The organism is Streptomyces sp. NPDC050546 (assembly GCF_044457425.1).
Classification (GTDB): domain Bacteria; phylum Actinomycetota; class Actinomycetes; order Streptomycetales; family Streptomycetaceae; genus Streptomyces.
Genome location: NZ_JBITGX010000009.1, coordinates 302,392 through 358,436 on the forward strand (window position 1 = coordinate 302,392; position 56,045 = coordinate 358,436).

50 protein-coding genes, 1 tRNA gene and 1 riboswitch (1 of these 52 running past the window's edge) are annotated in these 56,045 nt (G+C 70.5%); of the genes, 22 read left to right on the forward strand and 29 right to left on the reverse strand.

Features of this window, described 5'->3' with window-relative positions:
• Positions 1-127: 127 nt before the first annotated feature.
• On the reverse strand, positions 128-580 hold the full coding sequence (locus ACIBK5_RS23895) for a GNAT family N-acetyltransferase (protein ID WP_399022207.1): 453 nt from the start codon (positions 578-580) through the stop codon (positions 128-130).
• Positions 581-640: 60 nt separating this feature from the next.
• On the reverse strand, positions 641-1,105 hold the full coding sequence (locus ACIBK5_RS23900; protein ID WP_399022210.1) for a MarR family winged helix-turn-helix transcriptional regulator: 465 nt from the start codon (positions 1,103-1,105) through the stop codon (positions 641-643).
• A 142-nt stretch (positions 1,106-1,247) separates the two neighbouring features.
• Between ACIBK5_RS23900 and ACIBK5_RS23905 the strand changes: the two genes are divergently transcribed.
• A complete protein-coding gene (locus ACIBK5_RS23905) occupies positions 1,248-2,456 on the forward strand; it encodes an MFS transporter (protein WP_399022212.1) in 1,209 nt (402 codons plus the stop codon).
• A 57-nt stretch (positions 2,457-2,513) separates the two neighbouring features.
• The gene (locus ACIBK5_RS23910; protein WP_399022213.1) at positions 2,514-2,936 is read left to right on the forward strand and encodes a heme-binding protein; all 423 of its coding nucleotides are present in this window, start codon (positions 2,514-2,516) and stop codon (positions 2,934-2,936) included.
• 93 nt (positions 2,937-3,029) lie between these two features.
• Here ACIBK5_RS23910 and ACIBK5_RS23915 read toward each other — a convergent pair whose 3' ends face one another.
• Complete coding sequence (locus ACIBK5_RS23915; RefSeq protein WP_399022215.1) at positions 3,030-3,896, reverse strand: GNAT family N-acetyltransferase; 867 nt, start codon at positions 3,894-3,896, stop codon at positions 3,030-3,032.
• A 554-nt stretch (positions 3,897-4,450) separates the two neighbouring features.
• Here ACIBK5_RS23915 and ACIBK5_RS23920 point away from each other — a divergent pair.
• Positions 4,451-6,052: a globin domain-containing protein gene (locus tag ACIBK5_RS23920; protein WP_399022217.1), complete on the forward strand. Its 1,602-nt coding sequence runs from the start codon at positions 4,451-4,453 to the stop codon at positions 6,050-6,052.
• A 13-nt stretch (positions 6,053-6,065) separates the two neighbouring features.
• Here ACIBK5_RS23920 and ACIBK5_RS23925 read toward each other — a convergent pair whose 3' ends face one another.
• The 5 genes from ACIBK5_RS23925 to ACIBK5_RS23945 form a co-directional block, all read right to left on the reverse strand.
• A complete protein-coding gene (locus ACIBK5_RS23925) occupies positions 6,066-6,548 on the reverse strand; it encodes an NUDIX domain-containing protein (RefSeq protein WP_391104231.1) in 483 nt (160 codons plus the stop codon).
• A gap of 88 nt (positions 6,549-6,636) precedes the next feature.
• On the reverse strand, positions 6,637-7,542 hold the full coding sequence (locus ACIBK5_RS23930) for a LysR family transcriptional regulator (protein ID WP_399022220.1): 906 nt from the start codon (positions 7,540-7,542) through the stop codon (positions 6,637-6,639).
• A gap of 198 nt (positions 7,543-7,740) precedes the next feature.
• Entirely contained in the window at positions 7,741-8,952 is a 1,212-nt protein-coding gene (locus ACIBK5_RS23935; protein ID WP_399022222.1) for a cystathionine gamma-lyase, read from the reverse strand.
• Positions 8,949-9,440, reverse strand: a complete 492-nt coding sequence (locus tag ACIBK5_RS23940; protein WP_399022224.1) for a low molecular weight protein-tyrosine-phosphatase — start codon at positions 9,438-9,440, stop codon at positions 8,949-8,951. Before ACIBK5_RS23940 ends, ACIBK5_RS23935 begins: the two co-directional genes overlap by 4 nt.
• Before the next feature lie 6 nt (positions 9,441-9,446).
• On the reverse strand, positions 9,447-9,824 hold the full coding sequence (locus tag ACIBK5_RS23945; RefSeq protein WP_189727216.1) for a phage holin family protein: 378 nt from the start codon (positions 9,822-9,824) through the stop codon (positions 9,447-9,449).
• 60 nt (positions 9,825-9,884) lie between these two features.
• Here ACIBK5_RS23945 and ACIBK5_RS23950 point away from each other — a divergent pair, with 60 nt between their 5' ends.
• From ACIBK5_RS23950 to ACIBK5_RS23965, 4 genes are all read left to right on the forward strand, one after another.
• Positions 9,885-10,202, forward strand: coding sequence for a cupin domain-containing protein (locus ACIBK5_RS23950; protein WP_184593813.1), 318 nt, complete (start codon positions 9,885-9,887; stop codon positions 10,200-10,202).
• 156 nt (positions 10,203-10,358) lie between these two features.
• Positions 10,359-10,571, forward strand: a complete 213-nt coding sequence (locus ACIBK5_RS23955; RefSeq protein WP_020271174.1) for a DUF5326 family protein — start codon at positions 10,359-10,361, stop codon at positions 10,569-10,571.
• Between the two features lie 205 nt (positions 10,572-10,776).
• Positions 10,777-11,625, forward strand: a complete 849-nt coding sequence (locus ACIBK5_RS23960) for an IclR family transcriptional regulator (RefSeq protein ID WP_399022227.1) — start codon at positions 10,777-10,779, stop codon at positions 11,623-11,625.
• A 98-nt stretch (positions 11,626-11,723) separates the two neighbouring features.
• Positions 11,724-12,158 carry an SsgA family sporulation/cell division regulator gene (locus ACIBK5_RS23965; protein WP_399022229.1) on the forward strand — a complete coding sequence of 145 codons (435 nt, stop codon included), beginning with the start codon at positions 11,724-11,726 and terminating at the stop codon, positions 12,156-12,158.
• Between the two features lie 101 nt (positions 12,159-12,259).
• Here ACIBK5_RS23965 and ACIBK5_RS23970 read toward each other — a convergent pair whose 3' ends face one another.
• Positions 12,260-13,921 carry a YibE/F family protein gene (locus ACIBK5_RS23970; protein ID WP_399022231.1) on the reverse strand — a complete coding sequence of 554 codons (1,662 nt, stop codon included), beginning with the start codon at positions 13,919-13,921 and terminating at the stop codon, positions 12,260-12,262.
• A 72-nt stretch (positions 13,922-13,993) separates the two neighbouring features.
• Positions 13,994-14,183: riboswitch (TPP riboswitch) on the forward strand.
• Between ACIBK5_RS23970 and thiC the strand changes: the two genes are divergently transcribed.
• Entirely contained in the window at positions 14,176-15,960 is a 1,785-nt protein-coding gene (gene thiC, locus ACIBK5_RS23975; protein ID WP_399022233.1) for a phosphomethylpyrimidine synthase ThiC, read from the forward strand. (Overlaps the previous riboswitch by 8 nt.)
• Before the next feature lie 137 nt (positions 15,961-16,097).
• Here the strand turns inward: thiC and ACIBK5_RS23980 are convergent, their stop codons facing one another.
• From ACIBK5_RS23980 to ACIBK5_RS23990, 3 genes are all read right to left on the reverse strand, one after another.
• A complete protein-coding gene (locus ACIBK5_RS23980; protein WP_399022235.1) occupies positions 16,098-16,964 on the reverse strand; it encodes a hypothetical protein in 867 nt (288 codons plus the stop codon).
• Between the two features lie 183 nt (positions 16,965-17,147).
• Positions 17,148-18,239 (reverse strand): metallophosphoesterase family protein, encoded by a 1,092-nt coding sequence (locus tag ACIBK5_RS23985; protein ID WP_399022237.1) that lies wholly within the window; start codon positions 18,237-18,239, stop codon positions 17,148-17,150.
• A 311-nt stretch (positions 18,240-18,550) separates the two neighbouring features.
• Complete coding sequence (locus ACIBK5_RS23990) at positions 18,551-19,663, reverse strand: LacI family DNA-binding transcriptional regulator (protein ID WP_399022239.1); 1,113 nt, start codon at positions 19,661-19,663, stop codon at positions 18,551-18,553.
• A gap of 431 nt (positions 19,664-20,094) precedes the next feature.
• Here ACIBK5_RS23990 and hisC point away from each other — a divergent pair, with 431 nt between their 5' ends.
• Positions 20,095-21,174 carry a histidinol-phosphate transaminase gene (gene hisC, locus ACIBK5_RS23995; RefSeq protein WP_399022241.1) on the forward strand — a complete coding sequence of 360 codons (1,080 nt, stop codon included), beginning with the start codon at positions 20,095-20,097 and terminating at the stop codon, positions 21,172-21,174.
• Positions 21,175-21,258: 84 nt separating this feature from the next.
• Here the strand turns inward: hisC and ACIBK5_RS24000 are convergent, their stop codons facing one another.
• Positions 21,259-21,645, reverse strand: a complete 387-nt coding sequence (locus tag ACIBK5_RS24000; protein WP_399022243.1) for a cyclophilin-like fold protein — start codon at positions 21,643-21,645, stop codon at positions 21,259-21,261.
• Positions 21,646-21,784: 139 nt separating this feature from the next.
• Between ACIBK5_RS24000 and ACIBK5_RS24005 the strand changes: the two genes are divergently transcribed.
• The 4 genes from ACIBK5_RS24005 to ACIBK5_RS24020 all read left to right on the forward strand — a co-directional run bounded on the left by ACIBK5_RS24005 (position 21,785) and on the right by ACIBK5_RS24020 (position 28,994).
• Complete coding sequence (locus ACIBK5_RS24005) at positions 21,785-23,293, forward strand: cytochrome ubiquinol oxidase subunit I (protein WP_399022245.1); 1,509 nt, start codon at positions 21,785-21,787, stop codon at positions 23,291-23,293.
• Between the two features lie 20 nt (positions 23,294-23,313).
• On the forward strand, positions 23,314-24,318 hold the full coding sequence (gene cydB, locus ACIBK5_RS24010; RefSeq protein WP_399022247.1) for a cytochrome d ubiquinol oxidase subunit II: 1,005 nt from the start codon (positions 23,314-23,316) through the stop codon (positions 24,316-24,318).
• 12 nt (positions 24,319-24,330) lie between these two features.
• Positions 24,331-27,819: a thiol reductant ABC exporter subunit CydD gene (cydD, locus tag ACIBK5_RS24015; RefSeq protein ID WP_399022249.1), complete on the forward strand. Its 3,489-nt coding sequence runs from the start codon at positions 24,331-24,333 to the stop codon at positions 27,817-27,819.
• A gap of 122 nt (positions 27,820-27,941) precedes the next feature.
• Positions 27,942-28,994: a M23 family metallopeptidase gene (locus tag ACIBK5_RS24020; RefSeq protein ID WP_399022251.1), complete on the forward strand. Its 1,053-nt coding sequence runs from the start codon at positions 27,942-27,944 to the stop codon at positions 28,992-28,994.
• A gap of 56 nt (positions 28,995-29,050) precedes the next feature.
• On the opposite strand, the gene ACIBK5_RS24025 is transcribed toward ACIBK5_RS24020, so the two are convergent.
• The 4 genes from ACIBK5_RS24025 to ACIBK5_RS24040 all read right to left on the reverse strand — a co-directional run bounded on the left by ACIBK5_RS24025 (position 29,051) and on the right by ACIBK5_RS24040 (position 33,471).
• On the reverse strand, positions 29,051-29,920 hold the full coding sequence (locus tag ACIBK5_RS24025) for a Cof-type HAD-IIB family hydrolase (RefSeq protein ID WP_399022253.1): 870 nt from the start codon (positions 29,918-29,920) through the stop codon (positions 29,051-29,053).
• Positions 29,921-30,025: 105 nt separating this feature from the next.
• The gene (locus tag ACIBK5_RS24030; RefSeq protein ID WP_399022255.1) at positions 30,026-30,928 is read right to left on the reverse strand and encodes an LLM class flavin-dependent oxidoreductase; all 903 of its coding nucleotides are present in this window, start codon (positions 30,926-30,928) and stop codon (positions 30,026-30,028) included.
• Between the two features lie 83 nt (positions 30,929-31,011).
• Entirely contained in the window at positions 31,012-31,560 is a 549-nt protein-coding gene (locus ACIBK5_RS24035) for an RNA 2'-phosphotransferase (protein WP_399022257.1), read from the reverse strand.
• Between the two features lie 153 nt (positions 31,561-31,713).
• Entirely contained in the window at positions 31,714-33,471 is a 1,758-nt protein-coding gene (locus tag ACIBK5_RS24040) for an SDR family oxidoreductase (protein WP_399022259.1), read from the reverse strand.
• 179 nt (positions 33,472-33,650) lie between these two features.
• Here ACIBK5_RS24040 and ACIBK5_RS24045 point away from each other — a divergent pair, with 179 nt between their 5' ends.
• The 6 genes from ACIBK5_RS24045 (at position 33,651) to ACIBK5_RS24070 (ending at position 37,972) form a co-directional block, all read left to right on the forward strand.
• Entirely contained in the window at positions 33,651-34,619 is a 969-nt protein-coding gene (locus ACIBK5_RS24045; protein WP_399022461.1) for an ABC transporter ATP-binding protein, read from the forward strand.
• The gene (locus ACIBK5_RS24050) at positions 34,609-35,526 is read left to right on the forward strand and encodes an ABC transporter permease (RefSeq protein ID WP_399022262.1); all 918 of its coding nucleotides are present in this window, start codon (positions 34,609-34,611) and stop codon (positions 35,524-35,526) included. Before ACIBK5_RS24045 ends, ACIBK5_RS24050 begins: the two co-directional genes overlap by 11 nt.
• Positions 35,523-36,434 (forward strand): ABC transporter ATP-binding protein, encoded by a 912-nt coding sequence (locus tag ACIBK5_RS24055; RefSeq protein ID WP_399022264.1) that lies wholly within the window; start codon positions 35,523-35,525, stop codon positions 36,432-36,434. Before ACIBK5_RS24050 ends, ACIBK5_RS24055 begins: the two co-directional genes overlap by 4 nt.
• Before the next feature lie 9 nt (positions 36,435-36,443).
• A complete protein-coding gene (locus ACIBK5_RS24060; protein ID WP_399022266.1) occupies positions 36,444-37,163 on the forward strand; it encodes an ABC transporter permease subunit in 720 nt (239 codons plus the stop codon).
• A gap of 103 nt (positions 37,164-37,266) precedes the next feature.
• A complete protein-coding gene (locus ACIBK5_RS24065; RefSeq protein WP_399022269.1) occupies positions 37,267-37,599 on the forward strand; it encodes a hypothetical protein in 333 nt (110 codons plus the stop codon).
• Between the two features lie 268 nt (positions 37,600-37,867).
• Positions 37,868-37,972, forward strand: a tRNA-OTHER gene (locus ACIBK5_RS24070).
• Positions 37,973-38,019: 47 nt separating this feature from the next.
• On the opposite strand, the gene ACIBK5_RS24075 is transcribed toward ACIBK5_RS24070, so the two are convergent.
• The 9 genes from ACIBK5_RS24075 to ACIBK5_RS24115 all read right to left on the reverse strand — a co-directional run bounded on the left by ACIBK5_RS24075 (position 38,020) and on the right by ACIBK5_RS24115 (position 47,916).
• Positions 38,020-38,823, reverse strand: coding sequence for an HAD family hydrolase (locus ACIBK5_RS24075; RefSeq protein WP_399022271.1), 804 nt, complete (start codon positions 38,821-38,823; stop codon positions 38,020-38,022).
• Positions 38,820-40,097 (reverse strand): serine--tRNA ligase, encoded by a 1,278-nt coding sequence (serS, locus tag ACIBK5_RS24080; protein ID WP_399022272.1) that lies wholly within the window; start codon positions 40,095-40,097, stop codon positions 38,820-38,822. The genes ACIBK5_RS24075 and serS overlap by 4 nt, the downstream gene beginning before the upstream one ends.
• 550 nt (positions 40,098-40,647) lie before the next feature.
• On the reverse strand, positions 40,648-41,580 hold the full coding sequence (gene pheA, locus ACIBK5_RS24085) for a prephenate dehydratase (RefSeq protein WP_391104153.1): 933 nt from the start codon (positions 41,578-41,580) through the stop codon (positions 40,648-40,650).
• A 62-nt stretch (positions 41,581-41,642) separates the two neighbouring features.
• Positions 41,643-42,941, reverse strand: coding sequence for an iron uptake transporter deferrochelatase/peroxidase subunit (gene efeB / locus ACIBK5_RS24090; RefSeq protein WP_399022274.1), 1,299 nt, complete (start codon positions 42,939-42,941; stop codon positions 41,643-41,645).
• Between the two features lie 6 nt (positions 42,942-42,947).
• Positions 42,948-44,963 (reverse strand): copper resistance protein CopC, encoded by a 2,016-nt coding sequence (locus ACIBK5_RS24095; protein ID WP_399022276.1) that lies wholly within the window; start codon positions 44,961-44,963, stop codon positions 42,948-42,950.
• Positions 44,964-44,976: 13 nt separating this feature from the next.
• Positions 44,977-45,450 carry a copper chaperone PCu(A)C gene (locus tag ACIBK5_RS24100; protein ID WP_399022278.1) on the reverse strand — a complete coding sequence of 158 codons (474 nt, stop codon included), beginning with the start codon at positions 45,448-45,450 and terminating at the stop codon, positions 44,977-44,979.
• Entirely contained in the window at positions 45,447-46,100 is a 654-nt protein-coding gene (locus tag ACIBK5_RS24105; protein ID WP_399022280.1) for an SCO family protein, read from the reverse strand. The genes ACIBK5_RS24100 and ACIBK5_RS24105 overlap by 4 nt, the downstream gene beginning before the upstream one ends.
• A 95-nt stretch (positions 46,101-46,195) precedes the next feature.
• A complete protein-coding gene (locus ACIBK5_RS24110) occupies positions 46,196-46,939 on the reverse strand; it encodes a YcnI family protein (protein ID WP_399022282.1) in 744 nt (247 codons plus the stop codon).
• 161 nt (positions 46,940-47,100) lie between these two features.
• Entirely contained in the window at positions 47,101-47,916 is an 816-nt protein-coding gene (locus ACIBK5_RS24115) for a hypothetical protein (RefSeq protein ID WP_399022283.1), read from the reverse strand.
• 245 nt (positions 47,917-48,161) lie between these two features.
• On the opposite strand from ACIBK5_RS24115, the gene ACIBK5_RS24120 reads away from it, so the two are divergent.
• Positions 48,162-48,629 (forward strand): ATP-binding protein, encoded by a 468-nt coding sequence (locus ACIBK5_RS24120; RefSeq protein WP_399022285.1) that lies wholly within the window; start codon positions 48,162-48,164, stop codon positions 48,627-48,629.
• Between the two features lie 143 nt (positions 48,630-48,772).
• Here ACIBK5_RS24120 and ACIBK5_RS24125 read toward each other — a convergent pair whose 3' ends face one another.
• Positions 48,773-51,766, reverse strand: a complete 2,994-nt coding sequence (locus ACIBK5_RS24125) for a glycine--tRNA ligase (RefSeq protein ID WP_399022287.1) — start codon at positions 51,764-51,766, stop codon at positions 48,773-48,775.
• Between the two features lie 183 nt (positions 51,767-51,949).
• On the opposite strand from ACIBK5_RS24125, the gene ACIBK5_RS24130 reads away from it, so the two are divergent.
• Together ACIBK5_RS24130 and ACIBK5_RS24135 are read left to right on the forward strand one after the other, a co-directional pair.
• A complete protein-coding gene (locus tag ACIBK5_RS24130) occupies positions 51,950-52,861 on the forward strand; it encodes an intradiol ring-cleavage dioxygenase (RefSeq protein ID WP_399022289.1) in 912 nt (303 codons plus the stop codon).
• 16 nt (positions 52,862-52,877) lie between these two features.
• Entirely contained in the window at positions 52,878-53,690 is an 813-nt protein-coding gene (locus tag ACIBK5_RS24135; protein WP_399022291.1) for a triphosphoribosyl-dephospho-CoA synthase, read from the forward strand.
• 67 nt (positions 53,691-53,757) lie between these two features.
• Here ACIBK5_RS24135 and ACIBK5_RS24140 read toward each other — a convergent pair whose 3' ends face one another.
• The gene (locus ACIBK5_RS24140; RefSeq protein ID WP_399022293.1) at positions 53,758-55,221 is read right to left on the reverse strand and encodes an aminopeptidase P family protein; all 1,464 of its coding nucleotides are present in this window, start codon (positions 55,219-55,221) and stop codon (positions 53,758-53,760) included.
• Between the two features lie 76 nt (positions 55,222-55,297).
• Positions 55,298-56,045: the final stretch of a PP2C family protein-serine/threonine phosphatase gene (locus ACIBK5_RS24145; protein WP_399022463.1), read on the reverse strand. Its footprint extends 767 nt past the window's final position; only the last 748 of its 1,515 coding nucleotides appear in the window; its start codon lies beyond the right edge, outside the window; it ends in the stop codon at positions 55,298-55,300.

Here is a 56,045-nt window from a genome sequence, read left to right on the forward strand (position 1 = left end):
CAGCCGTACGAGGTGGGGGCTCCTGGGCGGGGTGGAGTCGATCGGGGGGGGGGGGGGGGGTTGGGCTCGGCGGCGACACCGTGGGGCGCTCTGTTTCACGTGAAACAGAGCGCCCCTCGTATGCCGGTCAGAGTTGGAGCTTGAAGCCCGTGTGGGAGGCCGTGAAGCCGAGCCGCTCGTAGAAGCGGTGGGCGTCGGTGCGCGAGGTGTCGGAGGTCAGCTGGACCAACTGGCAGCCCGAGTCCCGGGATTCGCTGATCGCCCATTCGATGAGCTGCGTTCCCAGGCCGCTGCCGCGCTCATCGGCGTGGATGCGCACGCCTTCGATGATCGACCTGGTGGTACCGCGTCGGGACAGCCCGGGAATGATCGTGAGCTGGAGTGTGCCGACCACCCGGCCGTCCCGGACCGCCACGACCAGACGCTGGTTGGGGTCGGCGCTGAGCCGCTCCAGTGCGGTCAGGTACGGGGCGAGGTCGTCCGGTGACTCGCGCTGTGCGCCCAGGGGGTCGTCCGCGAGCATTCCGACGATCGCACGGACGTCCTCGGCGACGGCGGCACGTATCTCAAGATCTCCCATGGGCGCACCCTACGCAGAGATGGACGCACCCTACGCAGGGAAGGCCGGCGCAGAAGCGTCCTATGCGGGCACCGGGGCCTTCAGCGTCTCGACCACTCGGACCAGTGGGGCCAGCTCGGGGTTCTTCGCTGCCTCGTCCAGAGCCTCACGCAGGGCGGCGTCATTGGTCGGCCGCGCCGCTTCCAGCAAGGCGAGGCCGTCCTCGGTGACGTTCGTGTAGATGCCCCGGCGGTCGGTGGGGCACAGGTAGCGCTCCAGGAGCCCGCGGTCCTCAAGGCGGGTGACCAGGCGCGTGGTGGCGCTCTGGCTGAGCACGACCGCGTCGGCGACCTGCTTCATCTGCAGATGACCTCCGTCCCCGTCGTGCTGTCGGCTGAGCACGTCCAGCAGGGAGTACTCCCGCGCGCTCAGGTCGTGCTTGGCCTGCAGGGCGCGCTCGATGTGGCCCTCGATCCTCCCGTGCAGCAGGGAAAGGGCACACCAGCCCTGGGCGAGTGCGGTGAGCGCGGGGTCCGTCGCTGTCATTGGCGTTTCCTCCGTCCCGGAGCGGCTGACACCCAGGATAGAGCAGCATCGCAATTGACGGCGCTTGCACATAGCCCGCGTGTGCAACTATTGTGGTCGCACGTAAAGCGCTCCTGCAATCTTATGGGAAGGTAACCCCTCCATGCCTCTCGCGCTTCTGGCCCTCGCGATCGGGGCCTTCGGGATCGGAACGACGGAATTCGTGATCATGGGCTTGCTGCCCCAGGTCGCGGGCGACTACGGGGTCTCCATCCCCACCGCCGGGTACCTGGTGACCGGCTACGCGCTCGGTGTGATGTTCGGCGCCCCGCTGATGACCGTTCTCGGCACCAAGGTCTCCCGCAAGCGGATGCTGATGATGCTGATGGGCCTGTTCATCGTCGGCAACCTGCTCTCGGCTCTCGCCCCTGCCTTCGCCGTCATGCTGATCGGCCGGATCGTGGCCTCGCTGGCCCATGGCGCCTTCTTCGGCATCGGCGCGGTCGTCGCGGCCGAACTGGTGGCCCCGGACAAGAAGGCCGGAGCCATTTCGATGATGTTCACCGGGCTGACCGTCGCCAACGTCGTCGGCGTCCCGCTGGGCACGCTCGTCGGACAGTCCGTGGGCTGGCGCGTGACCTTCGCCGCCGTCGCCGCCCTCGGTGTCATCGGCCTGGCCGGCATCGCCCGGCTCGTCCCCGACATGCCCAAGCCGGAGGGCGTGCGCCTGCGGCACGAGCTGGCAGCCTTCAAGAACGTGCAGGTACTGCTCGCGATGGCGATGACCGTCCTCGGCTTCGGCGGTGTCTTCGCGGCCATCACCTACATCGCGCCGATGATGACGCACGTCGCCGGCTTCGCCGACGGCTCCGTCACCTGGCTGCTGGTCCTCTTCGGGCTCGGCATGGTCGGTGGCAACCTCGTCGGCGGCAAGTTCGCCGACCGCGCCCTGATGCCCATGCTGTACGTCTCCCTGGGTGCCCTGGCCGTCGTCCTGGCGCTGTTCACCCTCACGGCGCACGACAAGCTGCTGTCGGCCGTCACGATCGCGCTGATCGGCGCCCTGGGCTTCGCCACCGTCCCGCCCCTCCAGAAGCGGGTCCTCGACCAGGCGCATGGCGCGCCGACCCTGGCCTCCGCCGTGAACATCGGCGCCTTCAACCTCGGCAACGCCCTCTCCGCCTGGCTCGGCGGCCTCGTGATCGGCGCGGGCTTCGGCTACACCGCCCCCAACTGGGTCGGTGCCGCCCTGGCCGCGGGCGCCCTGCTCCTGGCCTTCCTCTCGGCCGCCCTCGAGCGCCGTGCCGGTGCCCCCAGCGCCGTAGTCACGGGAGCCGCGCCGGCCGAGCAGCGGACCGCCGTCCACCACTGAGCGACCGAGCCGACCCGGCCCGGAACCAACCAGCAACTTCCCCAGGAGAACCCCCTCATGAGCACCACCACAGCCGTCACCCCGCTGACCACCCAGGACGCCGAGACCCTCGTCACCGCCGCCCGTCGTGCCGCCGAGGCCGCAGGCGTGACCGTCAGCGTCACCGTCCTGGACGCGGGCGGCCATCTGCTCGCCTTCCGGCGCGACGACCGTGCCGTGCTGATCTCCGGCGAGACCAGCACCCGCAAGGCCTACACGGCTCTCCAGCTCAACGCGCCCACCGCCGACCTCGTCGACGCGGTGCAGCCCGGAGGCCCCTTCCACACGCTGCCGACCGCGCTCGACCGGCCGCTGCTGTTCATCGCGGGCGGTGTGCCGGTGCACCGCGACGGTCGCCTGATCGGCGCGATCGGCGTCGGCGGTGGCGCACCGGAGCAGGACCACGCCTTCGCCACGACCGCCGTGGAGGCCCTCGCCTGACCTGGCCCGGAAAACGCCGCTACGCCGGTTCCCTGATCCGCGGGGAGCCGGCGTAGTCGTGTCCGGGGCCCTTCAGCCCCTGTATCGAGCTCCTCAGCCCGCCGCGACCGTGACCGGCGCGAACCGGCGGGTCCAGTCTCCGGGCAGCTCGGTGATCCCGTAGGACATCACCGAGTTGAAGGCGATGGACGTCAGGCCGCGCTCCTTCACCCACGCGAGGAGCTCTTCGTGCCGCACGTCGATATCGGTGCGCAGCGGGCGGTCGGTGTGAGCCGCGAGGGAGGTGATGAGCGCCTGCGCGACCGCCGTGTCGCGTGCGATGAGCGGGCCGACGACATGGGTCTCCATGTTGGGCCAGGCGGCCGCGTATCCGATGATCCGCCCGTCCTCCTCGGCCACCCGCAACTGGTCGGCGAAGGCGGGCAGTCGCGTGACGATGTGCGTGCGGTCGGTCCCGAACACCTGCTCGTCGAGCCGGAGGATGGCGGCGAGGTCCTCGGCGGTGGCGGCTCGGGTGGCGACCTTCGGCTCCGGTCCGCCCGGAGTGAAGGGCCCGCGCACCATCTCCGCCCGCCCGGTGACCTTGAAACCGAGTTCCTCGTAGAGAGGGCGGCCGTTCGGGGTCGCGTGCAGGGTGAGGGGCGTGGGGCCCATGGCTGCGACGACATGGCGCATCAAGCGGCGTCCCACGCCCTGTCCCGCATGCCGTTCGGCGACCAGGACCATGCCGATCGCCGCGAGGGCGGGGTGCTCGTGCGGTCCGTACTCGGTGACGACACAGGCGCTCACGAGGCCGCTGTCGGGGTCGTCGATGCCGTAGCCCTTCCCGGCTGTGAGGAGGAAGCCCCACTTGTGCTCCTCCCGTGGCCACCCCCGGTCCTGAGACAAGTCGGCGCAGGCGGCGAGATCGCGGAGCGTCAGACGACGGATGGGCAAAGAGGCAAGGGAAGGAGTCGGCACGCAGGTCAGGCTGTCCGACAAGGGCCCCTGACGTCCACCTCTTTCCCCGGACCCATACGAGCTTTTGGCCAGTTGTAGCCGTCTGCACAGAGTGCTGTCAGACGCCGGACGTTTCACGTGAAACACCGGCGTGATGTCCAGTAGTTGGCAGGACCGATGATTCGCGCGGTGCCCTCATTCGTGACGAGGGAAGGGGGGACTTGTGTGCACGGCGGTGGCCGGTAGGGTCGACTCCGGTTCGTATTCGGGGCGGGTGACCCGTTCCGTGCGGGCCGCGTGCAGGGCAATGCAGCCTAATGGGACGGAGAGATCGAAGACCCGCGTTTTCGGTTACGCGACTGAGCCGTCCAGACGAGTGGGAAGCTCGGGTGAGAGCGCTGCGGGCAATGTCACACTCTTGCCTACTTGTCCGTACGGAGCCGAAATACGGGTTGAATGTGGCCGCATTGGCCACGACATGGATGGGAACGCAGACCGTCCACGGGGGAAAGCAGGCACCTTCCGACTAGGGAAGTGCGCAGACCGACCGAAAGATGCTCGAGGCGAGGCACACCATGGACGCTCCGACCACCACGTCGGCCGACAACGGCTCTTCCGGCGGCGGGGGCGGCTGGTTCACGCCCCGCAAGAAGCCGACGACGCCGCCGGACAGCGAGCCCGGTACGCCGGAGGCGCGTCGCCCGGCCGCGGTACGCCCCGTGGGCAGGCCGACGGCCGCTCCGGAGACTCCGGCCGACGGCACGGCGGTGCCGCCCGCTTCGACGACCGGCGGCGCCGACGCCGGTGGGCCGGAACCGGGACGTGAGCCCCCGGGAGCGATACCCACGCCCTCCCCTCTGGCCGCACAGCACGCCTCCTCTCCCGCCGCCGCAAGCGTCGCCGCAGCCTCGTCAGCAGGTCCCGTGCCCACGGCGCTCACACCGGCGCCCTTCGCCTCCACAGCTCCCTCCGCACCCGGCCCCGACGGGTCGCGGGTCCCCTCCCAGCGGCACGCCCCCGTGTCGCCCCCTGGCCAAGCCGCCTCCGCCCCGGCCAGGGAAGCGTCCCCGGACGCGATCCTCATCCGACGCGCCATGGCCGAGGTCGCACCCGTGGCCGAGAAGGTCACGTCGTACTTCTACGCCCTGCTCTTCGTTCGCTATCCGGACCTGCGGCCGCTGTTCCCGGCCGCGATGGACACCCAGCGGGACCGGCTGCTCAAGGCGCTGCTGACGGCTGCCGAGCACATCGACAACACCGACGTCCTCGTCGACTACCTGCAGAACCTCGGCCGCGGCCACCGGAAGTACGGGACGCGGGCCGAGCACTACCCGGCCGTCGGCGAATGCCTCATCGGCGCGCTGAGCAAATACGCCGCCGAGGTCTGGAACGAGGAGATGGAGGCGGCCTGGGTCCGGGCGTACACCACCATCTCGCAAGTGATGATCGACGCGGCGGCCAGGGACGAACTGCGTGCCCCGGCCTGGTGGTACGCCGAGGTCGTCGCGCACGACCTCAGAACTCCGGACGTCGCGGTCATCACCGTCCGCCCCGATCAGCCGTACCCCTTCCTCGCCGGGCAGTACACGAGCGTCGAGACACCCTGGTGGCCCCGGATCTGGCGGCACTACTCCTTCGCCTCGGCGCCCCGCTCCGACGGCCTGCTCTCGTTCCACGTGAAGGCCGTTCCGGCGGGGTGGGTCTCCAACGCCCTGGTGCACCGTGCCCGCCCCGGCGACATCATCCGGCTCGGCCCGCCCGCAGGCGCCATGACCGTGGACCACACCACCGAGAGCGGCCTGCTCTGCGTGGGCGGCGGCACCGGCATCGCGCCCATCAAGGCACTGGTCGAAGACGTCGCCGAGCACGGGGACCGCCGGTCGGTCGAGGTCTTCTACGGGGCCCGAACGGATCACGACCTGTACGACATCGACACCATGCTCCGCCTCCAGCAGAGCCATCCCTGGCTCTCGGTGCGCGCGATCATCGACCAGCAGGCGCACCAGCAACTGCCGGACGCGATACGCGCCTATGGGCCATGGGACGAGTTCGAGGCCTATCTCTCAGGCCCGCCCGGGATGATCCGCAGCGGTGTGGACGCCCTGAGGGACGTCGGTATCCCCTCGGACCGCATACGGCACGACTCCGTGGAGGAACTGGTCGCCGCCGGGTCCTGATCCGCTGCCGGCGTCATCCCAGGTCGGGGGCGTGCATGGCGCGTACGCCCTCGATGTTGCCGTCCAGATAGTGCCGCAGCGACAGCGGCACCAGGTGGACGGAGGCGATCCCGACGCGGGTGAAGGGCACGCGCACGATCTCGTACTCACCGACGGGTTCGTCCACCTCGGGACCGTGGCGGAGGGACGGGTCCATGGACTCCAGGTGGCAGACGAAGAAGTGCTGGACCTTCACGCCGGTCGCGCCGCCGTCCTCCCCGATGTGCTCCATGGTGTCCACGAAGCAGGGCACCACGTCGGTGATCTTGGCGCCGAGCTCCTCGTACACCTCTCGGTGCAGGGCGTCGACGACGGTCGAGTCGCTGGGCTCGACCCCGCCGCCGGGAGTGAGCCAGTAGGGATCCACCCCGGGCTTGGTGCGCTTGATCAGGATCAGGTCGTCACCGTCCAGCAGAACAGCACGGGCGGTGCGCTTGACCACGGGTCGGACGGTCATGAGTGAAATGTGGCCCGGCTGGTTCCACGTGAAACATCGCGAATCGTCACCGGCCGAGCCCTCAGAGTGAGGTACCGTCCCGGGCGCCTCAGCACCAGTCGGTCGAGGCGCTCTGCAGCCACTCATGGGCACGCGCTATATGGGGCATCGCGAGCGTCCCGGTGCGGACCACCAGGAAGTAGGTCCGCAGCGGCGGCACCGCCGGCTCGTGCAGGGCGACGACCTCACCCCGCTCCAGCGCGGCCGCACACAGATAGCGCGGGAGCACCGCCAGGCCCGCCCCCGCGACCGCACAGGCCAGGACCGCGCGCAGGTCGGGAACGATGACCGTGCCCGGCGCGGCGGGGCGCGAGTCGAAGACGGAGGCCCAGTAGCGGGAGACGAAGGGCAGGGACTCGTGCACCTCCACCACGGGCACCTGCTCCAGGGACGGTTCCGGCTTGCGGTCCGGCTCCCCGGCGCCGATGTGCTCGGCCCAGCGCGGGGCGGCGACCAGGACGTGCTCCTCGTCGCAGAGCGCAGTCGCCGTGAGCAGGGCGCCCCGTGGCTGGGCCGTGCTGATGGCCAGATCGTGATGTCCGGCGGACAGTCCTTCCAGCGTTTCCTCGGCGTTCCCGAAGGAGGCGCGCAGGGCGAAGCCCTGACCGTCCTCGCCGATCAGCTCCGTGAGTGCGGGCAGGGCTCGTTCGGCGGTGAACTCCGGAGGTCCGGCGAGATGCAGCGTCCGTAAGGAGGAGTCGTCGTCCAGGCCGGTCTCCGTTATCTCCACGAGCGCGTCGAGATGCGGTGCGGCCTTGTGGGCGAGTTCGTCGCCGATGCTCGTCGGGGTCACACCACGGGCCTGGCGCAGGAACAGGGGGCGGCCCAGCTGCCGTTCCAGCGTCCGTATCTGCGAGGTGACGGCGGGCTGGGAGAGGCCGAGCAGGGCGGCGGCGCGGGTGAAGGAGCCGGCCCGGTGCACGGTCACGAAGGTCCGCAGCAAGGCCAGATCCACCGCACGCTCTCCCCTCTTCGGCCCCGCTCCCGGCCCTACGGCCGCGCCCAACTATAAATAAGTCGATAGGCCTCTGTCGCTACTGTGATTGGACACTGACAGAGAGTCAACTAGCCTTGGTCGCGCGGTTCTTGCGCGCGGAACCGGGGGACGGTCCGAGCCACGAGGGGGGAGGCTCGGACCGTCCGTGGGGGATGATCAGGACGCCGACGTGTCCAGTGCCCGCAGTACGTCCGCCACCAGGTCCTCCGGGTCCTCGGCGCCGACCGACAGGCGGATGAAGCCCTCCGGGACCGCGTCGCCGCCCCAGCGTCCGCGGCGTTCGGCCGTGGACCGCACTCCGCCGAAGCTCGTCGCGTCGTCCACGAGCCGCAGCGCGTCGAGGAAACGGTCGGCCTGCGCGCGCGTGGGCAGGGTGAACGACACCACGCACCCATAGCGCCGCATCTGCTGAGCCGCGATCTTGTGCGCGGGGTCGTCGGGGAGTCCGGGATAGCGCAGTCCGGTCACCTCGGGGCGCTCGCGCAGCGCTTGGGCGACGGCCAGGGCGGTCGTGCTCTGCCGGTCGACCCGCAGTTGCAGCGTCGCGATCGAACGGTGTGCGAGCCAGGCTTCCATGGGCCCGGGAATCGCTCCGACGACCTTGCGCCAGCGGCGTACGGCGGCCATGGTCTCGGCGTGACGGCCGACGACGTAGCCCAGGAGGATGTCGCCGTGCCCTGTGAGCTGCTTGGTGCCGCTGGCCACCGCGAAGTCGGCGCCGAGCTCCAGAGGACGCTGGCCGAGCGGTGTGGCGAGGGTGTTGTCGACGGCCACCAGGGCACCACGCGCGTGTGCCGCGTCGGCGAGCCGCCTGATGTCGCAGACGTCGAGCCCGGGGTTGGACGGCGTCTCGATCCACAGCAGCTTCGCGCCGTCCAGGACGTCGAGCTGGGCGTCGCCGCGGGTCGGCGCGGTGCGCACCTCGATGCCGTACGTCTCCAGCTGGGCGCGGACCAGGGGGAGTGCCTGATAGCCGTCGTCGGGCAGGACGCACACATCGCCGGCGCGCAGCTGGGAGAAGAGCACGGCCGAAGTCGCGGCCATGCCCGAAGCGAAGACGAGCGTCTCGGCATCGTCCCGGCCGGGCGCCTCCAGCTCGCCGACGGCGCGCTCCAGCAGCGTCCAGGTCGGGTTCTCGTCCCGGCCGTAGGTGTACGGGCCGGTCGGGTCGCCCGGCAGATGGAAGTGGGCGGCGAACACCGGCCCGGGCAGCGTGGGCTCGTACTTGACCGGCTCGGGCAGCCCGGCCCGTACCGCTCGCGTGCCGTCGCCGGCGTCGGTGGCGGTGGCGGTCAGGGCAGGGTCACTCGACACCCGGGTCCCCTCGCCCGTCGATCCGCCCTGGTCACCCGTCGCGGACTCACTCATGCCACTCGTCCCTCCACGTCCTCACGCACTGCGGCAAGCAGACCGGTACTCGCCGCCTCCACCATCTCAAGGCACTCCTCGAACCCGTCCGCGCCCCCGTAGTAGGGGTCCGGTACGTCGAGGTCGTCGCCGGCGGCGGGGTCGTACGAACGGAGCAGCCGCACCTTCCGCGCGTCCTCCTCCGTGGGCGCGAGGCGGCGCAGGGCGCCGAGGTGGCCGGAGTCGAGCGCGACGACCATGTCGAGGCGGGAGAACCACGACGGCTGGAACTGCCGGGCCGTGTGGCCGGTGGTGTAGCCGTTCTCCGCCAGGACGGCCGCCGTGCGCGGGTCGGCGCCGTCGCCCTCGTGCCAGCCGCCCGTGCCGGCGCTGTCGACCTCGACCAGGCCGTCGAGTCCGGCCTCCGCCACGCGGGCCCGGAAGACGACCTCGGCCATCGGGGAACGGCAGATGTTGCCCGTGCAGACGAAGCAGACTCGATATGTCATAGGCGTTCAGTCCCCGTCGGGAAGGACGACGTTCAGCGCCCAGGAGACGACAGAGATGATCAGGCCGCCCAGGACGGCCGTCCAGAAGCCGTCCACCTGGAAGCTCAGGTCGAACTGGTCCGCCAGCCACGAGGTGAGCAGCAGCATCAACGCGTTGACGACCAGGGTGAACAGGCCGAGCGTCAATATCAGCAGCGGGAGGCTGAGCAGTTTGACGAGCGGCTTGACCAGGAAGTTCACCAGGCCGAAGATCAGCGCGACGATGATCAGGGTGCCGATCTTCTTGCCCGTGCTGTCACCGGTCAGGGTGATCTTGTCGAGCAGCCATACGGCGACCGCCAGGGCACCGGCGTTGGCGATCGTCTTGACTACGAAATTCTTCATGTGTCTGATCGTGGCAGACCTGATCGGGCACGGGGACTAGAGGCAGGGGCGGACGAGGCGATGAAGGCATTCCGGCTGGACGAACTGGAGGCGGAGCGCGCCGCCAACGAGGGCGCCTACCTGCAGTTTCTGCGGGCGCAGAACATGTCGGTCGGTCTGTACGCCCTCGACGCGGGCGAGCAGGATCCACAGAAGCCGCACAATCAGGACGAGGTCTACTTCGTTGTGAGCGGCCGTGCCGCGATCACCGTCGGCCTGGAGACGACTCAGGTGGCGCGCGGCAGCGTGGTCTACGTGCCGGCGGGCGTCGCCCACAAGTTCCACCACATCACCGAGGACCTCAGGGTGCTGGTGGTGTTCTCTCCGCCCGAGAGCTGACGGACCGCCTCGGGGTTCCCTAGGGGTTCGGTCAGGGGAGGACAAGGGACGCGATGCCCCCGCTCGACCCCCTCCCGGACCTAGCATCGAGTGCAGAACGTCAGAAGACCGACAGGACCCGGCACTCGAACGGGTGGAGAGACAAGGACGAGGGCGATGCGAGAGATCTTCACGGGACTGCCGTGGTGGGTGAAGTGGATCGCGGTGCCGGTCATCGCCCTGGTCGTGTTCGGCGGGCTGATCGCCAGTGTGGTCGGCTTCGTCATCGGACTGCTCTTCAAGGTGCTGGTCTTCGTGGCGCTGGTCGGCGGACTGATCTACGTCGTACGGAAGTTCACGTCGAGCTCCTCGTCGCGCAGCGACTGGTGAGACCGGTGGGAAACCGGTGGGGGTAGCGGGAAACGCTCGGAATCACCCGTTCCCTCGGGCGGGGGAAGTTTCCCGGCCGGGCCGTCTGCGTGCGGTGGCAGACGAATAGAGTCCGGCTCGACGCGGGGACATCCCCGCGAGCGGCATACACCCCCACCCGTGTTCCTTCGCACGGGTCGGGCCCCTCGCGCTTCGGGAGTGACCCTTGGCCCCGGCTGACACCGCACCGGCCCACCTGCGCAGCGTCCCCGCGCAGCCGCGCTCGGCGGCACCCTCCACACCACCACCTCCCGCCGAACCCCCGCCTCCGGCGACCCTCATCGGATCCGTGCAGCGCGCCATGCGCCTGCTGGAGACCGTCGCCGGACACGACTACGGCGCCCCCGCCAAGCAACTGGCCCGGGAGACCGGGCTGGCGCTGCCCACGACGTACCACCTGCTGCGCACCCTCGTGCACGAGGGCTATCTGCGCCGGGACAAGGGCCTGTTCTTCCTGGGTGAGGCCGCCGAGCGGCTGAGCAGCAGCGGGGCGCGGCAGAAACGTCGCAGCACGGTGGTCGACACGCTCGCCCAGTGGCGAGACCTGCTCGGCGTCCCCGTCTACTACGCGGCCTACCGCGAGGGCGAGATCGAAGTCATGTGCGTTTCCGAGACCTCGGGTATCCCGGCGGTCGAGGAGTGGGCCGACTTCCGGGAGACCGGGCACGCGCACGCCATCGGGCAGTGCCTGCTGTCCCAGCTGGACGGGGAGGCCCGCCGCGACCACCTCGACCGCTACCCGGTGCAGCCCCTCACGCCGTACACGGTGCGGGACAACCACAGCTTGCTCCGGCGTCTGGAGCGGATGCGGCGGATGGAACCGGTGACCGAGCGTCAGGAGTACGCCCTGGGCGCGGTCTGCGCGGCGATTCCACTCACCCTCGGTACCACGGCCGCGACGATGGCCATCTCGATGCCCGCCCACCAGGAGGACCGGCTGCTGCCCGCGGCCCGGCAGTTGCAGAGTGAGATCGGGCGGCGACTCGGGTCGCTGGCGCTCTCTATCAGTATGTGAAAACTCACTCCTTGTGATCTGCTGTGTACGTTCAGCAAGATTCCACCAAGTGTCAGAGGTTCGTTCCCGGCCAGTCACGGCGAATGACGGGGTTATCGATGCGCGAGTCCGTACAAGCAGAGGTCATGATGAGCTTTCTCGTGTCCGAGGAGCTCTCCTTCCGCATTCCGGTGGAGCTGCGCTATGAGACCAGTGATCCCTATGCCGTCCGGCTGACGTTCCACCTGCCCGGTGACGCACCGGTGACGTGGGCTTTCGGCCGGGAGCTGCTGATCGACGGCGTCGGCCGACCGTGCGGCGAGGGCGATGTGCGGGTCGCTCCCGTCGAACCGGACACGCTGGGCGAGGTGCTGATCCGGCTTCAGGTGGGCAGCGACCAGGCGCTGTTCCGGTCTTCCACGGCACCGCTCGTCGCCTTCCTCGACCGCACCGACAAGCTGGTGCCGCTGGGCCAGGAAGGTTCGCTCGCCGACTTCGACGCCCACCTCGACGAGGCGCTGGACCGCATCCTGGCGGAACAGGGCGCCGGGTGAGACACCCCTCCGGCGGCATGGTGGAGTAACGCTTCACCGGATGCCGCCGAGCGGTGCGAACGCTTCGGCGGAGGGGCGCTGGGACGTCTGGCTCAGAGACGTCAGCGCTTACGCCGCCGGCCCCTCCCCCCGCGTGCCGGGGCCGCCGCGGCTTCCACGGCGCGCTCCTCCCCGGTGCGGTCGGCCGAGACCACGAGCGCGGCCAGAACGGTGGTGACCGGCACCGAGGCGACCAGGCCGATCGAACCGACCAGCGTGCGCACGATCTCCTCGGCGACCAGCTCGCTGTTGGCGACCGTCCCCACACCGCTCTGCGCGATGGAGAACAGCAGCAGCAGCGGCAGGGCGGCACCCGCGTAGGCGAGGACGAGCGTGTTGACGACGGAGGCGATGTGGTCGCGGCCGATCCGGATGCCCGCGCGGTACAGCCCGCGCCAGCCCATCGACGGATTTGCCTCGTGCAGCTCCCAGACCGCCGAGGTCTGCGTGACCGTCACGTCGTCGAGTACACCGAGCGAGCCGATGATGATGCCGGCGAGCAGCAGACCGCTCATGTCGATCGTCGGGTAGAGGCCGTGGATCAGACCGGTGTTGTCGTCCGTGTTGCCAGTGAGTGCGGCCCAGTCGATGAACACCGAGCCGAGGATGCCGATCAGCAACAGGGAGACGAGGGTGCCGAGCACCGCCACGGAGGTCCGTGCGGACAAACCATGACAAAGGTACAGGGCGATGAGCATGATGGCGCTCGAGCCCACCACCGCCACGACCAACGGGTTCGAGCCCTGCAGAATCGCGGGCAGGATGAAGAAGTTCAGCACCAGGAAGCTCATGGCCAGCGCGATGAGGGCCATGACCCCCCGCAGCCGCCCGACGACCACGACGGCGACCGCGAAGATGCCGGCCAGCAGGGCCAAGGGCAGACGGCGGTTGACGTCGGTGACCGAGTACTGCAGGTCCTTCGGCGCTGAGGGCTCGTAGGCGACCACGACCTTCTGGCCCTCGTGCAGCTGGCGGGACTGGTCCGGCTGGATGATCTCGGTGAAGGTGCGGCCCTTGTCCTTGCCGCTGTCGACCCGGATCGTCGCCCGCTTGCAGGTGCCCTTCTCCTGCTGCGCCGCGGAGGAGCCCTCGGCGGTGGAGGTGTCGCCCGTCGGCGGGACCCCCGAGGCGCCGGCCTCCTTGCAGCTGATCTCCACGACCTTGGTGACCGAGGCTTGTTCGGTCTGCCGGTCGAAGCCGACGCCGGTGCGCTCGTGGGACGGGGCGCCGCCCGGCCACAGCACGACGAGACCGATCAGCACGGCCGCGCCGAACGGGATCAGGATCGCCGCGATGATCTTGCGCAGATGCATGGAGACAGGTGTGGCCGGACCGTGGCTGTGCGAGTGCCCGTGTCCGCCACCTGGCGCGGAACCGGGGCCATGTCCGTGGCCGTCGCCTCCGCCGGTCCCGGAACCGTGCCCGTGCCCGCCCCCTGAACCCGGACCGTGCCCGTCGCCCGGACCGTCTCCGTGCCCACCGGCTGAGCCACCACCCTGGCCGTTGCCCGGCCCGTATCCCCCGGCAGAGCCGGAACCACGCTCACCGCCTGCACCTGCCCCGGACCCGGGCCCGAAACCCGCCCCGGGCCCGAAACCCGCCTCGGGCCCATACCCGGACCCGGAGACAAAATCGTGGCCGTCTCCCCGGCCGTTGCCGTTTCCGGCGCCGGATCCGCGAGGCGGCTCGGGCGGTGGGTAAGGGGGACGCTGCGTCGTGGTCACCGACCGATCATCGCAAGAACGAGGGGGGCCCTCTGTTCACCGCGCCAGAATTGCCGCTAGCGTGGAGGCACCTTTTGTACACGCGGGAGCTCGGAGCACCGGGCTGAGAGGGCGCTGACCTCCGTCCCAGCGATGTTTCACATGAAACATCACCGAAGTCGAGTGATGTTTCACACGGAACGTCGGCAGACGGAAACCGCTGCGTCGACCGCCGAACCTGTTACCGGGTAATGCCGGCGTAGGGAGTAGGTCTCATGACCGACAAGGACGCACGCACGCCTGCCTCCGTTCAGGACGCACAGTCCGAGGAGGCCGGGAAGTCCATCGGCTGGCACAAGGCGTACGTCGAGGGCACCCGCCCCGACCTGCGCGTGCCGGTCCGTCAGGTGCATCTCACCAACGGGCAGGACGTCACGCTGTACGACACCTCGGGCCCGTACACCGATCCACTCATCGACACCGACGTCCGCAGGGGCCTGCCGCCGCTGCGCGAGAACTGGATCATCTCCCGCGGCGACACCGAGGAGTACGCGGGCCGCCCCGTCCGTCCCGAGGACGACGGCATCAAGCACACCTCGCCCCGCGGCGGCCTCCGCAACCTCGACGCCGTCTTCCCCGGCCGCCCGCGCCAGCCGCGACGCAGCCGGGACGGGAAGGCGGTCACGCAGCTCGCGTACGCCCGCCGCGGCGAGATCACGCCCGAGATGGAGTACGTGGCCATCCGGGAGAACGTCTCGCCCGAGGTGGTCCGCGACGAGATCGCCGCGGGCCGGGCCGTGCTGCCGGCCAACGTCAACCACCCGGAGATCGAGCCGATGATCATCGGCAAGAGGTTCCTGGTGAAGGTCAACGCCAACATCGGCAACTCGGCGGTGACGTCCTCCATCGAGGAGGAGGTCGAGAAGATGACCTGGGCGACCCGCTGGGGCGCCGACACGGTCATGGACCTCTCCACCGGCCGCAACATCCACACCACGCGTGAGTGGGTGCTGCGCAACTCCCCCGTCCCCATCGGCACCGTGCCGCTCTACCAGGCCCTGGAGAAGGTCGACGGCAGGGCCGAGGATCTGACCTGGGAGGTCTACAAGGACACGGTCATCGAACAGGCCGAGCAGGGCGTGGACTACATGACGGTCCACGCGGGCGTGCGCCTGGCCTATGTGCCGCTGACGGCCAACCGCAAGACCGGCATCGTCTCCCGCGGCGGCTCGATCATGGCCGCCTGGTGCCTCGCGCACCACCAGGAGTCGTTCCTGTACGAGCACTTCGAGGAACTCTGCGAGATCCTCGCCGCGTACGACGTCACCTACTCGCTCGGCGACGGCCTGCGGCCCGGCTCCATCGCGGACGCCAACGACGAGGCACAGTTCGCGGAGTTGAGGACGCTCGGGGAACTCAACCGGATCGCCAAGCGTTTCAACGTACAGACCATGATCGAAGGCCCGGGCCATGTCCCGATGCACAAGATCAAGGAGAACATCGACCTTCAGCAGGAGATCTGCGATGAAGCTCCGTTCTATACGCTCGGCCCGCTGACCACGGACGTCGCGCCGGCGTACGACCACATCACCTCCGGCATCGGCGCCGCGATGATCGCTTGGTGGGGCACGGCGATGCTGTGCTACGTCACGCCCAAGGAGCACTTGGGACTGCCGAACCGTGACGACGTCAAGACCGGCGTCATCACCTACAAGATCGCAGCCCATGCGGCCGACGTCGCCAAGGGACACCCGGGTGCCCAGGAATGGGACGACGCGTTGTCCGACGCTCGCTTCGAGTTCCGGTGGGAGGACCAGTTCAACCTGGCCCTCGACCCGGACACAGCAAGGGAGTTCCATGACGAGACCCTGCCGGCAGAGCCCGCCAAGACGGCTCACTTCTGCTCGATGTGCGGTCCCAAGTTCTGCAGCATGAAGATCTCGCAGGACATCCGTCGTGAACACGGCGGTACAAGGACCGAGATCGAGGAGGGCATGGCCCAGAAGTCGAAGGAGTTCGCGGCGAGCGGGAACCGGGTGTACCTGCCGATCGCGGACTGATCCGGCCGCACACAGGCCGCGAGGCGGGCTGCGTACACGCCGGGAGGGCCGAGGGCTGGGGACACATGGTCCCTGGCCCTTGGCCCTTGGCCCCTGGCCCTTGGCCGGCCTCTGGTCTCTTGGCCTGTGGGTCCCGGCTACTCCGGCTGGTGTTCCGGTCCTCCGTAGTCCGGGCTGGTGTAGTCCGGGCTGCTGTAGCTCGGCCGCGAGCCGCGGTGGCCTTCGTCCGGGCTGGTGAAACCCGGGCGGTCGTAGCCGAGGTGCGGGATGCGGCTGATCGGCGTGGACGAGGAGGTGTGGTGCAGCGCGGCGGCCGTGTCCGGGCTGACGAGTGCCTCGCGCAGGAAAGGCAGGATGCCCCGCTCCAGCAGGGCCTCGTGCCAGGCCTCCCTGGCCAGGGCCACCTCCTCGTGCAGTTCGTCGTACGGACCGCCTTCGGCCGTCGGCTTGTTGCGCAGGGCGGTGAGCAGCAGTCCCACCGCGGCGACGAGGATCGCGACCGCGGTCACGGCGCCGAACACCCAGCCCGTGGTGAGCATGGTCCGGGCGAACGCCTGCTCGGGGTCGAGCATCTGCAGGATGTAGCCGACGAGCAGGAAGATCGCGGCGGCGGTTCCGGCCAGGACGGGTGCGAGGACGGCGACGATGGCGACGGCGCCCGCGCCGGCGGTCTCGGCGACCTCGCCCATGGCGGCGGCCAGCCCCGCAGGGCCCGTGCCCGGCTCGGAAGAGCCGGACTCGCGCACGGCCGGCGTGCTGGACGACGCCGGCTGGCGCAGTTCCTCACGGACCTTGACGTAATGCTGGTATTCGGTCGACGCTGCTGCCGTGATGAGCGCCGTGGCGTTCAGCGCCATGGTGCGCAGTTGTTCCGAGTTCAGCCGCTGTCCGACAGCGGTCAGTTCCGGACGGTGTGGTGCGGAGCGCAGCACCTCATCGAGGATCCGCTCGTATTCCTGGCGGTCCTCGCTCAGCAGGTGCTGCGGAACGCTGTTCATGTGCATCCCCCGATGCTCCGTAGGGCTTGGGGCTCGGCATGCTGACGAGCCGTCGGGCAGAAACGGAGGGGAGCCTGCTACGGATAAGCCGATGGTAGAGCCGTGGAGGTGGGCGGTGACAGGGGGTTTACCGAAATTGGCCCTTCACCCGTCCGGTCCTGTGACGGGAAACGCCTGCCCGGTGAACGTTCACGTAGCCAGGGGCAGTTGCTGGACCAGCAGCTTTCCGGCCATGGTCACGCCGCCGTCCATCGCGATGGCGAGTCCGTCGGCGTAGACGTGCGGTCCCTCGATCACCGGGTCGCCGCTGTCCTCGTCCTCTTCGGAGCCGACCTCGCCCAGCAGATACGGAATCGGGCTGTGCCCGTGAACGATGCGGGTGCCCCCGTACGTATCGAGCAGGGAACGCACGGCGTCCGCGCCGCCCTCGTCGCGGAAGGAGAACCGCTTGGTGAACTTGCGGAACAGGTCCCAGACCTCGTCCGCGTCGTTGCGGGTGATCGTCTCGCGGACGGTGTCGTTGACCTCTTCGATGGAGCGGCCGTAGTCGAGGTAGGCGGTGGTGTCCGAGTGGACGAGCAGGTGGCCGTCGACCTCCTCGACGGCGTCGAGACGGGCCATCCACTGCAGGTGGTGGTCCTGGAGGCGGTCCATGTCGGTCTTCTGGCCGCCGTTGAGCAGCCAGGCCGCCTGGAAGGTGGCGGTGCCCGCGCCGGAGTTGACGGGGGTGTCGCCGAACCGCTTGGCGCCGAGCAGCAGCAGCTCATGGTTGCCCATGAGCGCCTTGCAGTAGCCCCCGGCCGCCGCGGCCTCGGCGGACAGCCGCATCACCAGGTCGATGACGCCGATGCCGTCCGGGCCGCGATCGGTGAAGTCGCCGAGGAACCACAGCCGGGCGGTGCCCGCGCACCAGTTGCCTTCGGCGTCGAGGAGGCCCTTCTCCTGGAGGGCGGCCACCAGCTGGTCGAGATAGCCGTGGACGTCGCCCACGACGTACAGCGCGCCCTGTCCGGTGTTCGGAGGCGGGGCCGCGGCGGTTTCGGGGTCGACGGTCACCTGGACAGTGTCACCCCGGTTGACCACGGGAAGGTCGCGCTGGGTCGGCGTGTATCCCTCGGGATAGGTCTCCTCGGGTGGCGGAGCGACCTCGCCGGGGCTCGTGCTCTGGACGTACGGACCGGTCTCGTGGACGTACGCGGGCACCCGGAAGTCGCGCAACGTCGCCGTGCGCTCCACCTCGGGTCCCTGACCGGCCCCCTGAGTCATCGACCCCTCCACCATCAAGCCGCATCTGCACCGCATCGGACTGCCTGGTCGTAGCGGCCCGCCGGTGTCGTGGGCCCATCATAGGAATGCGGATCGCGCCATGTGATGACCCAGGGGTGGTGAATCAGAGCAAGAGTCCAGTTCACCGCGGCTTTCGCCCCGATTGGGCCGGGCTTTGACCACCGTGTGACCGTCCTCGCATTCCTTCTCTTCGCGAGAACGATCCCTTCTCTCCGGGGGACCGGCCCTGTTTCTCCCCAGGCACGGGACCGTCCCCGCGACCGGGTCCGAGGTACCGGACCCGGGGGTTCCCCGGTACCGGGGAACTAGGCCCCCTCGGGGGACCGCGGCGGGCTGACCGTCGTGCGCGGCGGGCGTCGCTGGGACGAGGTGCGCACGATCAGCTCCGTCGGTATCACCTGCTCCACCGGGCGGTCGGATTCCACTCCCTCGATGGCGTCGATGAGGAGTTGCACCACGGCCGTGCCGATGCGGCGCGGCTTCAGGGAGAGCGTGGTGATGGGGGGCTCGGTGTTGGCGTAGACGGTGGACTCGCTGCAGCAGACCAGCAGCAGGTCGTCCGGTACGCGCAGGCCGTAGCGGCGGGCGGCGGCGAGCAGATCGGTGCCGTTCGGGTCGAACAGCCCGTACACCGCGTCGGGCCGGTCGGGGCGGGCGAGGAGCCGGTCGGCGGCGACGGCGCCCGCGCACGGATCGTGCGCCGGATAGGCCTCGTACACCGGATCCTGGCCGACGCGCTCGCACCAGCGCAGGTACGCGGTGGTCGACAGGTGGGTGTACGTGTCCGTCGTCGTGCCGGTCAGCAGGCCGATGCGGCGGGCGCCGGCGGCGGCCAGATGGTCGAGGATCCCGAGGACGGCGGCCTCGTGGTCGTTGTCGACCCATGCCGTGACCGGCAGGGACCCGGCCGGGCGGCCGTCGGAGACGACCGGCAGCCCCTGTCGGACGAGTTCGCTGACGACCGGGTCCTGGTCGGAGGGGTCGATGACGACCGTGCCGTCCAGGGCGACGTTCGACCACACGTCGTGGCGGGAGGTCGCGGGCAGAATGACGAGGGCGTAGCCGCGGGCGAGCGCGGCGGAGGTGGCGGCCCGCGCCATCTCGGCGAAGTACGCGAACTCGGTGAAGGTGAAAGGTTCATCCCCGTACGTCGTCACGGTCAGGCCGATGAGTCCCGACTTGCCGGTACGGAGTGTCCGGGCGGCGGCCGAGGGCCGGTAGCCGAGCCGGTCGGCCACCTCGCGGACATGGCGCCGGGTGGCGTCCGGGAGCCGGCCCTTGCCGTTGAGGGCGTCGGAGACGGTCGTGATGGAGACTCCGGCGGCGGCGGCCACGTCTCTGATACCCGCCCGGCCCGGCCGACTGCCTCGACGTGAGGTTTCCGCGCGGCTCACCTGGTGCTTCCCTGCTGCTGTCATGGCGAGCCGATAGTAGGGCTCATGCGGTGGGGTAGTGCGGACGCATATGCAGACGTTGACAGGCACGTTTCTGCATGATCATTTAACCCCAATTGCTTGGGAAACCAAGGGAGTTAAGCGCTCCCATGCCAGTACGTGACTTGTCGGCCCGCACGAGCCTGCCAAGGGGGCGAGGTTGCGAAGAGGTCTCAACTCACCTGCACGAGGGATGCGCGCCACGGCGTGCACCACCGGCGCGTAGATATATGTGCAGCGCGCCCCCGGATTCGTACGCCTTCGTGCGGCGTTGCCCCTGATGCCGGTGGGACATGGGAGGCCGGCGTTCACCGCTCCGTCGTGGGTGTACGCAGCGGCGCCGAATCCTCATAAGGTGAGGAGTATTGGATGTCGGCGGCGGTCATGTGCCGCCGGTCTTCGCGAGGAGGACTGCGGTGAGCGAGACGAGCCCCAAGCTGCGCGGCGAGCTGGAGGGAATTCCCACCTACAAGCCGGGCAAGCCCGCCGCGGCAGGCGGGCCGGTGGCCTACAAGCTGTCCTCCAACGAGAACCCGTATCCGCCGCTGCCGGGCGTGATGGAGACCGTGATGGCGGCGGCCGGCAACTTCAACCGCTACCCGGACATGGCTTGTACGGCGCTGATGAACGAGCTGTCCGAGCGGTTCGGCGTGCCCCTCTCCCACCTGGCCACCGGCACCGGGTCGGTCGGTGTCGCCCAGCAGCTGATCCAGGCCACCTCCGGCCCTGGTGACGAGGTGATCTACGCCTGGCGGTCCTTCGAGGCGTACCCGATCATCACGCAGATCAGCGGCGCGACGTCGGTCCAGGTGCCGCTGACCGCCGGTGACGTGCACGATCTCGACGCGATGGCCGACGCGATCACCGAGCGGACCCGGCTGATCTTCGTCTGCAACCCCAACAACCCGACCGGCACGGTCGTGCGGCGGGCGGAGCTGGAGCGCTTCCTCGACCGGGTGCCCGGCGATGTGCTGGTGGTGCTCGACGAGGCCTACCGGGAGTTCATCCGCGACTCCGAGGTGCCGGACGGTGTCGAGCTCTACCGCGACCGGCCCAATGTCTGCGTCCTGCGGACCTTCTCCAAGGCGTACGGCCTGGCCGGACTGCGCGTCGGGTTCGCCATCGCCCACGAGCCGGTGGCGGCGGCGCTGCGCAAGACGGCGGTGCCGTTCGGGGTGAGCCAGCTCGCGCAGGAGGCGGCGATCGCCTCGATGCGTGCCGAGGACGAACTGTTCGGCCGGGTCGGCTCGCTGGTGTGTGAGCGCACGCGCGTGGTCGACGGGCTGCGGTCCCAGGGCTGGACGGTGCCCGAGACCCAGGCCAACTTCGTGTGGCTGCGGCTGGGGGAGCGCACGGTCGCGTTCGCGCAGGCATGTGAACAGGCGGGCGTGGTGATCCGGCCGTTCCCGGGTGAGGGTGTGCGGGTCACGGTCGGGGAGACCGAGGCGAACGACATCTTCCTGAAGGTGGCGGAAGGGTTTCGCAAGGACCTGTAGTGCTCCGGGGCATCTGCAGTGCTCCGGGGCACCTGTAATGCTCTGGGAGCCAGGCCCTGGGCAGGCTGGTTGCCAGGCCCTGGGTCAGGCGTCTACGAGTTCCACGCGCACCGGGTCGCCGCCCCGCACGGTCGCGAGCAGACCGGGGTCGCCGTCGATGCGGCCCAGGACATTGCACGGGCTGGCGAGGCGGCACTCCTCGCCCTGTGAGATCGGCGTGGGCCCGTAGGGGAGCGCGAGGGCGTCGCCGTCGGTCCAGAAGGCGACCGTGCCCGGCTCTACGACCTGTCGGGCGCCTGTTTCACGTGAAACGGACACTCCAGTGTCGAAGTACACCTCCTCGCCCCAGGTGCGCGCGGTCGAGACGAGGGGCAGTGCCTGGGTGAGGGCCTGGGTGGTCTGGGTGTCGTCAAGGGTCGCGGTGAGGTGCCCAGCGGGCCAGGAGATCCGTATCTGTAGCGGTGTCTGCATGCCGTCGATTCAACAATATGTTGAAGTTCACGCCAAGGGGTCGATTGCGACAGGGGCCCCCTTTGGGGCTCGAAAGTCCGTGCTGCATAATGGCTTGTGAATGTGAACGCTTTCACAAGCGTATGTAAGGAGCGGCGACGTGGACCTGGCTTTGGCGCCGGAGACCCTGGCGCGATGGCAGTTCGGCATCACCACCGTCTACCACTTTCTGTTCGTCCCCCTGACGATCTCGCTGGCCGCCCTCACGGCCGGACTGCAGACCGCCTGGGTGCGGACGGAGAAGGAGAAGTACCTCCGGGCGACGAAGTTCTGGGGCAAGCTCTTCCTGATCAACATCGCGATGGGCGTGGTCACCGGCATCGTGCAGGAGTTCCAGTTCGGCATGAACTGGTCCGACTACTCACGCTTCGTCGGTGACGTCTTCGGTGCGCCACTCGCCTTCGAGGCGCTGATCGCCTTCTTCTTCGAGTCCACCTTCATCGGCCTGTGGATCTTCGGCTGGGACAAGCTGCCCAAGAAGATCCACCTGGCCTGCATATGGATGGTCTCGATCGGCACGATCCTGTCGGCTTACTTCATCCTCGCGGCCAACTCCTGGATGCAGCACCCGGTCGGCTACCGGATCAACGAGGCGAAGGGGCGCGCCGAGCTCACCGACTTCTGGCTGGTGCTGACCCAGAACACCGCGCTCGCCCAGGTCTTCCACACGCTCACCGCGGCCTTCCTGACCGGCGGCGCCTTCATGGTCGGCATCGCCGCCTTCCATCTGGTCCGCAAGAAGCACGTCCCCGTGATGAAGACCTCGCTGCGGCTGGGCCTGGTCACCGTCGTCATCGGTGGCATGCTCACCGCGATCAGCGGCGATGTCCTCGGCAAGATCATGTACGAGCAGCAGCCGATGAAGATGGCCGCGGCCGAGGCACTCTGGGACGGCGAGAAGCCCGCGCCCTTCTCGATCTTCGCCGTCGGTGACGTCGACAAGGGGCACAACAAGGTCGCCATCGAGATCCCCGGCCTGCTGTCCTTCCTCGCCAAGGACGACTTCACCTCGTACGTTCCCGGCATCAACGACGTCAACAAGGCCGAGCAGGAGAAGTACGGCCCCGGCGACTACCGGCCCAACATCCCCGTCGCCTACTGGGGCTTCCGGTGGATGATCGGCTTCGGTATGACGTCCTTCGCCATCGGCCTGGCCGGACTGTGGCTGACCCGGAAGAAGTTCCTGCTGCCGCAGCATCTGAGGGTGGGCGAGGACGAGGTACCGCATCTCGTGCTCCTGCCGAACAAGGCGCTCGGCCCGACCCTCACCAAGTGGTACTGGCGCATGGCGATCCTCACCCTGGGCTTCCCGCTGATCGCCAGCTCCTGGGGCTGGATCTTCACCGAGATGGGCCGCCAGCCGTGGGTCGTCTACGGCCTGTTCCAGACGCGTGACGCGGTCTCCCCCGGTGTCTCCCAGGCCGAGGTCATCACCTCGATGGTCGTCTTCACCACGCTGTACGCGATCCTCGCCGTCATCGAGGTCAAGCTGCTGGTCAAGTACGTCAAGGCGGGCCCGCCCGAGCTCACCGAGGCCGACCTCAACCCGCCCACGAAGATCGGCGGCGATTCCAGTGACGCCGACAAGCCGATGGCCTTCTCGTACTAGGCCGAGGGAGCTGCACAGTCATGGAACTGCACGACGTCTGGTTCGTCCTGATCGCCGTCCTGTGGACCGGCTACTTCTTCCTGGAGGGCTTTGACTTCGGGGTCGGTGTGCTCACGAAGCTGCTCGCCCGCAACCGGCCCGAGAAGCGGGTGCTGATCAACACCATCGGACCCGTCTGGGACGGCAACGAGGTCTGGCTGCTCTCGGCGGGCGGTGCCACCTTCGCCGCCTTCCCCGAGTGGTACGCCACGCTCTTCTCCGGCTTCTATCTGCCCCTGCTGCTCATCCTGGTCTGTCTGATCGTCCGGGGTGTGGCCTTCGAGTACCGAGTCAAGCGGCCCGAGGAGAACTGGCAGCGCAACTGGGAGACGGCGATCTTCTGGACCTCGCTGCTCCCCGCGTTCCTGTGGGGTGTGGCCTTCGGGAACATCGTGCGGGGCGTGAAGATCGACCGGGACTTCAACTACGCCGGCGGCGTCCTGGACCTGCTCAACCCCTACGCGCTGCTGGGCGGTCTGGTCACGCTGGCGCTGTTCACCTTCCACGGGACGGTGTTCGTCGGGCTCAAGACGGTCGGGGAGATCCGGGAGCGGGCACGGAAGCTGGCGCTGCGCGTGGGGCTGGTGACCGCCCTGCTGGCCCTCGCCTTCCTGCTGTGGACACAGGCCGACCGCGGGGACGGGACGTCGCTTGTCGCAGTGGTCGTGGCCGTCGCTTCCCTTCTCGTGGCGCTGGTCGCGGCACGGGCCGGGCGTGAGGGCTGGGCCTTCGCCCTGTCGGGGCTCACCATCGTGGCCACGGTGGCGATGCTCTTCCTGACGCTGTTCCCGAACGTCATGCCGTCGACGCTGAACCCGGACTGGAGCCTGACGGTCACCAACGCCTCGTCCAGCCCGTACACGCTGAAGATCATGACCTGGTGTGCCGGGATCGCCACCCCTGTCGTCCTGCTCTACCAGGGCTGGACGTACTGGGTGTTCCGCAAGCGGATCGGTACGCAGCACATCGCCGAGACCGCGCACTGAGGTGTGTTTCACGTGAAACCAATCGATCCGCGTCTGCTTCGGTACGCCCGTGCCACCCGGGTCTTCCTGGGGGCGGTCGTCGCCCTGGGTGCGGTCGGGGCGGGGTTGGTCATCGCGCAGGCGATGCTCATCGCCGAGGTGGTGGTCGGCGCTTTTCAGCACCGCATGCAGGTGACGGAACTCGCCACTCCCCTGTTGCTGTTGGCCGCCGTCGCGGTCGGCCGGGCGCTGGTCGGCTGGCTCACGGAGCTCGCCGCCCACCGGGCGAGCGCGGCGGTGAAGTCCGAGCTGCGGGGGCGTCTTCTGGAGCGTTCCGCGCAGTTGGGGCCCGGGTGGCTGAGTGGACAGCGGACCGGTTCGCTCGTCGCCCTGGCCACCCGGGGTGTCGACGCCCTCGACGACTACTTCTCGCGGTATCTGCCGCAGCTGGGTCTCGCGGTCGTCGTGCCGGTGGCGGTGCTGGCGCGGATCGTCACCGAGGACTGGGTCTCCGCCGCCATCATCGTGGGCACCCTGCCGCTCATCCCGGTCTTCATGGTTCTGATCGGCTGGGCCACCCAGGCCCGGATGGACCGTCAGTGGCGGCTGCTGTCCCGGCTGTCCGGGCACTTCCTGGACGTCGTCGCCGGGCTGCCGACGCTGAAGGTCTTCGGCCGTGCCAAGGCGCAGGCGGATTCGATCCGGCGGATCACCGGCGAGTACCGGCGGGCGACCATGCGGACGCTGCGGATCGCCTTCATCTCCTCCTTCGCGCTAGAGCTGCTCGCGACGATCTCGGTGGCACTGGTCGCCGTGACGATCGGCATGCGGCTGGTGCACGGCGAGATGGACCTGTACATCGGCCTGGTCATCCTGATCCTGGCGCCGGAGGCCTATCTGCCGTTGCGGCAGGTCGGGGCGCAGTACCACGCGGCGGCGGAGGGTCTCGCCGCGGCCGAGGAGATCTTCGAGGTCCTGGAGACGCCCGTGCCGGCAGCCGGGGCCGAACCCGTGCCCGCGGGTGCGCTGGCGTTCGAGGGTGTGACGGTCCGGTATCCGGGGCGCTCGGCGGACGCCGTGGCGGATGTGTCCCTCACAGTCGAGCCCGGGGAGACGGTCGCGCTCGTCGGGCCGAGCGGTGCCGGAAAGTCGACGCTGCTCAGTGTGCTGCTGGGCTTTGTGCGGCCGGCCGAGGGGCGGGTGCGGGCCGGGGGAGTCGACCTCGCCGATGCCGACCTGGACCAGTGGCGCTCCCGGATCGCGTGGGTGCCGCAGCGGCCGCATCTGTACGCCGCGACGATCGCCGAGAACGTACGGCTGGCACGGCCCGACGCCGATGACGACGCCGTTCGGCGGGCGCTGGGGGACGCCGGGGCGCTTGAGTTCGTGGACGCCCTGCCGGAGGGCGTGGAGACCGTGCTCGGCGAGGACGGGGCCGGGCTGTCGGCCGGGCAGCGGCAGCGGCTCGCGCTGGCCCGGGCGTTCCTCGCCGACCGGCCGGTGCTGCTGCTCGACGAGCCGACGGCCGCGCTGGACGGGGCCACCGAGGCCGAGGTCGTGGCCGCGGTACGGCGGCTGGCAGCAGGGCGGACCGTGCTGCTGGTGGTGCACCGGCCGGCTCTGCTGGGGGTGGCGGACCGGGTGGTGCGCCTGGCCGAGCCCGAGACGGCCGCTGCGCCCGTCGCGCCTGCCTCGGCGTCCACGCCGGGTTCGGTCGAGGGCGCGTTGTCCGCCCCGGTCGATCAGAGCGAGCCCAGCGGGGAATCCGCTTCGGGCGATGTCCTCACCCGCGTGCGCGCCATGTCCGGTGCCCGGGGCGGACGGCTGGGGCTCGCGCTGCTGCTCGGCAGTCTCGCGCTCGGGAGCGCCGTAGGGCTCATGGCCACCTCCGGGTGGCTGATCTCGCGGGCCTCGCAGCAGCCGCCCGTGCTCTATCTGATGATGGCCGTGACGGCGACGCGGGCCTTCGGGATCGGGCGGGCCGTGTTCCGGTACGCCGAGCGGCTGGTCTCGCACGACGCCGTGCTGCGGATGCTGGCGGACACCAGGGTCGCGGTGTTCCGCAGGCTCGAGCGGCTGGCGCCCGCCGGGCTGCGCCGGGCCCGCCGGGGCGATCTGCTCTCCCGGCTCGTCGCGGACGTGGACGCGCTGCAGGACTACTGGCTGCGGTGGCTGCTGCCGGCCGGGGCGGCCGTCGTCGTGTCGGCCGCGTCCGTCGGTTTCACGGCGTGGCTGCTGCCGGAGGCCGGGGCCGTGCTCGCGGCCGGGCTGCTGGCGGCGGGTGTGGGTGTGCCGCTGATCACCGGTGCCGTGGCGCGGCGGGCCGAGCACCGGCTGGCCCCCGCCCGCGGCGTACTGGCGACACGGGTGGCCGATCTGCTCACCGGCACCGCGGAGCTGACCGTCGCCGGTGCCCTGTCCGCGCGGACCGCCCGGGCACGCGAGGCGGACGGGGCGCTCACCCGGATCGCCTCGCGCGCCGCCACGGCTACGGCCCTCGGCGACGGGCTCACCGCGCTGATCTCCGGTCTGACCGTCACGGCCGCTGCCCTGGTCGGCGCTCAGGCTGTCGCGGCCGGGCGGCTGGACGGCGTGACCATGGCCGTCGTCGTCCTCACCCCGCTGGCCGCGTTCGAGGCCGTGCTCGGGCTGCCGCTCGCCGTGCAGTACCGGCAGCGGGTGCGCCGGAGCGCCGAGCGGGTGTACGAGGTGCTGGACGCCCCGGAACCCGTGGGGGAGCCCGAGCGTCCCCGGCAGGCACCCGCGTCGCCGTTCCCGGTGGCCGTCAAGGGGCTGACCGCGCGGTACGAGGGGCAGGACCGGGACGCGCTGGCCGGGCTCGACCTGACCCTCGATGAGGGCCACCGGGTCGCCGTGGTCGGTCCGTCCGGATCCGGCAAGACGACGCTGGCGCAACTGCTGCTGAGGTTCCTGGACGCGACGGAGGGTGCGTACACGCTGGCGGGCGTGGACGCTTACGCCCTGCACAGTGACGACGTACGGAGGCTCGTCGGGCTGTGCGCGCAGGACGCGCACCTCTTCGACAGCTCGCTGCGCGAGAACCTGCTGCTCGCCAAGAAGGACGCCACCGAGGACGAGCTGCGTGCCGCGCTCGGGCGGGCCCGGCTGCTGGACTGGGCGGACGGTCTGCCCGACGGGCTCGACACGCTTGTCGGCGAGCACGGGGCGCGGCTGTCCGGTGGGCAGCGGCAGCGACTGGCGCTGGCCCGCGCGCTGCTCGCCGACTTCCCCGTTCTGGTGCTCGACGAGCCCGCCGAGCACCTCGACCTGCCGACGGCGGACGCGCTCACCGCCGATCTGCTGGCCGCCACCGAGGGCCGTACGACCCTGCTCATCACGCACCGGCTGGCGGGCCTGGAGACGGTCGACGAGGTGCTCGTGCTGGATCGGGGACGGGTGGTGCAGCGCGGGTCGTACGCGGAGCTGGTGGCGGTGGACGGGCCGTTGCGGGAGATGGCGGAGCGGGAGGCGGCGTCGGAGGAGCCGGCGGGAGCGCGGTAGCGGCCTGAAGCACCCGCACCGGGTCGGGAGTCCGCGCGCACTGATCCATTCGGAGCAGCCGGTCCCCCAGCCGTACGACGTGAACAGGACCGGGCCCGCAGGGCTGGGCGAGGATCGCTGACATGCGCTCATATCGTCGCTATCGCCTGCTCGTTCCGGCCTTGCTGTGCGCGCTGGCGGCACTCGCGGCCCGGCCGACGGTGGCGGACAAGGAGCCCGGGAACGGTGCGGACACGGGCATCAGTGCCGAGGTGGCGCGGCTGTACGAGGGCGCGGCGGTGGCGACGCAGCAGTACGAGGCCGGTCGCAAGGAGGCTGACGAGCAGCGGGCCAAGGCACAGCGGGCGGAGGCGCTCCTGGACACTCAGCGGCGGCACATCGCGGGCCTGAATGAGGACCTGGGCCGCATCGCCCGTGCCCAGTACCGGGGCAGCGGTGGTCTGCCGGTGGCCGCGCAGATGATTCTCGCCGACAGTCCCGACGACCTGATGCGAGGTCAGCACGCCTTCTCGCAGACGAATCTCGCCGTGAACAACGCGATCTCCAAGAGCCGCAGGGCCGAGGCACGGCTCACCGCGGACGAGGCCCAGGCCGCGGCCGAGTGGGAGGCGCTGGAGAAGCGGAACGTCCAACTGGCCGACCTGAAGGCAGGCATCGAGCAGAAGCTCGAGGAGGCCCGCTCGCAACTCCAGGGGCAGGCGGACGCCTCGGTCGCCGCCGGGTCGTGCCGTGGGGCCGTCCGGCTCGACCAGCCGGAGTCGGGGTTCACGAGTGCGTGGGTCGCGCCCGTGGAGACGTACGAGCTGTCCGCGTCCTACGGCAGCGGTGGGGCGCGGTGGTCGAGCCGGCACACCGGGCAGGACTTCGCGGTGCCGATCGGCACGCCGGTGCGGTCCGTGGGGACCGGCCGGGTGGTGAGGGTGTCCTGCGGCGGCCCCTTCGGCATCGAGATCGTGCTGAAGCACGCGGGCGGCTACTACACGCAGTACGCCCATCTCGCGTCCGTCGGGGTCGACCAGGGGGAGCACGTCAGCCCCGGCCAGTGGATCGGGCAGTCGGGCACCACGGGCAACTCCACCGGACCGCATCTGCACTTCGAGACCCGGGTCACACCGGAGATGGGCTCGGCGGTGAACCCGGTCTCGTGGCTGGAGGCGCGCGGGGTGTCGCTCTGACGGAGCGGCTGGACCGCTTCGAAAGGCTCGACCGCCCTGGAAAGAGCGGGCGGCACCTACACCCGCTCGGCCACCAATTGCTCGATCACGACCGCGACCCCGTCCTCGTTGTTCGCGACGGTGCGTCCAGAGGCCGCGGCGATCACGTCCGGGTGGGCGTTGCCCATGGCGTACGACCGGCCGGCCCAGGTCAGCATCTCGACGTCGTTCGGCATGTCGCCGAAGGCGACGACCTCCTCGTGCGAGATGCCGCGCTCGGCGCAGCAGAGGGCGAGCGTGCTGGCCTTCGACACCCCGGGACCGCTGATCTCGAGCAGTGCGCTGGGGCTGGAGCGGGTCACACTGGCGCGGTCGCCGATCGCGAGCCGGGCCAGGGTCAGGAAGGCGTCGGGGTCGATCTCAGGGTGGTAGGCCAGGATCTTCAGCACCGGCTCCGCCGCCGCCCGGTGGTCGGGACCCAGCAGTTCCTCCGCCGGGGCGAGGCTGTCGGGGATCTCCATGTGCAGCTTCGGGTACGCCGGCTCCTGGTAGAAGCCGTAGGTCTGTTCCACGGCGTACACCGTGCCCGGCGCCGCGTCACGCAGCAGCCGTACGGCGTCCAGGGCGTTCTCCCGCTCCAGCTCCCGTACCTTCACGAACTTGTGGGTGCCGGGGCCGCCGTGCAGGTCGACCACGGCGGCGCCGTTGCCGCAGATCGCCAGTCCGTGGCCGTGCACGTGGTCGCTGACGACGTCCATCCAGCGGGCCGGGCGGCCGGTGACGAAGAAGACCTCGATGCCCGCCTCCTCGGCGGCGGCCAGCGCGGCCACCGTGCGGGGGGACACCGACTTGTCGTCACGCAACAGGGTGCCGTCGAGGTCGGTGGCGATCAGCCGCGGCGGGAGGGTCTCGGCCGCGGTATCGGGCTGTCGGGTCGCTGAGGTCACCGGGTCATTGTCCCGCAGATGCCCGCACGGGCGTGCGGGGCTCCGCACAGGTGAGTGGAAGCCGCTCTCACCTGGGCTTTTCCGAGGAAGCAGCCCTCTGAGGCCTCAGCGCAGCTGCGCCGGCGCCTCCATGGCGATCTGCTCGAAGACCTTCTCGTCCGCCGCGAACGGCGAGTCCGGGATGGGCCAGTGGATCACCAGCTCGGTGAATCCCAGTTCCGCGTGCCGGCCGGCGAAGTCGACGAAGGCGTCCAGTGACTGGAGCGGGCCGGTACGGTCCGGCGTGAACCCGCTGAGCAGGACCCGGTCGAGGCCGGTCATGTCCCGGCCGACCTCGGCGCAGGTGTCGGCCAGCTTCTCGGCCTGTCCGCGCAAGGCCTGAATCGACTGTTCAGGGGTGCCGTTCTCGTACAGGTTGGGGTCGCCGGTGGTCACCCACGCCTGGCCGTACCGGGCGGCGAGCCGCATCCCGCGCGGGCCGGTCGCGGCCACCGCGAACGGCAGCCTGGGGCGCTGCACACAGCCGGGGATGTTCCGCGCCTCGTGAGCCGAGTAGAAGTCACCCTCGTACGACACCGCGTCCTCGCTGAGCAGCCGGTCGAGCAGCGGCACGAACTCGGCGAACCGGTCGGCGCGCTCGCGCGGGGTCCACGGATCCTGGCCGAGTGCGGTGGCGTCGAAACCGGAGCCGCCCGCGCCGATGCCCAGCGTGACCCGCCCGCCGGAGATGTCGTCCAGGGAGATCAGCTCCTTGGCGAGGGTCACCGGGTGCCGGAAGTTCGGCGAGGTCACCAGCGTGCCGAGCCGAAGCCGGTCGGTGACGGCCGCGGCGGCGGTGAGGGTCGGCACGGCACCGAACCACGGGCCGTCCCGGAAGCTGCGCCAGGACAGATGGTCGTAGGTGTACGCGGTGTGGAAGCCGAGCTGCTCGGCGCGCGTCCAGGCCGTACGGCCGCCTTCGCTCCAGCGGCGGTACGGGAGGATCACGGTGCTCAGTTGCAGACTCATGGCGACGAGCCTAAAGGAGCCCTGCGGGGCGCCGGTGTTTCACGTGAAACAGTCACCGTGAGCGGCTGGTCCTGCACAACAGGTCAGTGGGGTGCGGGGAAGCGGAGATACCGCGGCGGTACGGCCTCGGTCAGCCACACGCCGTTCGCGCTCACGCGGAAGACATGGCCGTCGCGGTGCATGGCGGCCGTGTCCACCGTCAGTACGATCGGCCGGCCACGGCGGGCGCCGACGCGGGTCGCCGTCTCGCGGTCGGGTGAGAGATGTACGTCGTGCCGGTTCATCGGCCTGAGCCCCTCGACCCGGATCGCGTCCAGGTGGCGGGCGACGGTGCCGTGGTAGAGGTGCGCGGGCGGGGTCGCCGACGGCAGCGCGAGGTCGACCTCGACGCTGTGGCCCTGGCTGGCGCGGATCCGGGTGCCCTCGATGGCGAAACGGCGCTTGTCGTTGGTGATGACGACATGGTCCAGTTCATCGCGGGTGAGCCGGAAACCGTGCGCGGCGGCCGCGGCGATCAGCGTGTCGATCTCCACCCAGCCGCCCTCGTCGAGCGCCAGCCCGATCTGCTCCGGCTGGTGGCGCAGATGCTTCGAGAGATACTTCGACACCTTGACGGTGCGTCTTTCGTCCATCCCACCAGAGTGCGGGAGAGACGGGAATCACGCGATCGAGTATTGCTTCCGAGGTTTGATCCACAGCCAAGTATGGTTATCCACAGGGGAATTGGCGGTTCTGTGGACAACAGGCCCTCAAAACAGGGGTCTTGGGCCTGCCCGCGCAGCCTTTCACATCGGCGGCTTCATCCGCGCGATCCCCCGCAACACCCCCGGCGCCAGCCGCGACAGCACCCGCGCTCCCCGTGCCTCCGGCGTGACCGGAACCACCGCCTCGTCCCGCACCACCCCCCGCAGTATCGCGGCGGCCACCTTCTCCGGCGGATAGTTCCGCAGCCCGTACAGACGGGCGGCGCGCTGCTGGAGCCGCGTCTCCTCCTGGGCGTCGACCCCGGCGAAGTGCGCCGTCGACGTGATGGCGGTGTTGACGATGCCCGGACAGACCGCCGTCACGCCGATCCCCCGCCCGGCGAGTTCCGCACGCAGGCACTCGCTGAGCATCAGCACGGCCGCCTTGGAGGTGCTGTAGGCGGGCAGGGCCCGGGACGGCAGGTACGCCGCCGCGGACGCCACGTTGACGATGTGGCCGCCCTGCCCGCGCTCGGCCATCCGCCGGCCGAAGAGCCGGCAGCCGTGGATCACGCCCCACAGATTGACGTCGAGGACCTGCTTCCAGTCCTCCGGCGTGGTGTCGAAGAAGGACCCGGACAGCCCGATCCCGGCGTTGTTCACCAGGACGTCCACCACCCCGTACTCGAGGGTGACCTTCTCGGCGAGTTTCTCCATGGCCTGCTCGTCGGAGACGTCGGCCGTCTCCGCCCAGGCCGCCGAGGCGCCCATGAGACGGGACGACTCGGCGGTGCGGGCCGCCGCTTCGGCGTCCCGGTCGACGGCCACCACGCGCGCGCCCGCCTCCGCGAACGCGAGCGCCGTCGCCCGCCCGATGCCGCTGCCCGCCCCGGTGACCAGCACGAGCTGCCCGGAGAACCGCTCGGCGTGCTTCCCGCTCGCCGCCGCCGGGGACCGGCCGTCCTCGACGGACGCCACGAAATCCCCTATCCACGAAGCGAGCTGATCCGGACGGGTGCGCGGGATCCAGTGCCCCGCCGGGAGCGTCCTGCGGGTCAGCCGCGGAACCCACTGCTCCAGCTCGTCGTGGAGCCGCTCCGACAGGAACCGGTCCTCCAGGGGCGTGATGAGCTGCACGGGCGCGTGGGCGTGCGCGTCCGGGCGCGGCCTGCGCAGCCGGGGCCGCACATTGTCCCGGTACAGCCAGGCACCGTGCGCCGCGTCCGACGGGAGTGACGCGGTCGGGTACCCGTCGTGCGGCACCTTCTCGACCCGCTCCAGTACATTCGGCCAGCGTTTGCCGAGCGGGCCGCGCCAGGCCAGCTCGGGCAGCACGGGCGTGTGCAGCAGGTACACGTACCAGGACTTCGCGCCCTGCCCGAGGAGCTGGCCGACCCGGCGCGGGGTGGGCCGCTTCACGCGCCCGCTGATCCAGTGACCGAAGTGGTCGAGGGACGGCCCGGACATCGAGGTGAAGGAGGCGATACGGCCCTCGGTGCGCCGGACGGTGGTGAACTCCCAGGCCTGCACCGATCCCCAGTCGTGCCCGACCAGGTGCACGGGCCGGTCCGGACTGACCGCGTCCGCGACGGCCAGGAAGTCGTCCGTCAGCTTCTCCAGCGTGAACCCGCCCCGCAGCGGCCGCGGCGCCGTCGACCTGCCGTGGCCGCGGACGTCGTACGCCACGACGTGGAACCGCCCGGCGAGCCGCGCGGCGACCCCGGACCACACTTCCTTGCTGTCGGGGTAGCCGTGCACGAGGACGACCGTCGGGCGACGTGGATCGCCCATCTCGGCCACGCACAGCTCGACTTCGCCGGTCCGTACCCGGCGCTCCCGCGCGCCCGTGAGCAACGTCATCCGGCGAATCTGGCAGTTGTTAGAGAGTTCGTCAATAGGGCGCCGCTCCGGCCCCACCCGGCGTGGTAACTCTCGAGAACCAGCTCCCCTAGGGGCCCGTAATACTCAGGGCTGACCCGAATACAGCTCCACGGAGTGACGCCCGCCACGCTCACGGGCCCTACCTTCGAAGGGTGACTGTGATCGCGACCGAAAGCCTGAGCAAGCGGTTCCCGAGGGTGACCGCGCTTGACCGGCTCTCCGTGGACGTCGGGCCCGGTGTGACCGGACTCGTCGGAGCCAACGGGGCCGGCAAGTCCACACTGATCAAGATCCTGCTGGGTCTGTCCCCCGCCACCGAGGGCCGCGCCGACGTGCTCGGCCTCGATGTCGCCACCAAGGGCGCCGACATCCGCGAGCGGGTCGGCTACATGCCCGAGCACGACTGCCTGCCGCCGGACGTCTCGGCCACCGAGTTCGTCGTCCACATGGCGCGCATGTCCGGCCTGCCGCCCACCGCGGCGCGCGAGCGCACGGCCGACACACTCCGCCATGTCGGCCTGTACGAGGAGCGCTACCGCCCCATCGGCGGCTACTCGACCGGCATGAAGCAGCGCGTCAAGCTCGCCCAGGCCCTGGTGCACGACCCGCAGCTGGTCTTCCTGGACGAGCCGACCAACGGCCTCGACCCGGTCGGCCGCGACGAGATGCTCGGCCTGATCCGCCGGATCCACACCGACTTCGGCATCTCCGTCCTGGTCACCTCCCACCTGCTGGGCGAACTGGAGCGCACCTGCGACCACGTCGTCGTCATCGACGGCGGCAAGCTCCTGCGCTCCAGCTCCACCACGGACTTCACCCAGACCACCACGACCCTCGCGATCGAGGTCACCGACACCGACGAGCACCCGGACGGCACCCGCGCGGTGCGCGACGCGCTGCACGCGCGCGGGGTGAGCGTCGAGGACGGCAGCGGCCTGCCGGGCGCCGGCCACGTCCTGCTCCTCACCGCCCAGGGCGAGGAGACGTACGACCTGGTCCGGGACGTGATCGCCGACCTCGGACTGGGCCTGGTGCGCATGGAGCAGCGCAGGCACCACATCTCCGAGGTCTTCACGAGCAGCGACGAGCGCGAGCAGCGGAAGGAGGCGGTCGGCCATGGCGGTTGAGCACTCCACGGGGACATCCGCCCCGGCACCGGGTGACCAGACCCGCATCCACAACATCGGCTACCGCTCCTACGACGGCCCCCGACTGGGCCGTGCCTACGCCCGACGCTCCCTGTACTCGCAGTCCCTGCGCGGCTCCTACGGCCTCGGCCGCTCGGTGAAGTCCAAGGTGCTGCCGATGCTGCTGTTCGTCGTGATGTGCGTGCCCGCGGCCATCATGGTCGCCGTCGCTGTCGCCACCAAGGCCAGTTCCCTGCCCGTGGACTACACGCGCTACGCGATCGTCATGCAGGCGGTCATCAGCCTGTACGTCGCCTCGCAGGCACCCCAGTCCGTCTCGCGCGACCTGCGCTTCAAGACCGTGCCGCTGTACTTCTCGCGGCCCATCGAGACCGCCGACTACGTCCGCGCCAAGTTCGCGGCGCTGGCCTCGGCGCTGTTCGTCCTCACGGCCGCTCCCCTGCTCGTGCTCTACGTGGGCGCGCTGCTGGCCGAGCTCGACTTCGCCGACCAGACCAAGGGACTCGCACAGGGACTCGTCTCCGTGGCACTGCTCTCACTGCTGTTCGCCGGTATCGGCCTGGTCATCGCGTCCTTCACTCCGCGCCGCGGCTTCGGCATCGCGGCCGTGATCGCCGTGCTGACCATCACCTACGGCGCGGTCTCCACCCTGCAGGCCATCGCGGACGTCCAGGGCAGCAGCGACGCCGTGCCGTTGATCGGGCTGTTCTCGCCGATCACCCTCGTCGACGGTGTGCAGTCCGCGTTCCTGGGCGCGACCTCGGCCTTCCCCGGCGGGGTGGGCCCGAGCAACGCCGAGGGCGCCGTCTTCGTCCTCGTCGCCCTGGGCCTGATCGCGGCGAGCTACGGCCTCCTGATGCGCCGCTACAAGAAGGTGGGACTGTGACCACGCTCTCCATCGACCATGTCTCCCGCTGGTTCGGCAACGTGGTCGCCGTCAACGACATCACCATGACCATCGGCCCCGGCGTCACGGGCCTCCTCGGCCCCAACGGCGCCGGAAAGTCCACCCTCATCAACATGATGGGCGGCTTCCTGGCCCCCTCCACCGGCACGGTCACCCTCGACGGGCAGCCCGTGTGGCGCAACGAGCAGATCTACCGGCACATCGGCGTCGTCCCCGAGCGCGAGGCGATGTACGACTTCCTCACCGGGAAGGAGTTCGTCCTGGCCAACGCCGAGCTGCACGGCCTGGGCGCCAAGGCGGCCCAGAAGGCGCTGGCCACGGTCGAGATGGAGTACGCGCAGGACCGCAAGATCCAGACGTACTCCAAGGGCATGCGCCAGCGCGTGAAGATGGCCTCCGCCCTGGTCCACGACCCGTCCCTGCTCCTGCTGGACGAACCCTTCAACGGCATGGACCCGCGCCAGCGCATGCAGCTGATGGACCTGCTGCGCCGCATGGGCGACGAGGGCCGCACGGTGCTGTTCTCGTCCCACATCCTCGAAGAGGTCGAGCAACTCGCCTGGCACATCGAGGTCGTCGTCGCCGGCCGGCATGCCGCCAGTGGTGACTTCCGCAAGATCCGGCGCCTGATGACCGACCGGCCGCACCGCTACCTGGTGCGTTCCAGCGACGACCGCGCCCTCGCGGCCGCGCTGATCGCCGACCCGTCGACGTCCGGGATCGAGGTCGACCACGCCGAGGGCGCGCTGCGCGTCCAGGCCGTCGACTTCGGCCGCTTCACGGCTCTGCTGCCGCGTGTGGCGCGCGAGCACGGCATCCGCCTGCTCACGGTCTCGCCGTCCGACGAGTCCCTCGAGTCCGTCTTCTCGTACCTGGTCGCGGCGTAGGAGGCCCTGATGTATGACCCCACAGTCGCCCGGCTCACCTACCGGGCCCTGCTCGGCCGGCGCCGGGCCCTCATCCTCGGTGCCCTGCCCCTGCTGCTGATCGTCATCGCCGTGGCGGTGCGCGGTCTCACCGGTGCGGACGACCAGACGGCCTCCGACCTGCTGGGCGGGCTCGCCCTCGCCACGATGGTGCCGCTCATCGGCGTCATCGCCGGAACCGGCGCGATCGGGCCGGAGATCGACGACGGCTCGGTGGTGTACCTGCTGTCCAAGCCGATCAAACGGCCGACCATCATCTTCACCAAGCTGATCGTCGCCGTCGCCGTGACGATGGTGTTCTCCGCGGTGCCGACGCTCATCGCCGGGTTCATCCTGAACGGCAACGGCCAGCAGATCGCCGTGGCCTACACGGTGGCGGCGCTGGTCGCGTCCATCGCGTACGCGGCGATGTTCCTGCTGCTCGGCACGGTCTCCCGGCACGCGGTGGTGTTCGGCCTCGTCTACGCGCTGGTCTGGGAGGCCCTGTTCGGCTCCCTGGTGCCGGGCGCCCGCACGCTGAGCGTCCAGCAGTGGTCGCTGGCCGTGGCCCAGAAGGTGTCCGGCGGGGACCTGGTGACCTCGGACGTCGGCCTGACGACGGCGACGGTGCTGCTGGTCGGCGTCACGGTCCTGGCCACCTGGTACGCCGGACAGAAGCTGCGCTCGCTGACACTCGCCGGCGAGGAGTGACGCAGCCCGGGCCTTGACGGGGGCTTCACCCCTGTCAGGGCACACTGGGCAAACGGGATGTAGGGGAACCACACGGGAGTTGGACGGCTGGGAGGAGACGGGGATGGCGGGCGAGAGGGCTCAGTACGAGGACGGCGGTCAGGCCGGGCCGGAGCCCGGGGCCGGGTCCGGAGGCAGGTCCGGCGCCGGGGCCGGGTCCGGAGGCAGGTCCGAGTCCAGGTCCGAGTCCAGGTCCGGAGACGACGCTTGGGACGACCTCGTCCTGGACGACGACTTCATACGCTCCGCCGGGACCTCCGAGCCGTCCGCCCGGGCCCGGATGCTCGCCGAGCGCTGGCGCCGCGAGGAGCCGGAGCCGCAGCCCTGGCGCTCCGACGAGCCGCCCGCGGGCTGGTTCTTCAGCAAGGTCCGCCGCCGCAGGTGGCGCAGGCGCTGAAGCCGGGCGATTTAATCGGTGGCGTCCAATTCGCCCGGCGGGCAGAGTGGTTGTGTCCACCCCGCCGGGTGAGGAAGTCCGGCGCCGAGTTCTGGGAGAGGAGCGGGACGATGTCCATGCACGGCAGTACGTCCAGCTCCCTTCAGGGCAGCCCGCGGCGGGCTCCGGAGTAGTCGCAACCCACTCCGTAGAGCTCGCCCCATACGGGGAGCTGCCCGGGGCGGCCGCTTCGAGCACGCGAATCGCATATCGCGTGGGCCGCCCACCCGGAGGATTGGCCGAGTGGTAAGGCACCGGTTTGCTCTGTGCTTGAACAGAAGCGAGTCGCGGTCGGGCTTCAGCGCCCGCGCACGTTCGATCCGTGCATCCTCCGCCGAGCATCACCGAGCATCACCGAGCACTGAACGACAGGCCCGACGTTCAGCCCAGCAACCGCTCCAGCACCACAGCGATGCCGTCCTCCTCGTTCGAGGACGTCACCTCGTCGGCCACGGCCTTCAGTTCCTCGTGGGCGTCCGCCATGGCGACACCGTAGGAGGACCAGGCGAACATCGGTATGTCGTTGGGCATGTCGCCGAAGGCGATCGTGTCGGCCGCCTTCACCTTGAGCCGACGGGCCGCCAGGGACAGGCCGGTGGCCTTGGACAGGCCCAGGGGGAGGAGTTCGACGATGCCCGCCCCCGCCATGACGACGCTGACGAAACCGCCGGCGGTGCATGTGGCCACCGCGCACAGCTCGTCGTCCGACAACGTCGGGTGCTGGATGTACAGCTTGTTCAGGGGCGCGGTCCACAGGTCCGACGCGTCCGCGAAGGGGGTCGCGGGGAGGGTGCCCTGGACCGAGTAGCCGGGGCCGACCAGCACCTCTCCGTCCAGACCGTCGCGGCTCGCGGCCAGGTACAGCGGGCCGACCTCCGCCTCGATCTTGGCCAGCGCCACCCCGGCCAGCTGCCGGTCCAGCGTCACCGACGTCAGCAGGCGGTGGGCGCCGGCGTCGTAGACCTGCGCGCCCTGGCCGCAGACGGCCAGCCCCTGGTAGCCCAGGTCGTCGAGGATGTGCCGGGTCCACGGGACCGCGCGGCCGGTGACGACGATGTGCGCTGCGCCCGCCGCGGTGGCCGCGGCGAGCGCGTCACGGGTGCGCTCCGATACCGACTCGTCGGAGCGCAGCAGCGTCCCGTCGAGGTCGGTGGCGATCAGCTTGTAGGGGAAACCGGTGGTCACTTGGACACCGGCTCCAGGACCTCCCGGCCGCCCAGGTACGGACGCAGCACCTCGGGCACGCGCACCGAGCCGTCGGCCTGCTGGTGGTTCTCCAGGATCGCGACGATCGTGCGCGGTACGGCGCACAGGGTGCCGTTGAGCGTGGCCAGCGGCTTGACCTGCTTGCCGTCACGGACGCGGATCGACAGCCGGCGGGACTGGAACTCGGTGCAGTCCGAGGTCGAGGTCAGCTCGCGGTACTTGCCCTGGGTCGGGATCCACGCCTCGCAGTCGAACTTGCGGGAGGCCGAGGCGCCCAGGTCGGCGCTGGCCACGTCGATCACGCGGTACGGCAGCTCCAGGGAGGTCAGCCACTGCCTCTCCCACTCCAGCAGCCGCTGGTGCTCGGCCCCCGAGTCCTCCGGAGCGACATAGGAGAACATCTCGACCTTGTCGAACTGGTGCACGCGGAAGATGCCCCGGGTGTCCTTGCCGTGCGAACCGGCCTCGCGGCGGAAGCAGGGGGAGAAGCCCGCGTAACGCAGGGGGAGGCGGTCGGCGTCGAGGATCTCGTCCATGTGGTACGCCGCCAGCGCCACCTCGGACGTGCCGACCAGGTAGAGGTCGTCGTCGGCGAGGTGGTAGACGTCCTGGGATGCCTGGCCGAGGAAGCCCGTGCCCGCCATGGACTGGGGACGGACCAGGGCCGGGGTGAGCATCGGGGTGAAGCCGGCCGCGGTGGCCTGGGCCATCGCCGCGTTCACCAGGGCGAGCTCCAGGAGCGCGCCGATGCCCGTCAGGAAGTAGAAGCGCGAGCCGGAGACCTTGGCGCCGCGCTCGACGTCGATCGCGCCGAGGATCTGGCCGAGCGCCAGGTGGTCCTTGGGCTCGAAGCCCTCGGCGGCGAAGTCGCGGATCGTGCCGTGCGTCTCCAGCGTGACGAAGTCCTCCTCGCCGCCCACGGGCACGTCCGGGTGGACGAGGTTGCCGAGCCTCTGGAGCAGCTCCTGGGTCTCGGTGTCGGCGGCGTCGCGGTCCGCGTCGGCCGCCTTGACGTCGGCGGAGAGCTGGCCCGCCTTCTTCAGCAGCTCGGCCTTCTCGTCTCCGGCCGCCTTGGGGATGAGCTTGCCGAGCGCCTTCTGCTCGGCGCGCAGCTCGTCGAAGCGGACGCCGGACGACCTGCGCCGCTCGTCGGCAGACAGGAGGGCGTCGACGAGCGCGACGTCCTCTCCACGGGCGCGCTGGGAAGCGCGCACACGGTCGGGGTCCTCACGGAGCAGGCGAAGGTCAATCACGCGCCCAAGGCTACCGGTGCGCGATGACCGCCCACGACTCACTATTCCGGCTGCGCATTACATACCGTTATGGGGGAATTGCGAGCAGTGTCAATAAACAGCCCACCTCTCCCCGGAACGAGGCATCCCCTGGGCGTCGCCTTGACTCGAATCCCTTGCGGGAGGCGGGACTTGGGGTTCGGTTGTCCACAGGGATCCACACCCGTCGAAGAGTTATCCACAGGCTGTGTGGAAGATCTGTGGACTTCGGAATTGATCACTCCGGAAGGCCCCCTCGTCCCTCAGAATTCCCAGTACAAACCCGCTCTATCCTCACTTTCGGTGGAATCAGCTCACCCTGAAGAGTTACACAAAGGAAAACGGTGGACGAAGGGCGACCTGCACGTCGATGGACGCATCAGGGGCCTGTAGGGCGATTTGTCGACTGACTCACGCTTCGTTGTCGACTTGTCCCCAGGTCGAGAAGCCAACCTGTGGATAACTTCTGTGGATAACGACAATCAGCAGGTACGACAGCCTGGAACCGGCCTGGAACCGTCCCGGGACCGGCCTAGAACCGGCCGTCCTGGCACCGCGCCACCCAGTCCGCCGCCTCCGCGAACTCCTCGTCCGACGTCCCCAGCCGCGGCGGCTGGACATCCCCGGGCCGCACGTCCGCGCGCGGATAGGAGCCGAGGTAGCGCACCTGGAGGCAGATCCGCTTCAGGCCCTTCAGGGCATCCGCCACCCGGCGGTCGGAGATATGACCCTCGGCGTCGATGCAGAAGCAGTAGTTGCCGATGCCGGCACCGGTGGGCCGGGACTGGAGCAGCATCAGGTTGATGCCCCGCGTGGCGAACTCGCCCAGCAGGTCGCGCAGACCACCGGGGTGGTCGTCGCGCTGCCACAGCACGATGGACGTCTTGTCCGCGCCGGTCGGTGCCGCGGGCCGGGCGGGCCGGCCGACCAGCACGAACCGTGTCTGGGCGTTCTCCGCGTCGTGGATCCCCGTTTCCAGGGCCTCGAGGCCGTAGCGGGCGGCCGCGAACTCGCCGGCGAAGGCGGCGTCGTACTGGCCCTCCTGGACCAGCCGGGCGGCGTCCGCGTTCGAGGCGGCCGACTCCCAGTGCGCGTCCGGCAGGTTCTTCTTCAGCCAGTTGCGCACCTGCGGCTGGGCGGCCGGGTGGGCGGAGACCGTCTTGATGTCCGACAGCTTGGTGCCCGGGCGGACCAGCAGCGCGAAGGTGATCGACAGCAGCACCTCGCGGTAGATCATCAGCGGGGCGCCTGCCACCAGCTCGTCGAGGGTGGTGGTGATGCCGCCCTCGACGGAGTTCTCGATCGGCACGAACGCGGCCTCGGCCTCGCCGGTCCGTACGGCGTCGAGCGCGGACTGGACGGAGACGTAGGGGGTGAGTTCCCGGGTGGCGGCCTCGGGAAGCGTGCGCAGGGCGACTTCGGTGAAGGTGCCCTCAGGGCCGAGATACGCATAGCTCGCTGGCATGACCTCACCCTAATGGGCTCGCGGAATCGACATCCCCCACAAGACCGCCCAGAGGCGAACTCTCACCCCTCCAGCAACTTCTGCCCCACGTACTCGCCCTTCGGGGCCCCGCCCGGCACCGCGAACAGTCCGCTCGACTCGTGCCGGATGAACTGCGACAGGGCGTCGCCGCGGTCGAGCTTGCGCTGCACCGGCACGAAGCCGCGCAGCGGGTCGGCCTGCCAGCAGATGAAGAGCAGCCCCGCGTCGGGCACCCCGTCGGTGTCGATGCCGTCGTGGAACGAGAACGGGCGGCGGAGCATCGCCGCGCCGCCGTTCTGGTCGGGCCGCGTGATCCGGGCGTGGGCGTTGATCGGGACGACCAGATTGCCCTCGGCGTCCGTCTTCTCCAGGTCCATCGCGGTCGTCTCGGTGCCCCCGGACAGCGCCGCCCCGTCGGACTTGCGACGCCCGATCACGTGCTCCTGCGCCTTGCCGGAGAGCTTCTCCCAGTCGTCGAGGAGCATCCGGATACGGCGTACGACGGCGTAGGAGCCGTTCGCCATCCAGGCCGGTTCGCCCTTCTCCGGCTTCTCCGGGACGAAGATGCGCTGGTCGAAGTCGGGCTCGGCCGGCTTCGGGTTGCGGGTGCCGTCGATCTGGCCCATCAGGTTGCGGGCCGTCATGGGGTGGGCGGTGGCGCCCGGCGAGCGGTTGAAGCCGTTCATCTGCCAGCGGACGCGGGCCGCCGAGCCGGTGTTCTTCTGGATGGCGCGCAGGGCGTGGAAGGCGACCAGGGAGTCGTTGGCTCCGATCTGCACCCACAGATCGCCGTTGCTGCGGTTCTTGTCGAGGTGGTCGGAGGAGAACTCGGGCAGCGGGTCGAGGGAGGCCGGGCGCTGCTTCTCCAGGCCGGTCCTGGCGAAGAAGCTGTGGCCGAAGCCGAAGGTGATCGTCAGTGACGACGGCCCGGCGTCCCGGGCCACGTCGGTGTCGTCATGTCCGCTCGGCTCGCCCGCCATCAGCCGCCGGGCCGTCTCCGACCAGCGGCGCAGCAGGGCGGCGGCCTCCTTGCGGCCGGCGCCCGCCGCCAGGTCGAAGGCGACGACATGGCCGCGGGCCTGGAGGGCGTCGGTGATGCCGGGCTGATGTTTCCCGTGAAACATCGCCCGGTCGGTGCCGAGCGAGGTGAGGGGCGCGGCGGCCTCGGAGGGCGCGGCGGCGTATCCCCCGGCCGCGCCCGCCGTACCGAGCACGAGCCCGGTGGCACCGGCGGTGCCGAGCATCCGGCGCCGTGAAATGCCTTCCCGGGCAGAGGCCGCTTCGGTCTCCCCCGGGGCGGTGCCGGGAGTGCGGGCCTCCGGAGTGGACTGGTCAACCATGGTCGTTCAGCCGATCTGCGCGTTCTTGGAGACGGTCACCTCGTCGATGTCGGAGGTCCGCACGGTGACGTCGACCTGCCAGTCGCCGGCCATGGGGATCTGCACTCCGTTCGCCGACCAGTGTCCGGTAGCGATGTGGTCGGGGACGACGGGCAGGGGCCCGATGTCCTTGGCTTCCAGGGTGAAGTCGACCTTCACCTCGGGGATGTCGAAGGCCCGGCCGTTGGGCCGCTCCACGTAGACGTGCATCTCGTTGTCGCCCACGCGCGCGGGGTCGAGGTCGATCGTGACGATGCCCTTGCCGTCCTCGCCGCCGGTGTCGAACGGCATGTTCAGGGTGAGCGCCCCGGAGGCTCCGGCGTCGGCGGAGGCGGCTGCGGAGGGCGAGGTGGCCGCCTTGGCCTCCTGCTCCGTGCGGCCCGGCTCGGTCTGCGTGAGCACGGTGGTGACGGCGAGCAGGACGACCGCGATGCCGGCTTCGGCCAGCACGGAGCGGCGCAGTCCGAAGCGGTTCGGATCGGCGTCCCGCAGCTGCTTCCGCCGGGCGGTGTCCCGAGCGGCCCGCTGCCGGGCGAGCTGTGCGGCGCGCTCGGCGTCGGCGGGCTCGGCCTCGTCGGGCTCGGAGGCGGTTTCCTCCGGGGCGGCGGCCTCGGAATCAGGCTGAGCCTCGGCGTCCTTGTCGGTGTCCGTGCCGGTCCGGTCATCGCCAGTGGCAGCGGCGCCTGTGTCGCCGGAGGCCTCAGCCCCCGCACCGACACGCGCCATCTCCCGCTCCGCCGACGCCGGCACCGCCTCCAGCAGCCGCCCCGTCCAGCGCCGCGAGATCCACGCGACGCCGACCAGCACGGCCACGAGGGCGATCTTGGCCAGGAGCAGCTGCCCGTACCGGGTGTCGGTGAAGGCCGACCAGGAGCCGAGCTGGCGCCAGGACTGGTACGTCCCGGTCGCGATCAGCGCGAGCACGCTGCCGAAGGCGACACGGGAGAAGCGGCGTACGGACGGCGCGTCGACGGGCGCGTCGGCGGGTGCCCGGTACAGGGCGACCAGGAGCCCGCCCAGCCCGCCGAGCCACGCGGCGACCGCCAGCAGATGGACGACGTCGACCGGCATGGAGATGCCCGCCTGGAGCCCGACCGAGGCGTGCTCCGACATCGCCCAGCTCGCGGCGAGGCCGGCCGCCACGACGACGCCGCCGATGGCGAGACCGAAGGTCAGGTCGCGCTTCTCCTGGGGGTCTTCACGCTTGTCGTAGGCCCCGAACAGCACGGAGATGAACAGTGCCGCGGCGGCGAGCAGCAGCAGCCGGGACACCAGGGCGGCGCCGGTCTTGGTCTCGAGCACCTGTCCGAGCAGGGACAGGTCGAAGATGTCGGCGACCTTGCCGGAGCCGGTGTAGGAGCCGCGCAGGAGCAGCAGCGCGAGGGTCGCGGCGGTGAGCGCGAGCCAGCCGGAGACGACGAACCGCTGCACCGGCCGCACCCCGGAGCCGCGCCGCCAGCAGGCGAGGACGAAGGCGGCGCCGCCGGCCATCACGATGAACCCGGCGTACGACATATACCGCCCGAAGCCGTACAGCCAGCCGACGACCCCGTCGTCCGTCGCCTGCTGGGAGACCGTCGCGGAGGTCTTGGAGGGGGCACCGATGGAGAAGGTGTAGGCGCCGGCCACGGGATGGCTGTCCGCGGAGACGACCTGGTAGGCCACCGTGTACGTGCCGTCGGGCAAGCCAGGCTTCAGCCCGACGGCATACGTCGTCCCGCTCACGTTGGACGGCTCGGCCGTGTCGACCCGCTTGCCGTCGGGGTCGAGCACGCGCAGCGAGTCGTCGGACAGCGCGACCTGCTCGGAGAAGGTGAGCGAGATCCGGGCCGGGGCCTCCTGGACCACCGCCCCCTGCCCGGGGTCGCTGCCGGTCACCGCGGCGTGCGCGGAGGCGGGGCCGGCCCCGGCGAGAAGTGCGCAGGCCGCGCCCAGGAGCAGCAGCACCAGGGTCCGGACGCGGGGGGCGATGGTCTGTGTCACAGGGATCCCTCCCTCAGTGTCCGGTCTTCGGTTGGTAGGTCGCCGACTTCACCGGCATCTCGACCTTGACGGGGCCGGAGCGGGCGAAGCGCAGTTCGACGGTGACCGTCTGGCCTTCCTTCGGCTTGCGCTTCAACTGCTCGAACATCAGATGGTCGCCGCCGCTCTTCAGCACCAGTTCGCCGTGGGCGGGGACCTTCAGGTCCTCGACCTCCTGCATGGCTCCGCCGACGGTCTCGTGCACGGTGACCTGCCCGGCGACATCGCTCTTGACCGAGGTCAGCTCGTCGGCGGCACCGCCCTTGTTGGTGACGGTGAAGAAGCCCGCCGCCATCTCGTCGGAGACCGGCTGCGGCATGTACGCGGAGCCGACGGAGAGTTCCGCCTTCCCGTCCGCGGAGTCACTGCCGGAGTCCGAGCCGCCGCAGCCCGCCAGGGCCAGCGCCCCGGTCAGGACGAGGGCCGCCGGGCCGAGTCGACGCTTCACGGGTTCGCTCCCTTGACGATCTCGGGGAGGTCCTTGGTGTAGTCGTCGACGGTGGCGTCCTCGCCGTAGAGCACATAGCCGCCGTCGGTCTTCGGCGAGAACGCGATGACCTGGGTGCCGTGCTCGGAGATGATCTTGCCGTTCTTGTCCTTCCGCGGCGCGTCCAGGGAGATGCCGAGGGTGCGGGCGCCGGCCTGGATGGTCGCGAAGTCGCCGGTGAGGCCGATGAACTGGGGGTCGATGCCCTTGAGCCACTTGCCGAGCTCGGCCGGGTTGTCGCGGTCGGGGTCGGTGGTGACGAACACGACGCGCAGGTCGTCCTGTTCGGCCTTGGGCAGCTGCTTCTTGGCCACGGCGATGTTGCTCATGGTCGACGGGCACACGTCGGGGCAGTGGGTGTAGCCGAAGTAGATCAGCGTGGGCTTGCCCTCGGTCTCCTTGCGGAGGTCGTACTTCTTGCCCTGCGTGTCGGTGAGGACCAGATCCGGCTTCTCGAACGGCTTGTCGAGGACGGTGGCGGCCTTCTCGGTGCCGGCCTCCTCCGACACCACGGCGACGGGCTTGTCGCTGTCGCCGCCGCTGCCGCAGGCGGTCAGGGTCAGAGAGGCGGCGGCGAGCAGAGCGGCCGCGGCGAAGGTCTTGGTGCGCATAGAAAGGAATCCCAGATGTCGGTGACCCGGCGCGCACCGGGGTGTCCCCGCCCGAGGGGCGAGGACCCGGCGCGCGCCGTGCAACGGAAGGGGCGTCAGGCGTTGGAGCGCCGACGCCCGGCGAGTACGCCGTAGGCGACGCCCGCCGCGCCGACCACGATGCCGACGATGCCCAGGACGCGGGCGGTGGTGTCGGTGCCGTCGGAGGAGCCGGTGTCGGAGGCGGTGGTCTTGGCGGCGGCCTTCTCGGCCGGCGCGGAGTCGGAGGCCTCGTCGCCCGACGAGCCGTGGTGCCCGTCCTCGGAGGCGGCGGAGAGCTCCAGCACGGGGGCCGGGTTGTCGGGCTCCTCCTTGCCCTCCTGCGGCACCTCGATCCAGCGGACGACCTCCTTGTTGGAGTACGTCTGCAGGGCCTTGAAGACGAGTTCGTCGGCGTCCTCGGGCAGGGTGCCGATGGAGACCGGGAACTTCTGGAAGAAGCCGGCCTTGATGCCGTCGCCGTCAGCGGTCCAGGTGACCTTGGTGACGGCCTCGGAGATCTTCTCGCCGTGCATCTCCAGCGGCTTGTCCAGCTTGGACTTGGTGACCTTGATGTCCCAGCCGGGCACCGGCTCCGGCATGACGGAGGCCAGCGGGTGGTCGGTGGGGAAGTTGACCTCGAGCTTGGTGGTCGAGGCGTCGTCGCGCTCGTTCGGGACCTTGAAGTCCACGACCGCGTAGCCGCCCTTGGCGGCCTCCCCTTCGGGCTGCACGGTGACGTGCGCGAAGGCGGGGGCGGACAGGGCGAGAACGGCGACACCGGCGGCGGCACCGGCCGCGGCGATACGGGAAACCTTCATGGAAGAGAGCACTCCGCTGTGAGTCGGGTCGGGATGAGGAAGAGGGATCCGCGCACGCGCGCGTGCCGCACGACGGCGGCCCCTCCTCCGAGCCGTCCGGGAATCCGGGGATTCAGAGGAATCCGGAGGATCCGAGGAAGCGGAGTGGTGGTCGCGTCGCGTCAGGCGGCGAGGGCGAGTGCGGCTGCGGGAGCCGTGACGGCCGGCGGGCCGCGCCGGATCACCGTGTGCTGCAGTGCGGTGGTGCACGGCATCTCGGGCACGGGCCGCACGGTGTGAGCGGGGCACGGACGCGCCTCCGGCGCTCCCGGGAGTCCGGCACGCAGGGCGCTTACCAGCGCGAACACCGCCCGCAGGGAGCGCACCAGCGTCCCTTCGGTGACGCCCTGCGCCGACAGTTCGGTGAGCCGCAGCAGCGCCAGGTCGCCGTGGCGCAGCAGCCAGCCGGCGGCGATCGCCGCGAGGACGTGGCCGAGCAGCATCGGCAGGGACGGCCACAGCGAGGCCGGTGCGGCATCCGCGGCCACATGCGTGTGGGTGCCGCCCGTCGGCTGGAGCCGGGCGTCGGTGAGGATCTTGTGGGCCTGCGCCGGGCTGATCGCCGCCGCCGTGGAGCCGCACAGGAGCCGGGCGGCCTGCTGGACCAGCGCGGCATCGCTCGCGCCCGCCGGTACCGAGGACGTGGTGGCGGCGGCCGTACCGTGCTGCCCGAGTCCGAACAGGGTGTGCAGCACCGTCTGGCCGACCGCGAGCAGTGCCGCGATGCCCGGCAGTGAACGAACGCGCCCCGCGAGCGGGGCCGCCACCGCGACCACCCCGAGGAACCCGGCGCCCAGCGTCCACAGCGGAATGCCCTCGCACGACGCCAGCGCGTGACCTGCCCCGGCCAGCACGACGCAGACCGCGGCGAACACCGCGGCCCGCAGGATCCGGAGCGGGTGTCCGGAGCGCGTCGCGCGCGCGTGGGGGGCAGTCATGGCGGGCTCATCATCGCACTGGCCCCGCGGGCCTCGTGCGGCAGGTCCGCAAGATGCCGTACGACCGGAACGTCACCCTCTGGCCCCGCGCGCCCCCACTTGCGCCGACTGTTCGCTCCTACATACACCGATCAGGACCAGTGCGCATCCGCCGTATGGGCGGCGTCACGTCAACTTCACGCTTACATGCGGGGACTCGGGGCAATACGTAACGGTATGTCGAGCCGCAGCCAGGAGGCTGGAGCATGAGCATCTGGTGGTCACTCCATTTGCGGCGCGAAGCTGCCAGCGTGCCTCTCGCCAGGCGCCTGCTGATCGGCACGATGGAGACCGCGGGCGTCGACCCGGACGTCTCCTACGACCTTTCCGTCGCCCTCAGTGAGGCCTGCGCGAACGCCGTGGAGCACGGCGGGGACGTGGCATGCGGCGACCCCGGTTCGGAGGCGTACCGGGTTACGGCCTATCTCGACGGCGAGAAGTGCCGGATCGAGGTCGCCGACGCGGGCCCGGGTTTCCCGGCGCCACCCGCCCGGTCCCGCCCGCCGATCAGGCCCGCGCACTCCGACGCGGAGAACGGCAGAGGGCTGTGCCTCATCCAGGAACTCGCCGACCACGTCCACATCGGCAACAAGCCGGGCCGGGGCGGGGCCGTGGTGAGCTTCGACAAGGTCCTCAAGTGGCGCGAGGGCGCCGCGCCGCTGATGGCGGTCTGACCCCGCGGCGGTGTTTCACGTGAAACACCACCGCCGTGTGAAACCCCACCGCCGTGTGAACCACTACCGCCCTGTGAACCATCATCGCGGTGTGAACCACTACCGCCGTGTTTCACGTGAAACGTCTGCTGCCGTCTCTGCCCCTACAGCGCGCTCCAGTCCAGCGTCGTCCGTGCCAGCCCCGCCACCTGCGTGAGCAGCGCCAGCCGGGCCGCACGGACCGCCGGGTCGGGGTCCATCACCAGCACCTCGTCGAAGAAGGCGCTGATCGCCTCGACCAGCGGCCCGGAGACCTCGATCAGTACCCCGAGGTCGTCCTCGCGGCCGTGCAACGCCTGGCGTACGGCCTCGGCGCTCTCGGCGAGGCGCAGTTCGGCGGGCGCGGTCAGCAGGGACGGGTCCGCCGCCTCGACGCCGCCCTCGGGGAGGATGCGCACGACCCGCTGGAAGGCGGCGGCGAGTGCCTCGAAGGCCTCCGTGCCGATGTGCCGCTCCAGCATGGCCAATGTCCGGTCGCCGTGGGCCGGCCGGTCGGCCCACACCAGGACGGCCTGGACGAGCCGGTGTTCGTGCCCGGCGTCCGTGAGCTGCTGCTCATAGCGCCGGGTGATCAGTTCGGCGGCCTCGGCGACCCGCTCGACCGGCACCTCGACGCCCTGCGCCGCATACCGTACGGCCGCCGCGCGCAGCCCGTCGCTCACCCGTACCCCGGCCACCGCGGGCAGGGTCCGCAGCACGTTGAGCAGACCGATCGCGGCCCGGCGCACCCCGTAAGGATCGGAACTCCCGGTCGGCGCGGCCCCGATGATGAACATCCCCGTCACCAGGTCGAACCGGTCGGCGAGCGACAGCACGGCGCCCGCGTCCCCGGCGGGAAGGGCGCCGCCGGCGGAGCGCGGCAACTCCATCTCGGCGAGGGCCCGGGCGACCTCCGCGGACTCGCCGGCCCGCCGGGCGTACTCCTCGGCCATCACCCCGGCCAGTCCCGAGAACTCGATCACCATCTGGGATGCCAGGTCGAACTTCGCCAGCGCACCGGCGCGGCGGACGACGTCCACCGCCTCCTGAGCGAGCCCGGCACGCCCGGCCAGATCGAGGGAGAGGACGGCGAGGCGCTCGGCGCGGTCTGCGACCGTACCGAGCCGGTCCTCGAAGGTCAGCTTGTCCAGCCGGCTCCGGAACTCCGCCGGCGGCACTTTCAGATCCGCCCGCCAGAAGAACGCGGCGTCCTCGTAACGGGCCCGCAGCACCGCCTCGTTGCCCGCCCGCACCACGTCGTCGTCGCACAGGGCGTTGGCGAAGGTGACGAAGTGCGGCATGAGGCGCTCGCCGTCCAGCACCGGCAGGTAGCGCTGGTGCTTGCGCATCACCGTGGTCAGGACGCTCGCGGGCAGTTCGAGATAGCGCTCGTCGAACGACCCCCGCACGGCGTACGGGAACTCCAGGATGTCGGTGATCTCGTCGATCAGTCCGGCCTGGCCCTCCACGTCGATCCGCCCGCCGACCTCGGCCGCCGCCTCCAGGGCACCGCGGACGACCGCGCCGCGCCGGGACTCCCGGTCGAGCAGGATGCCGTGCATGTGCAGGAAGTGCGGGTAGCCCTCGGCGGCGGTCACCCGGACCTCGGGGTAGGGGGCCTGGCGCTGCACCCGTGTCGTGTCGCCCGCGGAGAGGGAGGAGACGACCACGGGCAGGGGAGTACGCCCCAGCAGCGCCAGCAGCCAGCGCACGGGACGCGAGAACGACAGCCCCGGGTCGCTCCACCGCATGTTGCGCCCGGCCCGCAGCCCGGACACGACCTCGGCCAGCAGCTCGCTGAGCACCTCGACGGCCGAGCGCCCCTCCTCGTGTCGGGTGAGCGCCACATACTCGACGCCCTTGACGTCGACGATCCGCACGTCCGTCGGTTCGGCGCCCTGGCTGCGGGCGAAGCCCAGCAGCGCCGGGGTGGGAGCGCCGTCCTTGAAGGCGGCGGCGACCTTCGGCCCGCGCACGGTCCGCATCGTGTCCCGTTCACGCGGCTGGACGCCGTCGACGGTGATCACGATCCGGCGCGGGGTGGCCATCACGGTGATCGCGCCGTGTCCCAGCCGGGTGTCGGCCAGCTTCGCCGTGACCGACTCGCGCACCGCCTCGGTGGTGGCGGGCACGTCGGCGTACGGCAGTTCCTCCACGCCGATCTCGAACAGCAGCGTCTCGACGCCGGGCACCTTGGGCAGCGCGGGCCGCTCGGCCGGGGCCGGTGCGGCCGCCACCCCGAGCGGATGCTCCAGCGCGGCCCGCCGCCGCTCCCACAGCTTCGCCGTCTCGTGCGTCAGCCCGCGCATCAGCGAGAACGCCTTGGCCCGCTCGGTGGTGCTGATGGCGCCGCGCGCGTCGAGCACGTTGAAGGTGTGGCTGCACTTGAGCACGTAGGTGTACGCGGGAACCGGCAGCTCCAGGTCGAGCAGGCGCCGTGCCTCGGCCGCGTAGGCCTCGAAGAGCCGGTGGTTGGTGTCGAGGTCGGCGTCGTCGAGGTAGTAGCGGCTCATCTCGTACTCGTTCTGGCCGAACACCTCGCCGTATGTGATGCCCGGCGCGTAGACGATGTCCTTGAAGTGGGACACGCCCTGAAGGTTCATCAGGATGCGTTCGAGGCCGTATGTGATCTCCACCGACACCGGGTCCAGGGCGACACCGCCGACCTGCTGGAAGTAGGTGAACTGGGTGATCTCCATGCCGTCCAGCCAGACCTCCCAGCCCAGCCCCCAGGCGCCGAGCGCGGGTGAGGCCCAGTTGTCCTCGACGAACCGCACGTCGTGCGCGCCGAGGTCGACGCCGAGCGCCCTCAGGCTGCCCAGATACAGCTCCTGCGGGTTGCCGGGGTCCGGCTTGAGGATGACCTGGAACTGGGTGTGCGTCTGGAGCCGGTTGGGGTTCTCGCCGTAGCGCGAGTCGTCCGGCCGCACGCTCGGCTCGACGTAGGCGACGCTCCAGGGCTCGGGACCGAGCACACGCAGCGCCGTGGCCGGGTTGGCCGTACCGGCTCCGACCTCGGTGTTCAACGGCTGCGTGATCATGCAGCCGTTGTCGCTCCAGTACTTCTGCAGGGTGAGGACGGCGTCCTGCATGGTCAGCGCCGTCTGGACGTTCTTCATGATCGAATCGCCTGTTCCCCGAGTCGGCCCGGCAAGGTCGGCCATGATCTCATACGCCAACTACCGCTGACCTGCTGTTTTTTGACCTGCGGCCCCGTTGGCCGGATGCCTCCGGTCGATTCACAGCGGGCTCTCAGCCGGGCCTCACGAACCTGACGGGTGGCGTCCTTAGGTTCCCCGTCCATGACGGGAAACCACAAGAACACCTCCATCACCCGGCGCCGCGCCCTCGCGGTCGCCGGCGGCACGGTCGCCGCGGGCGGCCTGGCCGCGGCCGGCTACCAGGCGGCCTTCGCGGACACGACGACGACCACGGCCGCGACGGCCACGACCACGGCCGGCTCCTCCGCGAGCTCCGGCACCTGCATGGAGCTGATGTCGAGCGTCACGGAGGGGCCGTACTACCTCGACGGCGCGCTGGTCCGCAAGAACATCACCGAGGGCAAGAGCGGTGTCCCGCTGACCCTGCGCCTGACCGTCGTGGACGCCACCGACGGCTGCACCCCGGTCCCTGGCGCGGCCGTGGAGATCTGGCACTGCGACGCCTGGGGCTACTACTCCGGCTACACCACCGCCAACCCCGGCGGCTCGGCCCCCGCCGAGAGCGAGGACGGCTCCACCGCCAACGACAAGACCTATCTGCGCGGCTACCAGGTCGCCAACGCCAACGGGGTCGTCAAGTTCGAGACGATCGTGCCGGGCTGGTACACCCCGCGCACCTGCCACATCCACCTGAAGGTCCACACCGGCGGCGCGAAGGAGGACGGCACCTACGAGGGCGGCAAGGTCAACTTCACCGGCCAGCTGTTCTTCGACGACGAGATCGCCGAGTCGATCTTCGCCCTGGAGCCGTACAGCAAGCACAGCGGCAGCTACACCAAGCTCGCCGACGACATGGTCTACGACGGCGGCGGCGCGTCCAGCGGCCTGCTCACGCTCGAAGCGGTCCACAAGAAGGACGCGTCCAAGGGCTACAGGGGCTTCCTCACCCTGGGCATCGACCCCGACGCCGAGAACACGGGCGCGGGCAGCGGTGGCGGAGGCGGCACACCCCCGAGCGGCGCCCCCGCCCCCTCGTCGTCCCCTTCTTCCTGAGGCCTGAGGTACGGCGATGAACAACCGTGAGGACGAGGCGCTCGCCGAGGCCGCCGTCGACGCGCTGGTCGGCCAGCTGGCCCTGGCCCCCAAGCCGGGCCTGCCCGACCCGCGTGATCTGACGGCCCGGGCCATCCGCCGGGACCACCGCGCGCTGCGCTGGTCGGCCAGGGCGCTGCTGCCCGGCCTCACGGCGATGGCCGCCGCGGCCCGCCGCACGGGCGAGCCCAGCGCCCGGCTCCGCGCGGACCTGGGCGCGATCGGCCGCTCCACGGAGCACACGGTGGGCCTGACGGGTGGCGGCCACCGGGGCGCCCTGTGGACGCTCGGCCTGCTGGTCGCGGCGGCGGCACTGCAACCGGGGGCGCGACCGGCCGACACGACGGCCCTGGCCAAGCAGATCGCCGCCCACGCGGACCGCCGCGCCCCACGCCGCCCCTCACGCGGCTCCACGGTGTCGGCCAGGTACGGCGCTGCCGGCGCGAGGGGAGAGGCCAGGGCCGGCTTCCCTCACGTCCGCCGCGCCCTGACCGCCCTCGCCACGTCCCGCGCCCGGGGCGCGACCGAGCCTCAGGCCCGCCTTGACGCCCTGCTCACGGTGATGTCCACGCTCCAGGACACCGAACTGCTGTACACGGCGGGGCCGGTGGCCCTACGGCAAGTCCAGGCAGGCGCCCGAGGCGTGCTGGAGGCTGGCGGCACGTCAACGGAGCCGGGCGCGGCAGCGCTGAGAGCCCTGGACACGGACCTGACGTCCCGCGCCTGGGTACCCGGGGGCAGCGGGGCGCTCCTCACCGGCGCCCTGTTCCTGGATGCCCTGAGTCCTTAGGGGCGCGGGGAACTGCGCGACAAGCCACAGATCACCCGCACTCGAAACTCAGCCCTTGAGGCGAAACTCAGCCCTTGAGGGAAGCCATCCACGCCTCGACCTCGTCCGACCGCCGAGGCAACGCCGCACTCAGGTTCCGGTTCCCACTCCCGGTCACGAGGATGTCGTCCTCGATCCGCACACCGATACCCCGGTACTCCTCCGGCACGGTCAGATCGTCGGCCTGGAAGTACAGCCCGGGCTCGACGGTCAGGCACATCCCCGGCTCCAGCACACCGTCGACATATGTCTCGGTCCGCGCGGCGGCGCAGTCGTGCACGTCCATGCCGAGCATGTGACCCGTGCCGTGCAGCGTCCACCGCCGCTGGAGCCCCAGCTCAAGCACCCGCTCCACAGGCCCCTCGACGAGCCCCCACTCGACCAGCTTCTCCGCCAGCACCCGCTGCGCGGCATCGTGGAAGTCCCGGTACTTCGCGCCCGGCTGCACAGCCGCGATGCCGGCCTCCTGAGCCTCGTACACGGCGTCGTAGATCTTCTTCTGGAGCTCGCTGAACCGCCCGTTGACCGGCAGGGTGCGCGTCACATCCGCCGTGTAGTACGTGTGTGTCTCCACACCCGCGTCGAGCAGCAGCAGATCGCCCGAGCGCACGGGCCCGTCGTTGCGCACCCAGTGCAGCGTGCAGGCGTGCGGCCCGGCCGCGGCGATCGTGCCGTAGCCGACGTCGTTGCCCTCCACGCGCGCGCGGAGGAAGAACGTGCCCTCGATGTACCGCTCGGAGGTCGCCTCGGCCTTGTCGAGGACCTTCACCACGTCCTCGAAGCCGCGCACGGTCGAGTCGACCGCCTTCTGCAGCTCGCCGACCTCGAAGCCGTCCTTGACCAGCCGCGCCTCGGAGAGGAAGACCCGCAGCTCCTCGTCGCGCTCGGCGGTGACCTTGTCGGTCAGCGCGGCCTCGATGCCGGCGTCGTATCCGCGTACGGCCCGCACCGGACCCGTGGCCTCGCCCAGTGCCCCGGCCAGCTCGCGCACGTCGGAGGCGGGGATGCCGTACAGCTTCTCCGCCTCGGTGAGGGAGTGGCGGCGGCCGACCCACAGCTCGCCCTGGCCGTCCAGCCAGAACTCGCCGTTCTCCCGGTCGGAACGCGGCAGGAGATAGATCGTCGCCTCGTGGCCCCCGTCCTTGGGCTCCAGGACGAGGACGCCGTCCTCCGTCTGGTTGCCGGTGAGGTAGGCGTACTCGACGGAGGCGCGGAAGGCGTACTCGGTGTCGTTCGAGCGGGTCTTCAGGTTGCCCGCGGGGATCACCAGACGCTCGCCCGGGAAGCGCGCGGACAGCGCGGCCCGGCGGGCGGCGGTCTCGGCGGCCTGGGGGACGGGCTCGAGGTCACGCAGCTCGGTGTCGGCCCAGCCGCTCTTCATGTTCTCGGCAAGCTCGTCGGACACGCCGGGGTACAGTCCGTTCTTCCGCTGCTTGATCGGCTCTTCGCTCTCGTCCGGGGTCGCCGGTGTGAGCTCCTCCGCCACGGTCATCCTCCTCGATACGGCACTGGACCGTCCTCCACTGTACGGCGGCGCGGAAGAGGCCTCAGGGCGATGACGAGGAGCGTTACTCGAACCGGACCGCCAGCAGCACGACGTCCTCCATACCCTCCGCCGCGTCCAGCCCGTCCGGCAGCACGCTCCGCAGGACGTGGTCGGCGAGCGCGCCCGGGTCGTGCCGCAGCGCCCGCGGCACTCCGGCGGCCGCCGCGTGCAGCCGGGCGAAGGCGCGGTCGGTGGCCTCACCGGTGCGGTGCAGCAGCCCGTCGGTGTACAGCAGAACCGTCTCTCCGGGCTCGGCGAGGATCTCCACGCTCGGCGCCTCCCAGCAGGCGAGCATGCCCAGCGGGGCGGAGACCGACGTCTCCACGAACTCCGTGCGGCGCTGTCCGATCAGCAGCGGCGGACTGTGCCCGGCGCCGGCCAGCGTGATCTTGCGGGCGGCCGGTTCGCAGTAGCCGAACAGCGCGGTGGCCGAGCGGGCCGGCTCGGTCAGCCGCAGCAGCAGCTCCAGGTCGGACAGGACCGCGACCGGATCCTCCCCCTCCATCACGGCGTACGCGCGCAGGGAAGCCCGCAGCCGTCCCATCGCGGCGACCGCGCTGGGGCCCGACCCGGTGACGGAGCCGACGGCGAGGCCGAGGGCGGCGTCGGGCAGCGGCAGCGCGTCGTACCAGTCGCCGCCGCCGCGCGGGCCGGTGCGGTGCCGGGCGGCGAGCTGGACGCCGGACACCCGCGGCAGCCGCGACGGGAGCAGCTCGTCCGACATCGTCGCCATGGCCACGCGGGTGCGCTCCAGCTCGAGGAGCCGGGCT

What these genes read in the sequence shown, in the direction of transcription:
- ACIBK5_RS23945 (WP_189727216.1), bottom strand. Translation starts at nt 9,824, where the DNA reads ATGAAGAATTTCGTAGTCAAGACGATCGCCAACGCCGGTGCCCTGGCG.
- ACIBK5_RS24050 (WP_399022262.1), top strand. Translation starts at nt 34,609, where the DNA reads ATGGCGGTTGAGCACTCCACGGGGACATCCGCCCCGGCACCGGGTGAC.
- ACIBK5_RS23950 (WP_184593813.1), top strand. Translation starts at nt 9,885, where the DNA reads ATGAAGGCATTCCGGCTGGACGAACTGGAGGCGGAGCGCGCCGCCAAC.
- ACIBK5_RS23910 (WP_399022213.1), top strand. Translation starts at nt 2,514, where the DNA reads ATGAGCACCACCACAGCCGTCACCCCGCTGACCACCCAGGACGCCGAG.
- ACIBK5_RS24065 (WP_399022269.1), top strand. Translation starts at nt 37,267, where the DNA reads ATGGCGGGCGAGAGGGCTCAGTACGAGGACGGCGGTCAGGCCGGGCCG.
- ACIBK5_RS23905 (WP_399022212.1), top strand. Translation starts at nt 1,248, where the DNA reads ATGCCTCTCGCGCTTCTGGCCCTCGCGATCGGGGCCTTCGGGATCGGA.
- pheA (WP_391104153.1), bottom strand. Translation starts at nt 41,580, where the DNA reads ATGCCAGCGAGCTATGCGTATCTCGGCCCTGAGGGCACCTTCACCGAA.
- ACIBK5_RS23955 (WP_020271174.1), top strand. Translation starts at nt 10,359, where the DNA reads ATGCGAGAGATCTTCACGGGACTGCCGTGGTGGGTGAAGTGGATCGCG.
- ACIBK5_RS24130 (WP_399022289.1), top strand. Translation starts at nt 51,950, where the DNA reads ATGACGGGAAACCACAAGAACACCTCCATCACCCGGCGCCGCGCCCTC.
- ACIBK5_RS24115 (WP_399022283.1), bottom strand. Translation starts at nt 47,916, where the DNA reads ATGACTGCCCCCCACGCGCGCGCGACGCGCTCCGGACACCCGCTCCGG.
- ACIBK5_RS24020 (WP_399022251.1), top strand. Translation starts at nt 27,942, where the DNA reads ATGCGCTCATATCGTCGCTATCGCCTGCTCGTTCCGGCCTTGCTGTGC.
- ACIBK5_RS24035 (WP_399022257.1), bottom strand. Translation starts at nt 31,560, where the DNA reads ATGGACGAAAGACGCACCGTCAAGGTGTCGAAGTATCTCTCGAAGCAT.
- ACIBK5_RS23900 (WP_399022210.1), bottom strand. Translation starts at nt 1,105, where the DNA reads ATGACAGCGACGGACCCCGCGCTCACCGCACTCGCCCAGGGCTGGTGT.
- ACIBK5_RS24105 (WP_399022280.1), bottom strand. Translation starts at nt 46,100, where the DNA reads ATGCGCACCAAGACCTTCGCCGCGGCCGCTCTGCTCGCCGCCGCCTCT.
- ACIBK5_RS23980 (WP_399022235.1), bottom strand. Translation starts at nt 16,964, where the DNA reads ATGCACATGAACAGCGTTCCGCAGCACCTGCTGAGCGAGGACCGCCAG.
- ACIBK5_RS24125 (WP_399022287.1), bottom strand. Translation starts at nt 51,766, where the DNA reads ATGAAGAACGTCCAGACGGCGCTGACCATGCAGGACGCCGTCCTCACC.
- ACIBK5_RS23895 (WP_399022207.1), bottom strand. Translation starts at nt 580, where the DNA reads ATGGGAGATCTTGAGATACGTGCCGCCGTCGCCGAGGACGTCCGTGCG.
- ACIBK5_RS23935 (WP_399022222.1), bottom strand. Translation starts at nt 8,952, where the DNA reads ATGAGTGAGTCCGCGACGGGTGACCAGGGCGGATCGACGGGCGAGGGG.
- ACIBK5_RS23985 (WP_399022237.1), bottom strand. Translation starts at nt 18,239, where the DNA reads ATGGTGGAGGGGTCGATGACTCAGGGGGCCGGTCAGGGACCCGAGGTG.
- ACIBK5_RS23965 (WP_399022229.1), top strand. Translation starts at nt 11,724, where the DNA reads ATGCGCGAGTCCGTACAAGCAGAGGTCATGATGAGCTTTCTCGTGTCC.
- ACIBK5_RS23940 (WP_399022224.1), bottom strand. Translation starts at nt 9,440, where the DNA reads ATGACATATCGAGTCTGCTTCGTCTGCACGGGCAACATCTGCCGTTCC.
- ACIBK5_RS23990 (WP_399022239.1), bottom strand. Translation starts at nt 19,663, where the DNA reads ATGACAGCAGCAGGGAAGCACCAGGTGAGCCGCGCGGAAACCTCACGT.
- ACIBK5_RS24060 (WP_399022266.1), top strand. Translation starts at nt 36,444, where the DNA reads ATGTATGACCCCACAGTCGCCCGGCTCACCTACCGGGCCCTGCTCGGC.
- ACIBK5_RS24120 (WP_399022285.1), top strand. Translation starts at nt 48,162, where the DNA reads ATGAGCATCTGGTGGTCACTCCATTTGCGGCGCGAAGCTGCCAGCGTG.
- ACIBK5_RS23925 (WP_391104231.1), bottom strand. Translation starts at nt 6,548, where the DNA reads ATGACCGTCCGACCCGTGGTCAAGCGCACCGCCCGTGCTGTTCTGCTG.
- ACIBK5_RS24040 (WP_399022259.1), bottom strand. Translation starts at nt 33,471, where the DNA reads ATGACGTTGCTCACGGGCGCGCGGGAGCGCCGGGTACGGACCGGCGAA.
- ACIBK5_RS23920 (WP_399022217.1), top strand. Translation starts at nt 4,451, where the DNA reads ATGGACGCTCCGACCACCACGTCGGCCGACAACGGCTCTTCCGGCGGC.
- efeB (WP_399022274.1), bottom strand. Translation starts at nt 42,941, where the DNA reads ATGGTTGACCAGTCCACTCCGGAGGCCCGCACTCCCGGCACCGCCCCG.
- cydB (WP_399022247.1), top strand. Translation starts at nt 23,314, where the DNA reads ATGGAACTGCACGACGTCTGGTTCGTCCTGATCGCCGTCCTGTGGACC.
- ACIBK5_RS24000 (WP_399022243.1), bottom strand. Translation starts at nt 21,645, where the DNA reads ATGCAGACACCGCTACAGATACGGATCTCCTGGCCCGCTGGGCACCTC.
- ACIBK5_RS24135 (WP_399022291.1), top strand. Translation starts at nt 52,878, where the DNA reads ATGAACAACCGTGAGGACGAGGCGCTCGCCGAGGCCGCCGTCGACGCG.
- ACIBK5_RS24140 (WP_399022293.1), bottom strand. Translation starts at nt 55,221, where the DNA reads ATGACCGTGGCGGAGGAGCTCACACCGGCGACCCCGGACGAGAGCGAA.
- ACIBK5_RS24030 (WP_399022255.1), bottom strand. Translation starts at nt 30,928, where the DNA reads ATGAGTCTGCAACTGAGCACCGTGATCCTCCCGTACCGCCGCTGGAGC.
- thiC (WP_399022233.1), top strand. Translation starts at nt 14,176, where the DNA reads ATGACCGACAAGGACGCACGCACGCCTGCCTCCGTTCAGGACGCACAG.
- ACIBK5_RS24110 (WP_399022282.1), bottom strand. Translation starts at nt 46,939, where the DNA reads ATGAAGGTTTCCCGTATCGCCGCGGCCGGTGCCGCCGCCGGTGTCGCC.